47 protein-coding genes (1 of these 47 cut by a window edge) are annotated in these 57,671 nt (G+C 60.7%); 24 read left to right on the forward strand and 23 right to left on the reverse strand.

From position 1 onward, the window contains the following. The 4 genes from lepB to lptF form a co-directional block, all read right to left on the reverse strand. A protein-coding gene (lepB, locus tag DKB71_RS27525; RefSeq protein ID WP_180205237.1) for a signal peptidase I crosses the window boundary here: on the reverse strand, positions 1 to 83 show its start. The gene continues 772 nt to the left of window position 1, outside the view; only the first 83 of its 855 coding nucleotides appear in the window; the start codon lies at positions 81 to 83; its stop codon lies off the left edge, out of view. A 5-nt stretch (positions 84 to 88) separates the two neighbouring features. Further along, entirely contained in the window at positions 89 to 1,888 is a 1,800-nt protein-coding gene (lepA, locus tag DKB71_RS27530) for a translation elongation factor 4 (RefSeq protein WP_046818874.1), read from the reverse strand. Between the two features lie 171 nt (positions 1,889 to 2,059). Beyond that, entirely contained in the window at positions 2,060 to 3,121 is a 1,062-nt protein-coding gene (lptG, locus tag DKB71_RS27535; protein WP_323607854.1) for an LPS export ABC transporter permease LptG, read from the reverse strand. After that, complete coding sequence (lptF, locus tag DKB71_RS27540; RefSeq protein WP_274074300.1) at positions 3,114 to 4,232, reverse strand: LPS export ABC transporter permease LptF; 1,119 nt, start codon at positions 4,230 to 4,232, stop codon at positions 3,114 to 3,116. The genes lptG and lptF overlap by 8 nt, the downstream gene beginning before the upstream one ends. A 415-nt stretch (positions 4,233 to 4,647) precedes the next feature. Between lptF and DKB71_RS27545 the strand changes: the two genes are divergently transcribed. The 4 genes from DKB71_RS27545 to DKB71_RS27560 all read left to right on the forward strand — a co-directional run bounded on the left by DKB71_RS27545 (position 4,648) and on the right by DKB71_RS27560 (position 10,096). Next, positions 4,648 to 6,138 carry a leucyl aminopeptidase gene (locus tag DKB71_RS27545; protein WP_408598675.1) on the forward strand — a complete coding sequence of 497 codons (1,491 nt, stop codon included), beginning with the start codon at positions 4,648 to 4,650 and terminating at the stop codon, positions 6,136 to 6,138. 59 nt (positions 6,139 to 6,197) lie between these two features. Then, positions 6,198 to 6,626 (forward strand): DNA polymerase III subunit chi, encoded by a 429-nt coding sequence (locus DKB71_RS27550; protein WP_274074298.1) that lies wholly within the window; start codon positions 6,198 to 6,200, stop codon positions 6,624 to 6,626. 8 nt (positions 6,627 to 6,634) lie between these two features. Beyond that, entirely contained in the window at positions 6,635 to 7,024 is a 390-nt protein-coding gene (locus DKB71_RS27555; protein WP_408598677.1) for a DNA polymerase III subunit chi, read from the forward strand. A 225-nt stretch (positions 7,025 to 7,249) separates the two neighbouring features. After that, positions 7,250 to 10,096, forward strand: coding sequence for a valine--tRNA ligase (locus DKB71_RS27560; RefSeq protein ID WP_408598679.1), 2,847 nt, complete (start codon positions 7,250 to 7,252; stop codon positions 10,094 to 10,096). 45 nt (positions 10,097 to 10,141) lie between these two features. Here the strand turns inward: DKB71_RS27560 and DKB71_RS27565 are convergent, their stop codons facing one another. After that, positions 10,142 to 11,473 carry an IS4 family transposase gene (locus tag DKB71_RS27565; protein ID WP_408598681.1) on the reverse strand — a complete coding sequence of 444 codons (1,332 nt, stop codon included), beginning with the start codon at positions 11,471 to 11,473 and terminating at the stop codon, positions 10,142 to 10,144. A 281-nt stretch (positions 11,474 to 11,754) separates the two neighbouring features. Between DKB71_RS27565 and rlmF the strand changes: the two genes are divergently transcribed. Then, the gene (rlmF, locus tag DKB71_RS27570; RefSeq protein ID WP_408598683.1) at positions 11,755 to 12,777 is read left to right on the forward strand and encodes a 23S rRNA (adenine(1618)-N(6))-methyltransferase RlmF; all 1,023 of its coding nucleotides are present in this window, start codon (positions 11,755 to 11,757) and stop codon (positions 12,775 to 12,777) included. A 76-nt stretch (positions 12,778 to 12,853) separates the two neighbouring features. Here rlmF and DKB71_RS27575 read toward each other — a convergent pair whose 3' ends face one another. Next, entirely contained in the window at positions 12,854 to 13,135 is a 282-nt protein-coding gene (locus DKB71_RS27575) for an HU family DNA-binding protein (protein ID WP_007905514.1), read from the reverse strand. Positions 13,136 to 13,530: 395 nt separating this feature from the next. Here DKB71_RS27575 and yejK point away from each other — a divergent pair, with 395 nt between their 5' ends. Both yejK and DKB71_RS27585 read left to right on the forward strand, forming a co-directional pair. Beyond that, the gene (gene yejK / locus DKB71_RS27580) at positions 13,531 to 14,535 is read left to right on the forward strand and encodes a nucleoid-associated protein YejK (protein WP_274074294.1); all 1,005 of its coding nucleotides are present in this window, start codon (positions 13,531 to 13,533) and stop codon (positions 14,533 to 14,535) included. Beyond that, positions 14,535 to 14,885 carry a glutaredoxin family protein gene (locus DKB71_RS27585; protein WP_323606902.1) on the forward strand — a complete coding sequence of 117 codons (351 nt, stop codon included), beginning with the start codon at positions 14,535 to 14,537 and terminating at the stop codon, positions 14,883 to 14,885. The genes yejK and DKB71_RS27585 overlap by 1 nt, the downstream gene beginning before the upstream one ends. Positions 14,886 to 14,995: 110 nt before the next feature. Here the strand turns inward: DKB71_RS27585 and DKB71_RS27590 are convergent, their stop codons facing one another. The 7 genes from DKB71_RS27590 to DKB71_RS27620 all read right to left on the reverse strand — a co-directional run bounded on the left by DKB71_RS27590 (position 14,996) and on the right by DKB71_RS27620 (position 21,590). Then, a complete protein-coding gene (locus DKB71_RS27590) occupies positions 14,996 to 15,931 on the reverse strand; it encodes a glutathione S-transferase family protein (RefSeq protein ID WP_408598686.1) in 936 nt (311 codons plus the stop codon). Between the two features lie 88 nt (positions 15,932 to 16,019). Beyond that, entirely contained in the window at positions 16,020 to 16,331 is a 312-nt protein-coding gene (locus DKB71_RS27595) for a GIY-YIG nuclease family protein (protein ID WP_323606904.1), read from the reverse strand. 40 nt (positions 16,332 to 16,371) lie between these two features. After that, complete coding sequence (locus tag DKB71_RS27600) at positions 16,372 to 16,842, reverse strand: nuclear transport factor 2 family protein (RefSeq protein WP_274074290.1); 471 nt, start codon at positions 16,840 to 16,842, stop codon at positions 16,372 to 16,374. Positions 16,843 to 16,942: 100 nt separating this feature from the next. Then, positions 16,943 to 18,241: a CynX/NimT family MFS transporter gene (locus DKB71_RS27605; protein ID WP_274074289.1), complete on the reverse strand. Its 1,299-nt coding sequence runs from the start codon at positions 18,239 to 18,241 to the stop codon at positions 16,943 to 16,945. After that, positions 18,231 to 18,890, reverse strand: coding sequence for a FadR/GntR family transcriptional regulator (locus DKB71_RS27610; protein WP_408598690.1), 660 nt, complete (start codon positions 18,888 to 18,890; stop codon positions 18,231 to 18,233). Before DKB71_RS27610 ends, DKB71_RS27605 begins: the two co-directional genes overlap by 11 nt. Positions 18,891 to 19,045: 155 nt before the next feature. Further along, entirely contained in the window at positions 19,046 to 19,387 is a 342-nt protein-coding gene (gene grxD, locus DKB71_RS27615; RefSeq protein WP_274074287.1) for a Grx4 family monothiol glutaredoxin, read from the reverse strand. Between the two features lie 97 nt (positions 19,388 to 19,484). After that, positions 19,485 to 21,590, reverse strand: coding sequence for a molybdopterin oxidoreductase family protein (locus tag DKB71_RS27620; RefSeq protein WP_408598692.1), 2,106 nt, complete (start codon positions 21,588 to 21,590; stop codon positions 19,485 to 19,487). A 462-nt stretch (positions 21,591 to 22,052) separates the two neighbouring features. On the opposite strand from DKB71_RS27620, the gene argF reads away from it, so the two are divergent. Further along, positions 22,053 to 22,973, forward strand: coding sequence for an ornithine carbamoyltransferase (argF, locus tag DKB71_RS27625; RefSeq protein WP_274074285.1), 921 nt, complete (start codon positions 22,053 to 22,055; stop codon positions 22,971 to 22,973). Further along, the gene (locus tag DKB71_RS27630) at positions 22,970 to 24,079 is read left to right on the forward strand and encodes an ABC transporter ATP-binding protein (RefSeq protein WP_274074284.1); all 1,110 of its coding nucleotides are present in this window, start codon (positions 22,970 to 22,972) and stop codon (positions 24,077 to 24,079) included. Before argF ends, DKB71_RS27630 begins: the two co-directional genes overlap by 4 nt. A gap of 108 nt (positions 24,080 to 24,187) precedes the next feature. On the opposite strand, the gene ybaK is transcribed toward DKB71_RS27630, so the two are convergent. Continuing rightward, positions 24,188 to 24,658, reverse strand: a complete 471-nt coding sequence (gene ybaK / locus DKB71_RS27635) for a Cys-tRNA(Pro) deacylase (protein WP_274074283.1) — start codon at positions 24,656 to 24,658, stop codon at positions 24,188 to 24,190. A gap of 341 nt (positions 24,659 to 24,999) precedes the next feature. Here ybaK and DKB71_RS27640 point away from each other — a divergent pair, with 341 nt between their 5' ends. The 11 genes from DKB71_RS27640 to DKB71_RS27690 all read left to right on the forward strand — a co-directional run bounded on the left by DKB71_RS27640 (position 25,000) and on the right by DKB71_RS27690 (position 37,331). Continuing rightward, positions 25,000 to 25,851: an MIP/aquaporin family protein gene (locus tag DKB71_RS27640; protein ID WP_408598694.1), complete on the forward strand. Its 852-nt coding sequence runs from the start codon at positions 25,000 to 25,002 to the stop codon at positions 25,849 to 25,851. Between the two features lie 76 nt (positions 25,852 to 25,927). Next, positions 25,928 to 27,433, forward strand: coding sequence for a glycerol kinase GlpK (glpK, locus tag DKB71_RS27645; protein WP_323627482.1), 1,506 nt, complete (start codon positions 25,928 to 25,930; stop codon positions 27,431 to 27,433). A gap of 95 nt (positions 27,434 to 27,528) precedes the next feature. After that, the gene (locus DKB71_RS27650) at positions 27,529 to 28,284 is read left to right on the forward strand and encodes a DeoR/GlpR family transcriptional regulator (protein ID WP_408598695.1); all 756 of its coding nucleotides are present in this window, start codon (positions 27,529 to 27,531) and stop codon (positions 28,282 to 28,284) included. Positions 28,285 to 28,530: 246 nt separating this feature from the next. After that, on the forward strand, positions 28,531 to 30,069 hold the full coding sequence (gene glpD, locus DKB71_RS27655) for a glycerol-3-phosphate dehydrogenase (protein ID WP_408598696.1): 1,539 nt from the start codon (positions 28,531 to 28,533) through the stop codon (positions 30,067 to 30,069). A 355-nt stretch (positions 30,070 to 30,424) separates the two neighbouring features. Beyond that, positions 30,425 to 31,339, forward strand: coding sequence for a glutamate/aspartate ABC transporter substrate-binding protein (locus tag DKB71_RS27660; RefSeq protein WP_008056636.1), 915 nt, complete (start codon positions 30,425 to 30,427; stop codon positions 31,337 to 31,339). A 194-nt stretch (positions 31,340 to 31,533) separates the two neighbouring features. After that, the gene (locus DKB71_RS27665) at positions 31,534 to 32,280 is read left to right on the forward strand and encodes an amino acid ABC transporter permease (RefSeq protein ID WP_274074279.1); all 747 of its coding nucleotides are present in this window, start codon (positions 31,534 to 31,536) and stop codon (positions 32,278 to 32,280) included. Further along, positions 32,280 to 32,951 (forward strand): amino acid ABC transporter permease, encoded by a 672-nt coding sequence (locus DKB71_RS27670; protein WP_274074278.1) that lies wholly within the window; start codon positions 32,280 to 32,282, stop codon positions 32,949 to 32,951. Before DKB71_RS27665 ends, DKB71_RS27670 begins: the two co-directional genes overlap by 1 nt. Next, positions 32,948 to 33,682: an amino acid ABC transporter ATP-binding protein gene (locus DKB71_RS27675; protein ID WP_095197146.1), complete on the forward strand. Its 735-nt coding sequence runs from the start codon at positions 32,948 to 32,950 to the stop codon at positions 33,680 to 33,682. Before DKB71_RS27670 ends, DKB71_RS27675 begins: the two co-directional genes overlap by 4 nt. 72 nt (positions 33,683 to 33,754) lie before the next feature. After that, the gene (locus DKB71_RS27680) at positions 33,755 to 35,656 is read left to right on the forward strand and encodes a sensor histidine kinase (protein ID WP_323627488.1); all 1,902 of its coding nucleotides are present in this window, start codon (positions 33,755 to 33,757) and stop codon (positions 35,654 to 35,656) included. Beyond that, complete coding sequence (locus DKB71_RS27685) at positions 35,653 to 36,981, forward strand: sigma-54 dependent transcriptional regulator (RefSeq protein ID WP_274074276.1); 1,329 nt, start codon at positions 35,653 to 35,655, stop codon at positions 36,979 to 36,981. Before DKB71_RS27680 ends, DKB71_RS27685 begins: the two co-directional genes overlap by 4 nt. Before the next feature lie 20 nt (positions 36,982 to 37,001). Further along, positions 37,002 to 37,331 carry a GlpM family protein gene (locus tag DKB71_RS27690; protein ID WP_180205389.1) on the forward strand — a complete coding sequence of 110 codons (330 nt, stop codon included), beginning with the start codon at positions 37,002 to 37,004 and terminating at the stop codon, positions 37,329 to 37,331. Positions 37,332 to 37,339: 8 nt separating this feature from the next. On the opposite strand, the gene DKB71_RS27695 is transcribed toward DKB71_RS27690, so the two are convergent. Next, positions 37,340 to 38,374 (reverse strand): alpha/beta fold hydrolase, encoded by a 1,035-nt coding sequence (locus tag DKB71_RS27695; RefSeq protein WP_408598699.1) that lies wholly within the window; start codon positions 38,372 to 38,374, stop codon positions 37,340 to 37,342. A 207-nt stretch (positions 38,375 to 38,581) separates the two neighbouring features. On the opposite strand from DKB71_RS27695, the gene DKB71_RS27700 reads away from it, so the two are divergent. Further along, entirely contained in the window at positions 38,582 to 43,780 is a 5,199-nt protein-coding gene (locus tag DKB71_RS27700) for a dermonecrotic toxin domain-containing protein (RefSeq protein ID WP_408598701.1), read from the forward strand. A 42-nt stretch (positions 43,781 to 43,822) separates the two neighbouring features. On the opposite strand, the gene metE is transcribed toward DKB71_RS27700, so the two are convergent. Beyond that, on the reverse strand, positions 43,823 to 46,135 hold the full coding sequence (gene metE / locus DKB71_RS27705; protein WP_408598703.1) for a 5-methyltetrahydropteroyltriglutamate--homocysteine S-methyltransferase: 2,313 nt from the start codon (positions 46,133 to 46,135) through the stop codon (positions 43,823 to 43,825). Between the two features lie 106 nt (positions 46,136 to 46,241). Here metE and metR point away from each other — a divergent pair, with 106 nt between their 5' ends. Then, positions 46,242 to 47,159, forward strand: coding sequence for a transcriptional regulator MetR (gene metR / locus DKB71_RS27710; RefSeq protein WP_408598705.1), 918 nt, complete (start codon positions 46,242 to 46,244; stop codon positions 47,157 to 47,159). Positions 47,160 to 47,269: 110 nt separating this feature from the next. On the opposite strand, the gene DKB71_RS27715 is transcribed toward metR, so the two are convergent. From DKB71_RS27715 to DKB71_RS27725, 3 genes are read right to left on the reverse strand one after another with little or no spacing between them, the layout of a single operon-like run. Beyond that, positions 47,270 to 47,767 carry an N-acetyltransferase family protein gene (locus DKB71_RS27715; protein WP_408598707.1) on the reverse strand — a complete coding sequence of 166 codons (498 nt, stop codon included), beginning with the start codon at positions 47,765 to 47,767 and terminating at the stop codon, positions 47,270 to 47,272. A 2-nt stretch (positions 47,768 to 47,769) separates the two neighbouring features. Beyond that, positions 47,770 to 48,408 (reverse strand): LysE family translocator, encoded by a 639-nt coding sequence (locus DKB71_RS27720; protein WP_274074270.1) that lies wholly within the window; start codon positions 48,406 to 48,408, stop codon positions 47,770 to 47,772. Between the two features lie 23 nt (positions 48,409 to 48,431). Then, positions 48,432 to 48,866 carry an NUDIX hydrolase gene (locus DKB71_RS27725; protein WP_408598709.1) on the reverse strand — a complete coding sequence of 145 codons (435 nt, stop codon included), beginning with the start codon at positions 48,864 to 48,866 and terminating at the stop codon, positions 48,432 to 48,434. Between the two features lie 120 nt (positions 48,867 to 48,986). On the opposite strand from DKB71_RS27725, the gene DKB71_RS27730 reads away from it, so the two are divergent. Next, entirely contained in the window at positions 48,987 to 50,606 is a 1,620-nt protein-coding gene (locus DKB71_RS27730) for an FMN-binding glutamate synthase family protein (protein ID WP_408598711.1), read from the forward strand. A 24-nt stretch (positions 50,607 to 50,630) separates the two neighbouring features. Here DKB71_RS27730 and DKB71_RS27735 read toward each other — a convergent pair whose 3' ends face one another. From DKB71_RS27735 to DKB71_RS27745, 3 genes are read right to left on the reverse strand one after another with little or no spacing between them, the layout of a single operon-like run. After that, entirely contained in the window at positions 50,631 to 52,139 is a 1,509-nt protein-coding gene (locus tag DKB71_RS27735) for a glucosyltransferase domain-containing protein (RefSeq protein WP_408598713.1), read from the reverse strand. A gap of 1 nt (position 52,140) precedes the next feature. After that, positions 52,141 to 53,082, reverse strand: coding sequence for a glycosyltransferase family 2 protein (locus DKB71_RS27740; RefSeq protein WP_408598715.1), 942 nt, complete (start codon positions 53,080 to 53,082; stop codon positions 52,141 to 52,143). After that, the gene (locus DKB71_RS27745; protein ID WP_274074265.1) at positions 53,079 to 53,453 is read right to left on the reverse strand and encodes a GtrA family protein; all 375 of its coding nucleotides are present in this window, start codon (positions 53,451 to 53,453) and stop codon (positions 53,079 to 53,081) included. Before DKB71_RS27745 ends, DKB71_RS27740 begins: the two co-directional genes overlap by 4 nt. A 252-nt stretch (positions 53,454 to 53,705) precedes the next feature. Between DKB71_RS27745 and DKB71_RS27750 the strand changes: the two genes are divergently transcribed. After that, a complete protein-coding gene (locus DKB71_RS27750; RefSeq protein ID WP_274074264.1) occupies positions 53,706 to 54,833 on the forward strand; it encodes an OpgC family protein in 1,128 nt (375 codons plus the stop codon). 1,008 nt (positions 54,834 to 55,841) lie between these two features. On the opposite strand, the gene DKB71_RS27755 is transcribed toward DKB71_RS27750, so the two are convergent. Continuing rightward, positions 55,842 to 57,263, reverse strand: a complete 1,422-nt coding sequence (locus DKB71_RS27755) for an amino acid permease (protein ID WP_274074263.1) — start codon at positions 57,261 to 57,263, stop codon at positions 55,842 to 55,844. Between the last annotated feature and the right edge of the window lie 408 nt (positions 57,264 to 57,671).

Here is a 57,671-nt window from a genome sequence, read left to right on the forward strand (position 1 = left end):
GCCAGGATCAACAGATCGAGCAACGCCAACAGGCCGCAGACGAACACGGCGATGACCAGCAACAGCGGGAAATTTAGTGACATAGGACCTAACTATCCAACCTGAGCACGGCAAGGAAGGCTTCTTGTGGAATTTCCACGTTGCCGACCTGCTTCATGCGTTTCTTACCGGCCTTTTGCTTTTCCAGCAGCTTTTTCTTACGGCTGACGTCACCGCCGTAGCATTTGGCCAATACGTTCTTTCTGAGCGCCTTGACGGTTGTACGCGCCACAATCTGCCCGCCAATGGCGGCCTGGATTGCCACGTCGAACATCTGCCGCGGAATCAGTTCTTTCATCTTCTCGGTCAACTGGCGACCTTTGTAGTGCGCATTGTCACGGTGCACGATCAGCGCCAGGGCGTCGACCTTGTCGCCGTTGATCAGCACGTCCAGTTTCACCAGACTAGCCGATTGGTAACGATCGAAATGGTAATCCAGCGAAGCATAGCCGCGACTGGTGGATTTCAGGCGATCGAAGAAGTCCAGAACCACTTCGTTCATCGGCAAATCGTAGGTCACCTGGACCTGGGAGCCGAGGAACAGCATGTCGACCTGCACGCCACGTTTTTCGATACACAGGGTAATGACGTTACCTAGGTGCTCTTGCGGCACAAGGATATTGGCGCGCACGATCGGCTCGCGCATGTCTTCGATCGACGACAGATCCGGCAATTTAGACGGGTTATCGACGTAGATCGTCTCACCGGTCTTGAGCAGCAGCTCGAAGATTACCGTCGGCGCCGTGGTGATCAGGTCCAGGTCGTACTCGCGCTCCAGGCGCTCCTGGATGATTTCCATGTGCAGCATGCCGAGGAACCCGCAACGGAAGCCGAAGCCCAGGGCGTCGGAGCTTTCCGGGGTGTACTGCAGCGACGAGTCGTTCAGGGTGAGCTTTTGCAGGGCTTCACGGAAGTCTTCGAAGTCGTCGGAGCTGACCGGGAACAGACCGGCATAGACCTGCGGCTGAATGCGCTTGAAACCAGGCAGCACATCGACGTCCGGCGTCGAGCTCAAGGTCAGGGTGTCACCTACCGGTGCACCGTGAATGTCCTTGATACCGGCAATGATAAAGCCTACTTCACCGGCTTTCAGGTCGACGGTAGCGGTGTGTTTCGGGTTGAACACGCCCACGCTGTCCACCAGGTGGATCTTGCCGGTGGACTTGACCAGGATCTTGTCGCCCTTCTTCACGCGACCGTGGCGCACGCGCACCAGGGACACGACGCCCAGGTAGTTGTCGAACCAGGAGTCGATGATCAACGCCTGCAGCGGATCTTCGATGTTGCCGGTTGGCGCAGGAATGGTGGTGACCAGGCGCTCCAGCACTTCATCGACGCCCAGGCCGGTCTTGGCACTGCAAGTGACCGCGTCGGTGGCATCGATGCCGATGATTTTTTCGATTTCTTCTTTGACGCGGTCCGGATCGGCCTGTGGCAGGTCGATCTTGTTCAGCACCGGCATCACTTCCAGGCCCTGCTCGATCGCCGTGTAGCAGTTGGCAACCGACTGTGCCTCGACGCCCTGACCGGCATCGACCACCAGCAGCGCGCCTTCACAGGCGGCCAGCGAACGGCTCACCTCATAGGTGAAGTCAACGTGGCCGGGGGTATCGATGAAGTTCAGCTGGTAGGTGACGCCATCGCGAGCCTTGTAATACAGCGTAACGCTGTGCGCCTTGATGGTGATCCCGCGCTCACGCTCAAGATCCATGGAATCCAGTACCTGGGCTTCCATTTCACGCTCGGCCAGGCCGCCGCACATCTGGATGAAGCGATCGGCCAGCGTCGACTTGCCATGGTCAATGTGGGCGATGATGGAGAAATTGCGGATATGACTCAAATCACTCACGGATCAACACTCAAAAAGGCTGCAGGCATAGCCCGCCGAAAAATAGCCGGGAATTGTACCTGATCCACGGCGCAAGCGTCACGTTTGCAGGCCAGACGGCCCGTACAAAAACGCCCCGGTCTGGTGACAGGGGCGTTTTTCATCATCGGCGCAGCGCGGAACAGGCCGCCATCAACCGGCGCGACGCAACAACCAGAGCCCAGCCAGGGCACAGACACTGGCGGGCACGAGCACCGCGAACAGTGGCGAAAAACCGAACACCAGGCTCGAAGGCCCGAGCAAATCCTGGGCAATACGGAAGGTGAAGCCCACCAGTACGCCAGTGAACACCCGCTGACCAAGGGTCACAGAGCGCAGCGGACCGAAGATGAAGGAGATCGCCATCAGCACCAGGGCCGCGGTGACCAGGGGCTGCAACACCTTGACCCAAAATGCCAGCCAGTAGCGGCCGTTGTTCAGCCCCTGGTCCGCCAGATAGTGGATGTAGCCCCAAAGCCCCGAGATCGACAGCGATTCCGGCGCCATGACCACCGTACTCAACAGTTGCGGGCTCAACGCCACTTCCCAGCGCTCGACCGGAGCGGTGACCACTTCGGTGCTCTTCTCGTGGAACACCGTGGTGGTGACATCTGACAACTGCCAGTGATCCTTGTCGAACTCCGCGCGCTTGGCGAAGCTCGCCGACAACATGTGGCGTTCCTTGTCGAAGTGATAGCGGGTCACGCCATACAGCAGGCCATTGGGTTGCACGGAGTTGACGTGGATGAACTCGTCACCCTGGCGATGCCACAGGCCGTGCTTGGCACTTTGTGCATCGCCACTGCCCTGGGCCAGCGAGCGGTTGGCCTGGGCGGTGCTTTCGGTCGCTGGCGCCACGTATTCGCCGATCAGCACCCCCACCACCATCAGCACCAGCATCGGTTTCATGACCGCCCAGACGATGCGCCCGATGGACACGCCAGCCGCGCGCATGATCGTCAGCTCGCTGTTGCTGGCCAGGCTGCCGAGACCGATCAGGCACCCGATCAGGGCCGCCATCGGCAGCATGTCGTAGAGCCGGCGTGGCGCCGTCAGCAACACGTAGCTCAGGACATCGAGCAGGGTGTAGGTATCGCTGGCGTCGCCCATCTCGTCGATGAACGCGAACAGCGTGGCCAGGCCGAGAATGATCCCCAGTACCGCCAGGATCGCCACGAATACGCTGCTACCGATGTAGCGATCGAGCTTAACCACGGGCCACCTCCCGCGCGCTGCGGCGACTCGCCCGCTTCAATTGCAAGGGTTCCCAGTAGAGCAGGCCCAGGCCGATGACCAGGAATATCCCGTGCACCCACCACAAGCCCAGCGCCGGCGGGATCTTGCCCTTTTCGAGGGCGCCGCGCGCGGCAATCAGGATGGTCAGGTAAGCCATATAAAGAAGGATCGCCGGCAACAGCTTGAGGAAACGGCCCTGGCGCGGATTGACCCGCGACAGCGGCACCGCCATCAAGGTCACGATGAACACCAGCAACGGCAGGGACAGGCGCCATTGCAGCTCGGTGCGGGAGCGGATGTCGTCGCTGCCCAGCAAGGAGCCCGTGGTCATGGCGTCACGGTCGGTCACTTCGTCGCTGACGTCCGGCTTGGGCAGCAGCACGCCGTATTCGTCGTACTTGATCGCCCGGTAATCAGCCTGCCCCGGGTTACCGTCATAGCGGTAGCCGTTGTCGAGGATCAGGTAGCGGTTGCCGTCGGGGCGGATTTCCTGCCGGCCTTTTTCAGCCACCAGTACGGAGATCCCGCGATCCTTCTTGTCGGAACTGATGTTCTTTTGCGAAATGAAGACCCCCGCCAGGTTGATGCGGTCGTCTGTCAACTGCTCGGTATAGGTCACCCGCGTACCGTCGCGCAGGGCCTGGAAGCGGCCTGGCTCGAGGGTGTCGAACTCGGTCAGGGCATCCTGCTTGTTCAGCAGCAACTGGAACTGATTGGCACCCTGGGGCGCCAGGCTCAGGCTCAACCAGGCAACGACCAGGGCAACCAGGGTCGCCGGGAACAGGGTCATGCGAAACAGGCGTTGCTGGCTCATGCCCGTGGCCGACAGCACGGTCATCTCGCTTTCAAGGTACAGGCGGCCATAGGCCAGCAGGATCCCGAGAAACAGGCCCAGCGGCAGGATCAGCTGCAGGAACCCTGGCAGGCGAAAGCCCATGATGAGGAACAGCGAGCCCGGATCCAGTTGACCCGAAGCGGCCTGCGCGAGGTACTTGATGAAGCGTCCACTCATGATGATGACCAGCAACACCGCACTGACGGCGCTCAAGGTCAACAGGACTTCGCGGGATAGATAACGGAAGACAATCAAACCAGACACTCCAGGGTTGTCAGGCTAAGGCGGCCAAACAAGCAAACACATCAGACAGCCCGCATTGCAGAACTGCTGAAAAAAGATGGCGCATTATCCTGTGATTGGGTGCGCCTGTCACTGCGCAATGCGCGGGCAGGTATGTAGGAGCGAGCTCGCTCGCGATGGTCGTCAACGATAACGCGTGAAGCCTGACACCCCGTGGCGCTCTCAGGTTTTTCGCGAGCAAGCTCGCTCCTACAGTGGCCGACGAAACCGTGAAGATCGTACAACACAGGGTTGTCAGGCGCCGCCGGCGAGGTTCAAACTGCCGCCTTCGTCGCCGGTCGATCCTGGCGCCTCTCTCTTTATAAGCAAGCGCTGCCCGCACCTTGTCCAGCGCTTGCGTATCGACCATCAATTCAGGGACCCGGACATGGAACTGGTTGTAAAAAGCGTCAACCCGCAAACGTTGAAAACCGCCACGCTGGTGGTTGCCGTCGGCGAAGGCCGCAAGCTCGGCGCTGTTGCCAAACAGCTCGACGAACTCAGCGCCGGCGCCATCAGTGCCGTGCTCAAGCGCGGCGACCTGGCCGGCAAGGTTGGCCAGAGCCTGTTGCTGCACAGCCTGCCGAACCTGAAAACCGAGCGCGTATTGCTGGTCGGCGTGGGCAAGGATGAAGAACTGGGTGACCGCCCGTTCCGCAAGATCATTGCCGGCATCCTCAACACCCTCAAGGGCCTGGGCGGCAGCGATGCGGTGCTGGCACTGGATGAAATCGTGGTCAAGGGCCGCGACAGTTATGGCAAGACCCGCCTGCTGGCCGAAACCCTGGTGGACGGCGAATACCAGTTCGACCAGTTCAAGAGCCAGAAAGCCGAGCCACGCGCCCTGAAAAAAGTCACCCTGGTGACCATCAAGGCCGCCGAGGCTGAAGTGCAACGCGCCGTGAACCACGCCACCGCGATCGCCAACGGCATGGCTTTCACCCGCAACCTGGGCAACCTGCCGCCGAATATCTGCCACCCGACTTTCCTCGGCGAGCAGGCCAAGAGCCTGGGCAAAGAGTTCAAGGACCTGAAAGTCGAAGTCCTCGACGAGAAGAAGATCAAGGCCCTGGGCATGGGCTCGTTCTACGCGGTCGGCCAGGGCAGCGCCCAGCCTCCGCGCCTGATCGTCATGCAATACAACGGCGGCAAGAAATCCGAGAAGCCCTACGCGCTGGTCGGCAAGGGCATCACCTTCGACACCGGCGGCATCAGCCTCAAGCCGGGTGCCGGCATGGATGAAATGAAGTACGACATGGGCGGCGCCGCCAGCGTGTTCGGCACCCTGCGTGCCGTGCTCGAACTGAAGCTGCCGATCAACCTGGTGTGCATCCTGGCCTGCGCCGAGAACATGCCGAGCGGCAACGCTTCGCGTCCGGGCGACATCGTCACCACCATGAGCGGCCAGACCGTGGAAATCCTCAACACCGACGCCGAAGGCCGCCTGGTGTTGTGCGACGCCCTGACTTACTCCGAGCGCTTCAAGCCGCAAGCAGTGATCGACATCGCCACCCTGACCGGTGCCTGCGTGGTTGCACTGGGCTCCCACACCTCGGGCCTGCTGGGCAACAACGACGAACTGATCGGCCAACTGCTGAGCGCCGGCAAGGCTGCCGACGACCGCGCCTGGCAACTGCCGTTGTTCGATGAGTACCAGGAACAGCTGGACAGCCCGTTCGCCGACATCGCCAACATCGGTGGCCCGAAAGCCGGCACCATCACGGCGGCCTGCTTCCTGTCGCGCTTCACCAAGAACCTGAACTGGGCGCACCTGGACATCGCCGGCACAGCCTGGACCAGCGGCGGCAAGGACAAGGGCGCCACTGGCCGTCCGGTTCCGTTGCTGACCCAGTACCTGCTGGACCGCGCCAAAGCCTGAAACCTATGATCCCGGGTGGCGTTGCCTGCCAGTGACGCCACCCCGGCTCAGGAACCGCAATGACCAAAGTCGACTTTTATATCCTGCCCAGCGCCGATCCTTCGGCACGCCTGGACTTTGCCTGCAAGCTCACCGAGAAAGCCTGGCGCATGGGCCACCGCATCTACCTGCATTGCAGCGATGCGACCCAGCGCGATGATCTCGATGCGCGGCTGTGGGCGTTCAAGGGCGAAAGCTTCGTGCCCCACGGCCCTGCCGACAGCGAACCAGACGGCTTGATTGTCCTGGGATTGGGCGAAGACTGCGGTCAGCATCAGGATTTGCTGGTCAATCTCGACCTGAAAGTCCCGGCCTTCGCCAGCAAGTTCGCCAGAGTGGCGGAAGTGGTGGTGGAGGATCCGACGATCAAGGCTGCTGCGCGGGAGAGTTTCCGTTTCTACCGCGAACAGGGCTATCCTCTGCAAGATCACCGTTTACAGCGACTCTGAGCATTCCGATGGACACTCCAAAACCGCTGCAACAATCCGCGCACCTGCTGGACGACCTCGAGTCGATCCGCCAACTGCTCGGCGATGACAACCTGCAACCACCGCTGCTGACCGATACGGTCGAAGAAGGTGACCAGGAACAGATTCCGATGCTGTTCGACACCGTCAGCGAGCCTGCGCCGGTCGTCGAGCCACCCGCCCCCAAACCCGCCGCTGATCCGGCACCGACGGCCAGTAACAGCGCCGACGCCCTGCTGTATCTCGACAGCGAATTGCGCGCCGCCGCGCAATTGATCATGCAAGACGTGATCGACGACTTCGCGCCGCACATCGAAACCGAAATAAAACGCCGCCTCAGCGCGCGGATGGAACGACTCCTCAGTCAGTACAACGACTGAGCCATACACAGATCCCCTTGTGGGAGCGGGCTTGCTCGCGAAGGCGTCGTGTCAGTCAGCATCAATATTGAATGTACGACCGCATTCGCGAGCAAGCCCGCTCCCACATTTGATCTTGTCGCGCCTTTGATAAGGCGCCCTGTCCGCACTCGCTCGCCCTGCGCCCCATGCCCCGCTATACTTGCCGGCTTTTCCTGAACAAATGCCAATAGGGTCCCGCCGCGCATGGATAAGACCTACCAGCCGCACGCCATTGAAACTTCCTGGTACAACACCTGGGAGTCAGAGAATTACTTCGCCCCGCAAGGCGCGGGCGAGTCCTACACCATCATGATCCCGCCGCCGAACGTCACCGGCAGCCTGCACATGGGTCACGGCTTCAACAACGCGATCATGGACGCCCTGATCCGTTTCCGCCGCATGCAGGGTCGCAACACCCTGTGGCAACCGGGCACCGACCACGCCGGTATCGCCACGCAAATGCTGGTGGAGCGTCAACTCGAAGCCCAGGGCCAGAATCGCCACGACCTGGGCCGCGAGAAATTCCTCGAGAAAGTCTGGGAATGGAAGGATCAGTCCGGCGGCAACATCAGCCGTCAGATCCGTCGCCTCGGCTCTTCCGTGGACTGGAGCCGCGAGCGCTTCACCATGGACGACGGCCTCTCTGAAGCCGTTAAAGAAGCGTTCGTGCGCCTGCACGAAGACGGCCTGATCTACCGCGGCAAGCGCCTGGTCAACTGGGACACCAAGCTGCACACGGCGATTTCCGACCTTGAAGTGGAAAACCACGACGAGAAAGGTTTCCTGTGGAACCTGAAATACCCGCTGGCCGACGGCGCCAAGACCGCTGAAGGCAACGATTTCCTGATCGTCGCGACGACTCGTCCGGAAACCATGCTCGGCGACTCCGCCGTCGCGGTTAACCCGAACGATGAACGCTACAAAGCCTTGATCGGCAAATTCGTCGAGCTGCCGCTGGTCGGCCGCCGCATCCCGATCATCGCCGACGATTACTGCGACCCTGAATTCGGCACCGGTTGCGTGAAAATCACCCCGGCCCACGATTTCAACGACTACGAAGTCGGCAAGCGCCACAACCTGCCGCTGCTGAACATCTTCGACAAGAACGCCCACGTGCTGCCAGCCGTGCAGGCATTCAACCTCGATGGCACCCTGAACGAAACGATCGACGGCAAGATCCCGGCGGAATATGCCGGTCTGGACCGCTTCGAAGCGCGCAAGCAGATCGTCGCAGCCTTCGAAGCCGCAGGCCTGCTGGTCAGCGTCGACGATCACGCCCTGAAAGTGCCGAAAGGCGACCGCTCCGGCACCATCATCGAGCCGTGGCTGACCGACCAGTGGTATGTGTCCACCAAGCCGCTGGCCGAACCAGCGATTGCCGCCGTTGAAGACGGCCGCATCCAGTTCGTGCCGAAACAGTACGAAAACATGTACTTCTCGTGGATGCGCGACATCCAGGACTGGTGCATCAGCCGTCAGCTGTGGTGGGGCCACCGGATTCCGGCCTGGTACGACGAGTCGGGCAAAGTCTACGTCGGTCGCGACGAAGCCGAAGTGCGCGCCAAGCACAACCTCGGCCCGGACGTCGCGCTGCAACAGGACAACGACGTACTCGACACCTGGTTCAGCTCGGGCCTGTGGACCTTCTCCACCCTCGGCTGGCCGGAACAGACCGAGTTCCTGAAGAAATTCCACTCCACCGACGTGTTGGTCACCGGCTTCGACATCATTTTCTTCTGGGTTGCCCGGATGATCATGCTCACCATGCACTTGGTGAAAAACGAAGACGGCACGCCGCAGGTGCCGTTCAAGACCGTGTACGTACACGGCCTGGTGCGTGATGGCCAGGGCCAGAAGATGTCCAAGTCCAAGGGCAACGTCCTTGACCCGCTGGACATCATCGACGGCATCGAGCTGGAAGAGCTGGTACAGAAACGCACCTCCGGCATGATGCAGCCGAAACTGGCGAAGAAGATCGAAAAGCAGACCCGCGAAGAGTTCGCCGAAGGCATCGCCAGCTATGGCACCGACGCCCTGCGCTTCACTTTCTGCTCGCTGGCATCCACCGGTCGTGACATCAAGTTCGACATGGGCCGCGTCGAAGGCTATCGCAACTTCTGCAACAAGATCTGGAACGCCGCGCGCTACGTGCTGGACAAAGGCGAAGACTGCGGTCAGAACGGCGAAGCCTACGAGCTCTCGCTGGCCGATCGCTGGATCATCTCGCAGCTGCAACGCACCGAAGCCGAAGTGACCCGTCAGCTCGACCAGTTCCGTTTCGATCTGGCCGCGCAAGCCTTGTACGAGTTCATCTGGAACCAGTATTGCGACTGGTACCTGGAACTGTCCAAGCCTGTGCTGTGGGACGAAAACGCTCCGATTGAACGCCAGCGCGGCACCCGTCGCACCCTGGTTCGCGTACTGGAAGTGGCCCTGCGCCTGGCGCATCCGTTCATGCCGTTCATCACCGAAGAAATCTGGCAGCGCCTCGCGCCGCTGGCCGGTATCGAGGGTAAAACGATCATGCTGCAACCTTGGCCAGTGGCCAATGAAGCACGCATCGACCAGGCCGCCGAAGACGACATCGAATGGCTCAAGGGCCTGATGCTCGGCACCCGTAACATCCGTGGCGAAATGAACATCGGCCCGGGCAAACCGCTGCCATTGTTCCTGAAGAATGTCAGCGCCGAAGATCAGCGTCGCCTGAGCGAAAACGAAGCGCTGCTGAAGAAGCTGGCACGCCTGGAATCGATCACCGTACTGGCGGCTGGCGAAGAGGCACCGCTGTCTGCCACCGCACTGGTCGGCGAGATGGAAGTGCTGGTACCGATGGCCGGCCTGATCGACAAGGGTGCCGAGCTTGCGCGCCTGGACAAGGAAATCCAGCGCCTGCAAGGCGAAGTGCAGCGCGTCGGCGGCAAGCTGTCCAACGCCGGTTTCGTTGACAAGGCGCCCGCTGAAGTCATCGAGAAAGAACGCGCCAAACTGGCCGAAGCCGAACAGGCTCTGGGCAAACTGGCGGAGCAACATGCGCGGATTGCCAGTCTGTAACGGCAGATCGCAATAAAAAAGGGAGGCCCTGGTGGCTAATGCCAGTCAGTTAAGCTGACTGGCATTTTTATTTCTGATCGGATACTTCGGCGATTTGAGCCGGATGGCTCGGGGATAAATACGCTCCTCTCGCCGATGAGGCAGGACATAGTGCGGCGCTGAAGCATGAAGCTCGGCCAGGTATTTGGGGATGTTCCCGGAGCGGTCGGCCGAGACGCTGTTGATAAACCCTAAAATTGCCCAGGTGCAGGCGGTAAAACTCATTTCGCACGGGTAAATTCCCGGACAGTGACGGCTCATTTCTACCATCTGATAGCGCAACAGGTTGTAGCCCAGCAACACGCCCCACAGCTCCTGCTCGATCATCTCGGGTGTCTTGCTGCGCAAGGTATAGCTGCTGTTGAGCAGCGTCTGTTTCATCTCCCGAAAGCCCAATTCGATCTCCCATCGCTGGCTGTACAGGTCGACTATTTCGTCAGACGGGAAGCGCAGCGGGTCGGTCATCGACGTCAGGATCTGACGCACCTTGCCCTTGACGGTTTTGCTCAGAAGGCGCGCAATCAGGCGCTCGGGCAGTCCCGGCCATTGCTTGCGGGCCTGCGGCGAAGTGCTTAACGAGACCATGGCATCCTGACGGCCCAAACGCTGAACAACTTCGTACTGCGCACCCTTGCGCAGTGGCATCAGCCAATGGCGCTCGGTGCCTGCTTGCTGCCACTGGTGCAGCAATCCCAGGGAGTAGAAACCTCGATCGAATAGGGTCAACGAGTGATCGGGCGTGGTGTCGATCAGTTGTTCGGCCAGTTTCATTTCGTTGCTGCGATAGCCATCAAATGCGCTGCCGATCAACATGTGGCTCGTCAATTCCATCTGACAGACCATGCGTACCTGGGGAAAACCGGTGTCGCCGTGCTGGTTACTGGCCGAATCGTAGCGCGCTCGATTTTCGCGGGTGTCAGGCGTTCGCCAGACGACACCGTCGACGCTCAACAAGCGCAAACCGGCCCAAGTCGGATGCTCAGCTGCTTCATGCCAACTTTTCTGAGTCAGGTCGAAGACTTGTCGTACGGCTTCGCTACCTAGTCTCTGACGTGCCTGGACTACGGCGCTGGGGGCCACTAACGGGCGTTGCCCCGGCAGCATGATGTTCATGCGACTGACCACATCCCACGCCGACATGCGCCGGAAGAACGCCATGGAAATCACGCACCAGAGCATCATTTCCAGCGGCAAGCGCCGCTTGCGCAGCGTCGCCACGCCGGCCTGTTCAAGCGCCTGCTCGACCAAAGAAGGATCGAGTAAGGAATCCAATCCCTCGATTGAGTTTGGAGTGGAAGCGAAGTTGTGGGTCAGTTCCAGTGCCCGAGCGAGACGCATAAAAAAATCCGATGCCAGTTCAGGCATCGGATTTTGATTTCTTGCGGCCAAAGGTCAAGCGAGATGGCTTAACTGATCGGCATTAGGCCCTGGTGGCCTCCCTTTTTTTCTTGAACACCAAAACTCCCTGTAGGAGCTGCCGCAGGCTGCGATCTTTGATCTTGCTTTTAAAAACAAAATCAAAAGATCGCAGCCTGCGGCAGCTGCAGGGGGCACACCGATTGTGACAGGATGTGGGACAATGCCCGCCACTTTCAGCCATACCCGAATCGATCACACCCATGACCGCCCCCCGCACACCCAGACCTGCGCGCAAGAAGCCCGAATCCGCGACCCCGGCCAAGGCCGTCGAGCCGCGTGAAAAGGCCAGCCTGCACCCGCGCAATCGCCACCAGGGTCGCTACGACTTCCCGGCACTGATCAAGAGCACGCCGGAGCTGGCGAAGTTCGTGATCATCAACCCGTACGGCAAGGAAAGCATCGACTTCGCCAGCCCGGACGCGGTGCGGGTGTTCAACCGGGCGCTGCTCAAGGCGTTCTACGGCATCGCCCACTGGGACATTCCCGCAGACTACCTGTGCCCGCCGGTGCCGGGTCGTGCGGACTATGTGCACTTTCTCGCCGACCTGTTGGCCAGCATCAATGACGGCGTCATCCCCCGCGGTGCGGCCGTGAAGGTGCTGGACGTGGGCATGGGCGCGAACTGCGTGTACCCGTTGATCGGTCACAGCGACTACCGCTGGCAGTTCCTTGGCTCGGAGATCGACGCCACCGCCATTGCCGCCGCCAAGGCCATCATCCAGTCCAACGGCTTGAGCAAGGCCATCCAGGTTCGCCAGCAGGGCAACCGCAAGCATATTCTGCTGGGTCTGCTGGAGAGCGCCGAGCGCTTTGACCTGACGATGTGCAACCCACCCTTCCACGCCTCGCTGGAGGAAGCCACCCGGGGCAGCAGCCGTAAATGGCGCGCGTTGGGCAAGGCCGATCCGAAACGCAAACTGCCGGTGCTGAATTTCGGCGGTCAGGCGGCGGAATTGTGGTGCGAAGGCGGCGAGGCACGGTTCGTCACGCAACTGATCAGCGAAAGCGCGCAGGTGGGCCAGCAGGTGTTGTGGTTCAGCACCCTGGTGTCCAAGGCCTCGAACCTGCCTGCGATTCAGACCGCCCTGAAGAAGGCCGGTGCCCTGCAAAGCCAGGTGGTGGAAATGTCCCAGGGTCAGAAGCAGAGCCGATTCGTCGCCTGGACCTTCAAGACCCCCTCCGAACAGCAGGTATGGCGCGAGCGTTGGGCGCAGAAAAGCTGAGCCACTGCCTGGTAAATCGCGGACACAAAAAAACCGTGCCCGGATCGCTCCGGCGCACGGCTTTTTTTAACAAGTCTTACTTGTTAACAGCGTCGGTCAGGCCTTTGGCCACAACCAGCTTGATCACTTTCTTGGCAGCGATTTCGATGGCAGCGCCAGTCGAAGGGTTACGGCCAGTACGGGCAGGACGCTCAGTCACTTTCAGTTTGCCGATACCTGGCAGAGTGATTTCGCCGCCGTTTTCCAGCTGATCGGCAACGATTTGGCCCAGTTGGTCCAGAGCGTTACGCGCGGTGGTTTTCGGCGCGTCGATAGCTTCAGCGATGTCGGCGATCAGTTGGTCTTTAGTAAGAGCCATGTAGTGTTCCTTCCCTATCAAATTCATATGGATTGCAGAGTGCAGTGTCAGCCATCGAGCCCGATCTTCTGGATCTGGCACCCTCGGTTGAATAACCACGGGATCGGGGTTATAGATTCCGAAATCAGGGTTTGGTTCGACCTGACAAATGCTGAATGCACGCTTAACGCAGTGACTACGCGTAAGACCGGGCAAAACTAGCACAGAGACGGGGAAATATCCGCCTCTAGCTACCCAATTGGTCAGCTTTATTGCTCTAAATCGGGAAAAAAACGCATAAGCACCACCGGTCGCCCTGGAAATGCCCTTCGCACCGCGCCAAATCCAGTGGTTGCGGTACACTGGGCGCTTTTTCGGGGAGCGCGCCCTCCCGTCTTCAATCAGCCGAGAAGCCCATGCCGATCCGTCATTGCATCGTCCACCTGATCGACAAAAAACCCGACGGCACACCAGCAGTTCTGCACGCTCGCGACTCCGAGCTGGCCGAGTCGAGCGCCATCGAGAACATGCTTGCCGACCTCAACGAAAGTTACAACGCGAAACAAGGCAAGGCCTGGGGTTTCTTCCATGCCGAATCCGGGGCGCATCCGTTCAGCGGCTGGCTGAAGGAGTACTTCGAGGGCGGCAAGGATTTCACCGCGTTCAGTCGCGTGGCGGTGGAGCACCTGCAAAAGCTGATGGAAGAGTCCAACCTCTCGGTCGGCGGCCACGTCCTGTTCGCCCACTACCAGCAAGGCATGACCGATTACCTGGCCATCGCCCTGCTGCACCACAGTGAAGGCGTTGCGGTGACCGAACAGCTGGACGTGACCCCGTCCCGGCACCTGGACCTGGGCCAATTACACCTGGCGGCACGGATCAACGTGTCCGAGTGGCAGAACAACAAGCAGTCCAAACAGTACATCTCGTTCATCAAGGGCAAGAACGGCAAAAAAGTCTCGGAGTATTTCCGCGACTTCATCGGTTGCCAGGAAGGCGTCGACGGCCCCGGCGAAACCCGCACCCTGCTCAAGGCCTTCAGTGACTTCGTCGAAAGCGAAGACCTGCCCGAAGACGACGCTCGCGAAAAAACCAAGACCCTGGTGGACTACGCCAGCAGCCAGGCCAAGCTCGGCGAGCCCATGGGCCTGGAAGAGTTGTCCGGGTTGATCGACGAAGAACGCCCGAAAGCCTTCTACGACCACATCCGCAACAAGGACTACGGCCTGTCGCCGGAGATCCCGGCCGATAAACGCACCCTGAACCAGTTCCGCCGCTTCACCGGCCGTGCCGAAGGCCTGTCCATCAGCTTCGAAGCGCACCTGCTGGGCTCGAAGATCGAGTACGACGAAGAAGCCGGCACCCTGATCATCAAGGGACTGCCGACCTCGCTCACCGACCAGCTCAAGCGCCGCAACTGATGCTGGGCAGCGTACTGAAGAAATGCCTGCTGATCCTGCTGGTGGTCGTGGTCTATCAGAACTGGGGCAAGATCGAGCGGGTGTTCAACCCTTCGCAAGTGGTGTCCGAGCAGACCCAGGCCAAGGCCAACGTCGTGCTCTACGCCACCGAGTGGTGCGGCTACTGCAAGCTGACCCGGCGCTTTCTCGATCAGAAAGGTATCCCTTACAAGGAGTTTGATATCGAGAAGGATGCCGAGGCGCGCGAGGCCTATCAGGCGCTAGGGGGCGGTGGGATTCCGATCATCGATGTGAACGGGACGTTGATTCGCGGGTATGACCCGGATGCGATTCTGGCAGCCTTGAAATGACCTGTAGGAGCTGGCTTGCCAGCGAATGCGGTGGTTCAGCCGGTACATTTGTCGACTGAACCACCGTCTTCGCTGGCAAGCCAGCTCCTACAAGGTCGTGTATGGCGGGGTTATTGTGCTTCGATGCGGAAACCAAATCGCGGAACGTGCACATGCACCACGCCGCTGCGCTCGTCTTCTCGACGCACAATCAATTCCTCGCTGCCCGCGAACACCAATTCCCCCGCCACTGGATCAACGCCGTAGTCAGTCGCGGCGATCACCACCTGCTGCCCCGTCCGAAACCCATTCGGATCGGCAAACTGCTCGTCCGGCAATGCAGCAGGCGTCGCGTCGCGGGCCACGCTCAGCGCTTCCTCGGAAGTCATGTCACTCGGCGCACCATGGCCAAACCCCAGCACCCGCGCCAACCACGCCGAGACTGCCGGATAGTTATCCACAAGCGGCGAGGTCACGGGCGTTGCCTTGAGGAACCACAGCGGGTGAGCCATGGCAAAGTCGGCAATCGACGGCTCGCCGAACAGGTAATCCCCCTCTTCGCGCTGCAGCTGCTGCTCCAGGCGCGCCATGATCGTCGGCCATTGGTGCCTGGCCTGCTCGGCGGACAAGCGGGTGGCACTGCCGCCACTGAACAGGCCCGCCCGGTCGGCGATGAACGCCTTGATCGCTTCCGGCGGCATATTGCCGAAACGCACCGCTATCGATTCCGGCTGGAACACCAGGCTGACCGCATGCTGGAACACCACCGAATCGGCCCACGCCGCGAAGGACGCGGCGATCATTTCCTGCCCCTCGGGGAAGAACGCCGGCAGGGCTTTTTCCTGCTCAAGGCGACGGGCGATCATGGCGGTGTCGCAATAGATGTCCGCACCGATCTGCAACACCGGAGTCTTGCGATAACCACCGGTCAAGGCGGTGAGATCGGGCTTGGGCATCACGGGCGAGATCGTCACCGAGCGCCAGGACAACCCCTTGAAACCCAGGAGCAGCCGGGCTTTTTCGGCGAAAGGGGACGTCGGGTAATGATGCAGAATCAACTCGGACATGCTCGGCTCCGCCGCAGGAATCAGGAGTCCGCAGCTTAACGCGCATTCGCAGGGCAGCCTACAGATCCACCTGATGGGAACTTATCAGTCAGATTGATAAGCCGGCGGCGGCGCTGGCCACCAGGCATTCCTTCGCGCTTTTCCTGAGTTTCTTGATCAGCCGCTCCTGGCGCAGCGCGTCGCTTTTGTCGCGGCAGAGTTCGGTATAGACCAGCGCCACGGCCGGGCTGGAGAGAAAAAAGCGCGCGCCCTTGCCGCTCTGGTGAGTGGCGAAGCGGCGCACAGGATCGTCACTGATCCCGCAGTAGAGCGATCCGTTGGCCGCCCGCACGAGGTAGACGAACCAGGGTTTGCTCACCGGTGAATCGGCGTCGGGAGGATTTTCGCTGAGGGTGGTCACGGCACGATCAAGGCTTGAAAGGAAACAAGCCGCGATCTTATCAGCGACTGGCCTGGAATGCCTTCAGCCCCTTTCGGGCCTGCGCGCGGACGGCGTTGCGCACCAGCGGACTCCAACCCAGCAGCAGGCCTTTGAAACCCAGCGCCTGACGCGACCACTTCCACAAATCAAAGTGATCGTGATGCTCGCAAATCTTGCCGTCGCGAAAGACGAATCGTGCCTGGATGTCGTTGACCACGGTGTTGCCAGTCTGGCTGAACAGGTACGTCGCCACCCAATGAGCAGCACCGGTGCGCTCATCCGCACGAACGTCATCGAAGGTCAGGGAAAAATCCTTGGCCCGGGTGGTCAGCATCCGCCACATATCACCCGCGTCGCGCCCGCGAAGCTCGCCGAACGCCGGATCACTGAACACCACGTCATCGGTATAGCAGGCGCTCATGGCCTCGGCATCCAGCCGTTGGAAGGCTTGGTAGAACTGGGTGATCAATGCGCTGTGGGCATCACTCATGGGCAGGCTCCGTTCAATCGATGGATGGCCTGCACGATAGTCTGCAAATACGCCGAACACTATCGGCATTCGCCAGGCGAATACCGACAGTGCGCAGGGGTCAGACCTTTTCGCTTTCGACTTGTACGTACAGTGCGCGCCCGGCACCGAGGCCGGCGATGATCGCACCCAGGCCGATGACGCCGAAGATCCAGCCCACGGCGTTCCAGCCACCGGTCCAGTCGTGCACGATGCCGACCGCGAATGGCCCCATCGACGCCAGGGTGTAACCGAAGCCCTGGGCCATGCTCGACAGGTTCGCCGCCACATGGGAGTCCCGCGAGCGCAGCACGATAAGGGTCAACGCCAGGCTGAACGTGGCGCCCTGCCCCAGGCCCAGTACGATCGCCCAACCCCACAGGCCTTCGATCGGCGCGTACAGGCAACCGAACAGACCACCCAGGGTCAGCGCCATGACGATCACGATCGCCAGGCGCTGGTCCTTGCCGCGCGTCGCCAACCAGGGCGCGGCGAGGGAGCTAACCAACTGAACGATCACCGAACCGGAGAGCACCAGGCCGGCCTGGGTCGGGGTCAGGCCACGACCGATCAGGATCGACGGCAACCAGCCGAACACGATGTAGGCCAGGGACGATTGCAGGCCCATGTACAAGGTCACTTGCCAGGCCAGCGGGTCGCGCAGCAGGCCGCGAACCCGATAGGCCACGTTGTGCGCGCCGTGCTTCTGCCCGACCTGGGGCAACCAGAAAATCGCCGCGACCAGCGCGGGAATCACCCAGAAACCGAGCCCCATTGCCCAGCTCTTGTCGAAGTGTTCGCTCAGCGGCACCGTCGCGCCCGCCGCCATGGCCGCACCGAGGCACAGGGCCATGGTGTAGACGCCGGTCATGGTCCCGGCCTGTTTGGCGAAGTCACGCTTGACGATGCCAGGCAGCAATACACCGATCACACCGATGCTGGCGCCGGCCAGTACGCTGCCGGCGAACAGGCCGATCTCGCCAAAGGAACTGCGCAGGATGATCCCGCCCGCCAGGGTCAGGAGAATGCCCAGCACCACCCGCTCCGCGCCGAAACGACGCGCCAGCACTGGCGCCAGCGGCGCGAACAGGCCGAGGCAGAGCACCGGCAAGGTGGTCAGCAACCCGGCCTGCGACGCCGACAGGCCCAGGCTTTTCGATACTTCGCTGAGCATCGGCGCCATGCTCGACAGCGCCGGGCGCAGGTTCAGCGCCACCAGGATCAATCCCAGCAGCAATAGCCACGGCCGGACCAGGAGCGGCTGGGTTTGCTGGACCTGTTCGTCATCGGCCTCGGCGTCGATCAGCAACTCTTCCAGCTCTGCCGTGCGCTTGGGGGATGGGAGATCTCTGGACATGGTGTTCTCTGTTTCAAGGTTCATTGATCAACTGCCTCGACAGGGCTTTGGCCCGTTCCGGGTCGCGTTGCTCCACGGCATCGAGCAGTTCGACGTGCAGATCGAAGACCTCCTGGCGCCCTGGCGTGATGTTCAGGCAGTGGCGCAATTGCTCGCCGACAACGCTGGAGAAATAGCGATACAGCTCGCTGAGGGTCGGGTTGTGCGCGGCGTCCACCAGGCGGCGGTGGAACACCAGGTCACAGGCAATGTAGGTATCGAGATCGCCGTGATAGTGGCTGCCGCTGACGCCCAGTGCCTCGCGCAATGCCACCAGGTCCTCATCGGTACGACGCAGGGCGGCCAGGCCGATGGCCTCGACTTCGAGGATGTGCCGGGTTTCCCGCGCCTGCTCGAGCGAGCAGCGGGACAGCGCCTTGAGGGTGTCCAGCGGGTCGACCAGGGCCCGCAGGTAACTGCCGTCACCCTGGCGAATCTCGATCAACCCGGAAAACGCCAGCACCCGCATGGCTTCGCGCACCGTGTTGCGACTGATGCCCAGTTCGGCGGACAGCTCGGGTTCGGTTGGCAGGCGCTGCCCCACCGCCCAGGCGCCCTGGTTGATGCGCAAGCGCAACTGCTCCAGGGCCTGATCGACCAGCGAGCGTTTAACTAATGGAGCAATGTCTGACATAGGATTCGCCCTGTCATCCAATCATAGGATGAATTTTCTGACATGTTAGTCAGCTTCATCCAGGAGGGCAACCCGGTCATGTGTGCCGATGATTTTTCCCGGGCGAAAAAAAACCCTTCACGAATAACCGTGAAGGGTTTTTCGATGCCCGAGTATCAGGCTTCGGTCTTGGCTGCCGCCGCTTTGGCCGCCGCGTCCTTGATCAGGGACTGCAGCGAACCGTCAGCGGACATCTCAGTCATGATGTCGCTACCGCCGACCAGCTCGCCCGCTACCCACAGTTGCGGGAAGGTTGGCCAGTTGGCGTATTTTGGCAGGTTGGCGCGGATTTCCGGGTTCTGCAGGATATCCACGTACGCAAATTTTTCGCCACACGCCATCACGGCCTGCGATGCTTTCGCGGAGAAGCCGCACTGCGGGGCATTCGGCGAGCCTTTCATGTAAAGCAGAATGGTGTTGTTGGCAATCTGCTCTTTAATCGTTTCGATGATATCCATGGAGCACCTCGGCTGAACTTTCCGACTCATGGGTCGGCACGGTGGCGCATTGTAACGGAAAGCCGAGCGCCCTGCTCGGTCTCTCCGTCAGATGCGATCAGGCCGCTACCACGGTCACCGGCACACCGTTCAACGCCGCGTTGCCCGACAATTCATCGAGCTGACACTCGTCGGTCAGGTCATTGGCGCTGGAACCCGGCTGGCCGCTGGCGATGCTCATTTGCACCCCCGGCCGCGCGTGGCCCCAACCGTGCGGAAGGCTGACCACTCCTTTCATCATATCCAGGCTGGCCAGGACTTCCACCTCGATGACCCCGACCCGCGAACTGACCCGCACCCGCTGCCCGTCGGTGAGCCCGCGACTGGCAAGGTCCTCTGGATGCATCAACAACTGATGACGCGGCTTGCCCTTCACCAGGCGGTGAAAGTTATGCATCCACGAGTTGTTGCTGCGCACATGTCGCCGGCCGATCATCAACAACTCATCGGTGGTCGGCGCCTGCAATGCGGCGAAGCGCGCCAGGTCGGCGATTATGGCGCCGGGGGCCGCCTGGATTCGCTGGTTGGCGGTTTTCAGCCGGGACGCCAGGTTGGATTTCAGCGCGCCCAAGTCAATCCCATGAGGATGATCGAACAGAGTGGCCAGTGACAGCTTGTGCGGCGACGCATCGCCGTACAGGCCCATGCGCAAACCGCGGTCGATCATCTGCGCCGGGGCGATGGTGGGCTTCAATTCCTTGCCCGTCCTGGCCGCGAACGCCTTGGCCAAGCCGACAAAAATCTCCCAATCGTGCAAGGCGCCTTCAGGCTTGGGCAGGATGGCGCGATTGAAACGGCTGACGTTGCGCACCGCGAACATATTGAAGGTGGTGTCGTAATGATCGTTTTCCAGCGCTGAGGTGGACGGCAGGATCAGGTCGGCATAACGCGTGGTTTCATTGATGTACAGGTCAATGCTGACCATGAACTCCAGGCCGTCCAGGGCCTGTTCCAGCTGGCGGCCATTGGGAGTGGACAACACCGGGTTGCCCGCCACGGTGATCAACGCGCGAACCTGCCCTTCGCCTTCAGTCAGCATCTCTTCGGCCAAGGCCGACACCGGCAGCTCACCGCCATACTCAGGACGCCCGGACACCCGGCTCTGCCACAGATTGAAATGCCCGCCCGAGGTCGAGGCCACCAGATCCACCGCCGGCTCGGTGCACAAGGCACCACCGACGCGGTCGAGGTTGCCGGTGACCAGGTTGATCAACTGCACCAGCCAATGGCACAGCGTGCCGAACGCCTGGGTCGAGACGCCCATGCGGCCGTAGCAAACCGCGCTCGGCGCTGCGGCAAAATCCCGGGCCAACTGGCGGATCTGCTCCGCAGGCACCGCGCACAATGGACTCATGGCTTCGGCGCTGAAACCTGCCACGGCTTCGCGTACCTCATCCAGACCGTCCACCGGCAAATGACTGTCGCGGGCCAGGCCTTCGGCGAACAAGGTATTGAGCAGACCGAACAAAAGCGCCGCATCGCCACCGGGACGCACGAACAGATGCTGGTCGGCGATCGCCGCCGTTTCGCTGCGACGCGGGTCGACCACCACCACTTTGCCGCCCCGGGCCTGGATCGCCTTCAAGCGTTTTTCCACATCCGGCACGGTCATGATGCTGCCGTTGGAGGCCAGCGGGTTGCCGCCGAGGATCAGCATGAAGTCGGTGTGATCGATGTCCGGTATTGGCAACAGCAGACCGTGGCCGTACATCAAGTGACTGGTCAGGTGATGCGGCAACTGATCGACCGACGTCGCAGAAAACCGGTTGCGGGTTTTCAGCAGGCCAAGAAAGTAATTGCTGTGGGTCATCAACCCATAGTTGTGCACGCTGGGGTTGCCCTGGTAAACCGCCACCGCATTTTGCCCGTGGCGCTCCTGAATCGCCGCCAGGCGTTCGGCCACAAGGTCGAAGGCGGCGTCCCACTCGATCGGCTGCCATTCGCTGCCCACCCGCAGCATCGGTCGATGCAGGCGATCCGGATCGTTCTGGATGTCTTGCAGGGCCACCGCCTTGGGGCAGATATGGCCGCGGCTAAACGTATCCTGGGAGTCGCCCTTGATCGAGGTGATCTGCAGGTGGCCTTCGAGCTCAGTGGTTTCGATGGTCAGGCCACAGATGGCTTCACACAAATGGCACGCACGGTGATGGAGAGTCTTGGTCATGGCCAGTCTCTGTCTTGTTCTGGGCGGGCAATAGCGACCGCGGGAACAAAACTATGGCGCCTGCCCTGCCACCGCGCCAGCGACGTTCGTCTTGTGAATCGGCGGCCATCAGGCCTGCCGATAACCGCCGGCAATCAGCTCGACGGCAGTCCTGGCGGCACCTGGAAACCGACTGTCCCAACACCATTACCGTCCCGCTTGTTTGCAAACCTCCACGGCGCCGGTGTACAAATGCCTGGCTGCAGTCAGGAAACAGGCTTCAAAAGCGCTATCGCGGTCACCCCATAGCCCCTCCGAATCCCCTAAAAACCGTAGCCCTATTGGTAAGACGCGACATTTAATTATAAGATCGCGCCTTCCCCTATTTCGTCGCCCCGTGCGGCTTACGCCGCAGGTCTCGCCCGTTGTTCCGTTAAACAAGGCTTTGAGCATCTGCGGTTTGTAGCAAAAAGGTAGTCAATGATGAGCGCAAGGCACTTTCTCTCCCTGATGGATTGCACGCCCGAAGAGCTGGTCAGCGTGATCCGTCGAGGCGTTGAGCTCAAAGACCTGCGTAACCGCGGCGTACTGTTCGAGCCCTTGAAAAACCGCGTGCTCGGGATGATTTTCGAAAAGTCCTCGACCCGCACCCGAATTTCCTTCGAAGCCGGCATGATCCAGCTCGGTGGCCAGGCGATCTTCCTGTCGCCTCGCGATACCCAGCTGGGCCGTGGCGAGCCGATCGGCGACTGCGCGATCGTCATGTCGAGCATGCTCGACGCCGTGATGATCCGCACCTTTGCCCACAGCAACCTGACCGAATTCGCCGCCAACTCCCGCGTGCCGGTGATAAACGGCCTGTCCGACGACCTGCACCCGTGCCAGTTGCTGGCCGACATGCAGACGTTCCTCGAACACCGTGGCTCGATCCAGGGCAAGACCGTGGCCTGGATCGGCGACGGCAACAACATGTGCAACAGCTATATAGAAGCGGCGATCCAGTTCGACTTCCAGTTGCGCGTTGCCTGCCCGGAAGGCTATGAACCTAATCCAGAATTCGTGGCCAAGGCCGGCGATCGAGTCACCATCGTTCGCGATCCGAAGGAAGCCGTGCGGGGTGCACACCTGGTGAGCACCGACGTCTGGACCTCCATGGGCCAGGAAGAGGAAACCGCCAAGCGCCTTCAGCTGTTCGCCCCGTATCAGGTCAACTGCGCCCTGCTCGACCTGGCCGCTGACGACGTGCTGTTCATGCACTGCCTGCCAGCACACCGTGGCGAGGAAATCAGCGTCGACCTGCTCGATGACAAACGCTCGGTGGCCTGGGATCAAGCCGAAAACCGTCTGCATGCGCAAAAAGCCCTGCTCGAGTTCCTCGTCGAACCGGCGTACCACCACGCATGAGCCAGCCATTACTGCTTAACCTGCGCAACCTCGCCTGCGGCTATCAAGACCAGCGCGTGGTGCAAAACCTCAACCTGCACCTGAACGCCGGCGACATCGGTTGCCTGCTGGGCTCTTCAGGCTGCGGCAAGACCACCACCCTGCGCGCCATCGCCGGCTTCGAACCGGTGCACGAAGGGGATATCCAGCTGGCGGGCGAGACCATCTCCAGTGCCGGTTTCACCCTCGCGCCAGAGAAACGCCGGATTGGCATGGTGTTCCAGGATTACGCGCTATTCCCGCATTTGACCGTGGCCGACAACATCGCCTTCGGCATTCGCAAACATCCGAACAAGGATCGCGTCACCGAAGAACTGCTCGAGTTGGTCAACCTGAAAAACCTCGGCAAGCGCTACCCCCACGAGCTTTCCGGTGGCCAGCAGCAACGGGTCGCCCTGGCGCGTGCATTGGCGCCCGAACCGCAATTGCTGTTGCTGGACGAACCCTTCTCCAACCTCGACGGTGAATTGCGCCGCAAGCTCAGCCATGAGGTGCGCGACATTCTCAAGGCCCGCGGCACCAGTGCGATCCTGGTGACCCACGATCAGGAAGAAGCCTTCGCAGTCAGCGATCATGTCGGCGTGTTCAAGGAAGGCCGGCTGGAGCAGTGGGATACGCCCTACAACCTCTATCACGAACCGCTGACGCCCTATGTGGCCAGCTTCATCGGCCAGGGTTACTTCATCCGCGGTCAGCTGAGCAGCCCGGAGTCGGTGCAGACGGAGCTCGGAGAATTGCGCGGCAACCGTGCCTACACCTGGCCGGTCGGCGGTGCGGTGGATGTCTTGCTGCGTCCGGACGATATCGTTTATGCGCCCGACAGTGCCTTGAAGGCGCGGATTGTCGGCAAGTCTTTCCAGGGCGCCTCGACGCTTTATCGCCTGCAAATGCCGACGGGCGCGCAACTGGAATCGATCTTCCCGAGCCATGTCGATCATCTGGTCGGCGCAGAGGTCGGCATTCGTGTCGCGGCGGAACACCTGGTGCTGTTCCAGGCGTCCGGCAGCATGGCGGCGCAGATTCCGCCGGTTGATTCAGGGGTGCGGCGCTACAGCCCTGCGCACTGATCCCCCTGTAGGAGCGAGCTTGCTCGCGATGGTGGTCAACGATAACGAGGGCTGCCTGAATGCACGCGGTGCCCTGACGTCCATCGCGAGCAAGCTCGCTCCTACAGTTCAAGCACGGCCAATCTCGGCAAATTTCGCCTGGGTATGCTCCGCCAGCACCGCCGGTGCCAGTTCGACTTCCAGCCCCCGCCGTCCCGCACTGACAAAGATGCTCGCCAATGGCTGAGCCGAACTGTCGATAAAGGTGCGCAAGCGCTTCTTCTGCCCCAGCGGGCTGATACCCCCCAATAGATAACCGGTGGAGCGCTGGGCCGCCGCAGGGTCGGCCATTTCGACTTTCTTCACCCCGGCCGCATGCGCCAGCCCCTTCAAGTCCAGGCTTCCGCCAACCGGCACCACCGCCACCAGCAACTCGCCTTTCTCACTGGCCGCCAGCAGGGTCTTGAACACCTGCGCCGGGTCCAGTCCGAGCTTCTCCGCGGCTTCCAAGCCATAGGAAGCCGCCTTCGGGTCATGTTCATAACTGTGCACGCGGTGTTCGGCCCGAACCTTTTTCAGCAAATCCAATGCGGGTGTCATGACAGCTCCAGACTGGGTGGCAGTGGAAAAATCCTGCGCCGGATTCTAAGACATTGATCCACAAAAGGCTCTATCGCCGAACCGTTGCAAAAAAGCGCCCCGGCCACTTGCTGACGCGGTCATTCACACAACTTATAGATTATTTGTGACCGACGGTTCACTTTCGACCTTTGACAGCAGCGTTTCTTGTCTATATTTTTTCGTTTCTGAATCTGAATGAAAAGTCCTACCGCAGTGCCCAGCTGTAAAACGGGAACAGGATGGGGATCCTGCCTCAATCAAGAACGCGCTTTGACCCTGCTGGAATGAAAGCGTCAGACAAGAAAAACAATGAGGTTTCAATGACAACTGCTTTACAACAACCGTCACTCTCGAGCCAATGCATGGCCGAGTTCCTGGGAACTGCGCTGCTGATCTTCTTCGGCACTGGGTGCGTTGCCGCGCTCAAGGTCGCGGGTGCCAGCTTTGGCCTGTGGGAAATCAGCATTATCTGGGGTGTCGGCGTGAGCATGGCAATCTATTTGACCGCAGGGGTTTCCGGCGCTCATCTGAACCCTGCCGTGAGCATCGCGCTGAGCATTTTTGCCGACTTCGAAAAGCGCAAACTGCCTTTTTATATCATCGCCCAGGTGGCTGGCGCCTTTTGCGGCGCCTTGCTGGTGTACACGCTGTACAGCAACCTATTCTTCGATTTCGAACAAACTCACCAAATGGTTCGCGGCTCCGCAGCCAGCCTTGAGTTGGCGTCGGTGTTTTCCACATTCCCTAACCCAAGCCTGTCCACCGCCCAGGCATTCCTGGTCGAAGTGATCATCACCGCCATCCTGATGGGCGTGATCATGTCGCTGACCGATGATAACAATGGCCTGCCCAATGGCCCGCTGGCACCGATCCTGATCGGTCTGCTGATTGCGGTGATTGGCAGTTCGATGGGGCCACTGACCGGTTTCGCGATGAACCCGGCACGGGACTTCGGCCCTAAACTGATGACTTTCTTCGCCGGCTGGGGTGAAATTTCCTTCACTGGCGGCCGCGATATTCCGTACTTCCTGGTTCCGGTATTTGCACCGATTGTCGGTGCCTGCCTGGGGGCTGCCGCCTACCGCGGCTTGATTGCCCGTCACCTGCCTGACGTCGCACCTGCTACAAAGGATGCAACACCAGCCATTGACGGCAAGCCCAGAACCTCTTGATACCCTTGGTGCGCGACCCTGCCCATTTTGCTCGCGCGCCAGGCTTCACTCCCCTATTTCGTCCAAGGCAATCGACATGACCGACACTCAGAACAAGAACTACATCATTGCCCTCGATCAGGGTACGACCAGCTCGCGCGCGATCATTTTCGATCGCGACGCCAACGTGGTCTGCACCGCCCAGCGCGAGTTCGCGCAGCATTATCCGCAAGCCGGCTGGGTCGAACATGACCCGATGGAAATCTTCGCCACCCAGAGTGCGGTGATGGTCGAAGCCCTGGCGCAAGCGGGACTGCACCACGACCAAGTCGCGGCCATCGGCATCACCAACCAGCGTGAAACCACCGTGGTCTGGGACAAGAACACCGGCCGACCGATCTACAACGCGATCGTCTGGCAATGCCGACGCAGCACCGAGATTTGCCAGCAGCTCAAACGCGATGGCCACGAGCAATACATCAGCGACACCACGGGCCTGGTCACCGACCCGTACTTCTCCGGCACCAAGCTCAAGTGGATTCTCGACAACGTCGAAGGCAGCCGCGAACGCGCGCGCAACGGCGAGCTGTTGTTCGGCACCGTCGACAGCTGGCTGATCTGGAAATTTACCGGCGGCAAGGTGCACGTCACCGACTACACCAACGCCTCGCGCACCATGCTCTTCAACATCCACACCCTGGAGTGGGATGCGAAGATGCTGGAAGTGCTGGATATCCCGCGGGAAATGCTGCCGCAAGTGAAGTCGTCGTCGGAAATCTACGGTCACACCAAAAGCGGCATCGCCATCGGTGGTATCGCCGGCGACCAACAGGCCGCGCTGTTCGGTCAGATGTGTGTCGAGGCCGGGCAGGCGAAAAACACCTACGGCACCGGTTGCTTCCTGTTGATGAACACCGGTGACAAAGCCGTGAAATCCAACCACGGCATGCTCACCACCATCGCCTGCGGCCCCCGTGGCGAAGTCGCCTACGCGCTGGAAGGCGCAGTGTTCAACGGCGGCTCCACCGTGCAATGGCTGCGCGACGAGCTGAAGATCATCAACGATGCCCACGACACCGAATACTTCGCCAACAAGGTCAAGGACAGCAACGGCGTGTATCTGGTGCCGGCCTTCACCGGCCTCGGCGCGCCGTACTGGGACCCCTATGCCCGTGGCGCGCTGTTCGGCCTGACCCGCGGCGTGCGCGTCGATCACATCATCCGCGCCGCGCTGGAGTCGATTGCCTACCAGACTCGCGACGTGCTCGATGCGATGCAACAGGACTCCGGCGAACGCCTCAAGGCCCTGCGTGTGGACGGCGGCGCGGTGGCGAACAATTTCCTGATGCAGTTCCAGGCCGACATCCTCGGCACTCAGGTCGAGCGCCCGCAGATGCGCGAAACCACGGCACTCGGCGCCGCTTACCTGGCGGGCCTGGCCTGCGGTTTCTGGGGCAGCCTGGACGAATTGCGTGGCAAGGCAGTGATCGAGCGCAAGTTCGAGCCGACGCTGGATGAAACGGCGAAGGAAAAACTCTACGCAGGGTGGAAAAAAGCGGTCAGCCGCACCCGCGATTGGGCGGCGGAAGACGAAGCTGAATAAACCGCGATACAGGCTCGTATCTGTATGTAACTGGTAGGGAGCAGATTCCTGCGGCATCATGGGCAAATTTTGCACGGCAGCCCAAAGGACGCCCCATGAATCTGCCTCCCCGTCAGCAGCAAATCCTCGAACTGGTCCGTGAACGCGGTTATGTCAGCATCGAGGAAATGGCCACGCTGTTCGTTGTTACCCCGCAGACCATCCGCCGCGATATCAATCAACTGGCGGAAGCCAATCTGTTGCGCCGCTACCACGGTGGCGCGGCTTACGATTCCAGTGTTGAAAACACCGCCTACGCCATGCGCGCCGATCAGATGCGCGATGAGAAACAGCGCATCGGCGAAGCCATCGCCGCGCAGATCCCCGACCACGCCTCGCTGTTCATCAATATCGGAACCACCACCGAATCCATTGCCCGCGCCCTGCTCAACCACAATCACCTGAAGATCATCACCAACAACCTGCATGTGGCCTCGATGCTCAGCGCCAAGGACGACTTCGACGTGCTGCTGACCGGGGGCAATGTGCGGCGTGACGGTGGCGTGGTCGGCCAGGCCAGCGTCGACTTCATCAACCAGTTCAAGGTCGACTTTGCCCTGGTCGGCATCAGCGGCATCGACGAAGACGGCAGCCTGCTGGATTTCGATTATCAGGAAGTGCGGGTATCCCAGGCGATCATCGCCAACGCCCGCAAGGTGATTCTCGCCGCCGACTCCAGCAAGTTCGGGCGCAACGCCATGATCCGCCTGGGACCGATCAGCCTGATCGATTGTCTGGTCACCGACCAGGAGCCGGTGCCGGCGCTGACCCAGTTGTTGCATCAGCACAAGATTCGACTCGAAGTCGTTTAACCCTTCTCAACATCAAAGATCGCAGCCTTCGGCAGCTCCTACAGGTTTTGCATATCCCTGTAGGAGCTGCCGAAGGCTGCGATCTTTGCTTTTATGTTCGAATATTTTCCTTTAACCGCCCTTCGATCAGTTTTTTCAATCGAATGCGACTGGCTGTGGGCGTCTTTATGGGCTAAGATTTTCGCAAATGAACATTAATGTTCGAATTCAAATACAGAAAATCAAAGAATTCCGAGGCCTTAGCCGATGCCCACTACTACCTTGCCTACGCCGCCTCTCGCCGAGGTCTACGATATCGCCGTCATCGGTGGCGGCATCAATGGCGTAGGGATCGCGGCAGATGCCGCCGGTCGCGGCCTTTCGGTGTTCCTTTGCGAAAAGGATGATCTGGCCAGCCACACCTCGTCGGCCAGCAGCAAGCTGATCCACGGCGGCCTGCGCTACCTCGAACATTACGAATTCCGCCTGGTTCGCGAAGCGCTGGCTGAGCGCGAAGTGCTGCTGGCCAAGGCCCCGCACATCGTCAAGCCGATGCGCTTCGTGTTGCCCCATCGCCCGCACCTGCGTCCGGCCTGGATGATCCGCGCAGGCCTGTTCCTTTATGACAACCTGGGCAAACGGGAAAAACTGGCGGGTTCGAAAAGCCTGAAGTTCGGCCCGAACAGTGCGCTGAAAAGCGAAATCACCAAAGGTTTCGAATACTCCGACTGCTGGGTCGACGATGCGCGCCTGGTGGTACTGAACGCCATGACAGCCCGGGAAAACGGCGCCCACGTCCACACCCAGACCCGTTGCGTCAGCGCGCGCCGCACCAAAGGCCTGTGGCACCTGCACCTGGAACGCGCCGATGGCAGCCTGTTTTCGATCCGCGCCAAGGCGCTGGTGAACGCGGCCGGCCCCTGGGTCGCCAAGTTCATTCGTGACGACCTGAAAATGGAATCGCCGTATGGCATCCGCCTGATCCAGGGCAGTCACCTGATCGTGCCGAAACTGTACGAAGGCGATCATGCGCACATCCTGCAAAACGAAGATCAGCGCATCGTCTTCACCATTCCGTACCTCAATCACTTCACCCTGATCGGCACCACCGACCGTGAGTACACCGGCGATCCGGCCAAAGTGGCGATCACCGAGGCGGAAACCGAGTACCTGCTGCAAGTGGTCAACGCCCACTTCAAGAAGCAGATCAGCCGCGACGATGTCGTGCACAGCTATTCCGGCGTTCGTCCGCTGTGCAACGACGAGTCCGACAACCCGTCGGCCGTCACCCGCGACTACACCCTGGCGCTGTCGGGCAGCGGCGAGGAAGCGCCCCTGCTGTCGGTGTTCGGCGGCAAGCTGACCACTTACCGCAAGCTGGCCGAATCGGCGCTGGCGCAACTGGCCCCGCACTTCCCGCAGATCAAGCCAAGCTGGACCGCCACCGCCACCCTGCCAGGCGGCGAAGACATGAGCACACCGCAGGCACTGAGCTCGCTGATCCGCGACAAGTATGACTGGATCCCCAGCGAAATCTCGCGCCGCTGGGCCACCACCTACGGCAGTCGCACCTGGCGCATGCTCGAAGGCGTACAAAGCCTCAATGACATGGGCGAACACATTGGCGGCGGTCTCTACACCCGTGAGGTCGATTACCTGTGCAGCGAAGAGTGGGCGACCAGCGCCCACGACATTCTGTGGCGTCGCAGCAAACTCGGTTTGTTCACCACTCCTGAGCAGCAGCAGAGGCTCGCGGATTACCTGAGCAAGGTCGAGCAGAACCGCAGCAAGATCGAAGCGGCCTGATTTCCCCTCCTTTGTAGAGCCCGGCTTGCCGGCGAGGCGTCCTCAAGACTTGCGCCAGTCTGTCGGGCGCCTTCGCCGGCAAGCCGGGCTCCCACATGCGCATTCGGTTTTCCGAACGCGACTTGGTGGTCGATTCGGTAAACCGGATTTCTTCTGCCCCAAAATGCCCTCCATAAAAATTTAATCTCCTTATAAATCAACAAAATATGTCGTACTGCCTGGCCTGGCACGAGTCATGCTCTACACTCTTGGACGAATGCCTGTTGCGCCAACACTTCAGGAGCCGTCAGGCATTCGAAGCACAAAAGGGCCGAAGAACTGGCTCCATAAAAAAAACAATGTCGAGGAAAATTTGATGCGCATCGTTCCCCATATCCTGGGCGCAGCCATTGCTGCCGCTCTGATCAGCACGCCAGTTTTCGCCGCCGAACTCACCGGCACCCTGAAGAAGATCAAAGAGTCCGGTGTCATCACCCTCGGGCATCGTGACGCTTCCATTCCTTTCTCCTACATCGCGGACGCCTCCGGCAAACCGGTCGGCTACTCCCACGACATCCAGCTGAAAGTCGTCGAAGCCCTGAAAAAAGACCTGGACCTGCCGAACCTGCAGGTCAAGTACAACCTGGTCACCTCGCAAACCCGTATCCCGCTGGTGCAGAACGGCACCGTGGACCTGGAATGCGGTTCGACCACCAACAACGTCGAACGCCAGCAGCAGGTTGACTTCTCCGTCGGCATCTTCGAAATCGGTACTCGCCTGCTGTCCAAGGCAGATTCCAAGTACAAGGATTTCCCGGACCTGGCTGGCAAGAACGTCGTGACCACCGCCGGCACCACGTCCGAGCGCATCCTCAAGGCGATGAACGCCGACAAGCAGATGGGCATGAACGTCATCTCCGCCAAAGACCATGGCGAGTCGTTCCAGATGCTGGAAACCGGCCGTGCCGTGGCCTTCATGATGGACGACGCCCTACTGGCCGGTGAAGCGGCCAAGGCCAAGAAGGCCAGTGACTGGGCCGTGACCGGCACTCCACAGTCCTACGAAATCTACGGCTGCATGGTGCGCAAAGGCGACGAGCCGTTCAAAAAGGCCGTGGATGACGCCATCAAGGCCACCTACGCGTCGGGCGAGATCAACAAGATCTACGAAAAATGGTTCATGCAGCCAATTCCGCCAAAGAACCTGAACCTGAACTTCCCGATGAGCGACGAGCTCAAGGCCCTGATCGCCAATCCGACCGATAAAGCGGCTGACGACAAGAAATCCTGATTTCTGACTAACCTTATCTCCTGGGAGGGCCCTGGCCCTTTCAGGAGGTGGTCACTTCCTGCTGGCATTTTTGGGAAACACTCGAACCGGTGGCTGTCGAGCCGGGAGCGTGTGCCTGATCGTAAAGATCAGGCGGGAACGGAGCTTCCCCCAAGCGGGTACCTGTACATCGATCGATCTGAGGGGAGACCCTAATGAATTACAACTGGGACTGGAGCGTGTTCTTCAAGTCCACCGGCGTGGGCAGCGAGACGTATCTCGACTGGTACGTGTCCGGTCTGGCCTGGACCATCGGCATCGCCATCGCGGCCTGGATCATTGCCCTGACACTGGGTTCGATCCTGGGTGTCATGCGTACCGTGCCGAACCGCATCGTATCGGGCATCGCCACCTGCTACGTCGAACTCTTTCGTAACGTGCCGCTGCTGGTTCAGCTGTTCATCTGGTACTTCCTGGTACCCGACCTGCTGCCAGCCGACCTGCAGGAGTGGTACAAGCAGGACTTGAATCCGACCACCTCGGCTTTCCTCAGCGTCGTCGTGTGCCTGGGCCTGTTCACCACCGCACGGGTTTGCGAACAGGTGCGCACCGGTATCCAGGCGCTGCCCCGCGGCCAGGAATCCGCTGCCCGCGCCATGGGCTTCAAGTTGCCGCAGATCTACTGGAACGTGCTGCTGCCCCAGGCCTACCGGATCATCATTCCGCCGCTCACCTCGGAATTCCTGAACGTCTTCAAGAACACCTCCGTGGCCTCGCTGATCGGTCTGATGGAGCTGCTCGCGCAGACCAAACAGACCGCCGAGTTCTCCGCGAACCTGTTCGAAGCCTTCACCCTGGCCACGCTGATCTACTTCACCCTGAACATGAGCCTGATGTTGCTGATGCGCCTGGTCGAGAAGAAAGTCGCCGTGCCTGGCCTGATTTCCGTAGGGGGTAAATGATGGAATTCGACTTCTCGGGCATCGTCCCGGCCATTCCCGGCCTGTGGAACGGCATGGTCATGACCCTCAAGCTGATGGTCATGGGCGTGGTCGGCGGGATCATCCTCGGCACCATCCTGGCGTTGATGCGCCTGTCCCACAGCAAACTGCTGTCGAACATTGCCGGTGCCTACGTCAACTATTTCCGCTCGATCCCGTTGCTGCTGGTGATTACCTGGTTCTACCTGGCGGTGCCGTTCGTGCTGCGCTGGATCACCGGCGAAGACACCCCGATCGGTGCGTTCACCTCCTGCATCGTGGCGTTCATGATGTTCGAAGCGGCGTACTTCTGCGAAATCGTCCGCGCCGGTGTGCAGTCGATTCCCAAGGGGCAGATGGGTGCCGCCCAGGCGCTGGGCATGAGCTATGGCCAGATGATGCGCCTGATCATCCTGCCGCAGGCGTTCCGCAAGATGACCCCGCTGTTGCTGCAGCAGAGCATCATCCTGTTCCAGGACACCTCGCTGGTGTACGCCGTCGGCCTGGTGGATTTCCTCAATGCTTCGCGCGCCAGTGGCGACATCATTGGCCGCTCCAATGAGTTCCTGATCTTCGCAGGTCTCGTGTACTTCATCATCAGCTTTGCCGCCTCGCAGCTGGTCAAGCGTCTGCAAAAAAGGTTCGCCGTATGATCTCTATCAAAAACATCAACAAGTGGTATGGGGACTTCCAGGTGCTGACTGATTGCAGCACCGAGGTCAAGAAAGGCGAAGTGATCGTGGTGTGCGGGCCGTCCGGTTCCGGCAAATCGACCCTGATCAAGTGCGTCAATGCCCTGGAACCGTTCCAGAAAGGCGACATCGTGGTCGACGGTACGTCCATCGCCGACCCGAAGACCAACCTGCCGAAACTGCGTTCGCGGGTGGGCATGGTGTTCCAGCATTTCGAATTGTTCCCGCACCTGACCATCACTGAAAACCTGACCATCGCACAGATCAAGGTGTTGGGCCGCAGCAAGGAAGAGGCCACCAAGAAAGGCCTGCAACTGCTCGAACGTGTCGGCCTCTCAGCGCACGCCCACAAGCACCCGGGCCAACTGTCCGGCGGTCAGCAGCAGCGTGTGGCGATTGCCCGTGCGCTGGCGATGGACCCGATCGTCATGCTGTTCGACGAACCGACCTCGGCGCTGGACCCGGAAATGGTCAACGAAGTGCTGGACGTGATGGTGCAACTGGCCCACGAAGGCATGACCATGATGTGCGTGACCCACGAAATGGGCTTCGCCCGCAAAGTGGCCGACCGCGTGATCTTCATGGACCAGGGCAAGATCATCGAAGACTGCAAGAAAGAGGAGTTCTTCGGCGACATCAGCCACCGTGCCGAGCGTACGCAGCACTTCCTCAACAAGATTCTGCAACACTAAGAAAACACCGCTCCCACATTGGGTCAGCGGTGATTTCAAGATTTGTGTTGTGGTTGACCCAAGGCATCTGTGATGAAATGCGACCCCACTCTCTATCGCGCCACGTCGCCATCACTCGCCGTGAAACCCCGCCTGATTCGCCATCTGTTCCTGCCGCCGCTGATCATCGCGCTGATGATCGGACTGGGTTATATCGGCTTCTGGACCAGTGAACACTATGGCATCCGCAGCCTCGGCGAAAACGGCCAGCGCCAGCTGGAACTGCACGCCCGCGCCGTCGAAAGCGAGATCAGCAAGTACACCTACCTGCCCAGCCTGCTGGAACTCGAAACCAGTGTTTCCAGGCTGCTGGCCGACCCGACGCCGGAACACCGGCAGACCGTCAACGATTACCTCGAAGGCCTGAACCGGCGCAGCCGCAGCCGGGCCATCTACGTGATGGACACCACCGGCCGTGTCATGGCCACCAGCAACTGGCGCGATGTCGACAGTTACCTGGGCGAAGACCTGTCCTTCCGTGCCTATTTCCAGAACGCCGTGCGCGGCCAGCCCGGACGTTTCTATGGCATCGGCAGCACCAACGGCGAACCCGGTTACTACCTGGCCCATGGCCTGGAAGAACACGGCAAGATCATTGGCGTCGCGGTGGTCAAGGTGCGCCTCGAAGCCATGGAAGAACGCTGGCAGCGAGCGCGCCTGGAAGCCTTCGTCAGCGACGAGAACGGCATCATCATTCTCTCCAGCGACCCGGCGCGACGCCTCAAGTCAGTGGTGCCGCTGAGCGAAGACACCAAGGAAAAACTCGCCCGCAGTCTCCAGTACTACTGGTTTCCGCTGAACGAATTGCAACCGCTGGCCCGGGAAACCCTGTCCGAGGGCGTGGAAAAACTCACCTTCCCCGCCAACAGCGAGCTGGTCTCCGATGATGAAAACATCAGCTACCTGTCGCAAACCCGGCCCTTGAGCGATACACCGTGGAATTTCACCCTGCTCACGCCACTCCAGGATTTGCGCCGAGAAGCGATCAACCAGGGGATTCTGGTCGCCGTGGCATTTGCCCTGGTGGCGTTCCTGCTCATTGCCTGGAACGAGCGGCGCAAGGTGATCGCCACTCGCCTGGCCGCCCGGGAAGCCTTGCAGGAAGCCAACAATCAACTGGAGCGTCGGATTACCGAACGCACCACCGACCTGCGCGCCAGCAACGAACGGCTCAAGGGTCAGATCCGCGAACGCCGCCAAGCCGAAGAGACGCTGCGCCGTGCCCAGGATGAACTGGTGCAGGCTGGAAAACTCGCGGCGATCGGGCAGATGTCCACCAGCATCGCCCACGAATTGAACCAGCCGTTGGCGGCGTTGCGCACCCTGTCCGGCAACACCGTGCGTTTTCTCGAGCGCGGTCAGCTTGACGTGGCCAGCACCAACCTCAAGACCATCAACGAATTGATCGACCGCATGGGCCGGATCACCGCCAGCCTGCGCTCCTTCGCCCGGCGCGGTGACGACAAGGGCCAGGCCTGTCTCGGCAAAGCCGTGGACGCCGCCTTGCAATTGCTCGGCGGGCGCGTGGAAAGCGCCCATCTGCAATTGCATCGGCACTTCGACGATGTGCAGGTGCGGATCGACCAGACCCGCCTCGAGCAAATCCTGGTCAACCTGATCGGCAATGCCCTGGACGCCATGCAGGCGCAACCGCAGCCGGAACTGTGGCTCGAAGGCGAAGTATTCGATGGTAAATATCGGCTGCGCGTACGGGACAATGGCCACGGCATCGATGCCGAAGCGCGCAAGCACCTGTTCGAACCGTTTTTCACCACAAAGCCCGGCGAACAAGGCCTGGGCCTCGGCCTGACACTCTCCGCGAGCCTGGCCGCCGCCACTGGCGGTCACCTGGGTGTCGAGCACCCGGCCAGCGGTGGTACCGCTTTCGTCCTCAGTTTACCGTTGGTAAGCCCCACTCCCGCTGAGCCAATATGAACAACGACCTTAGTGTATTGATCGTCGAAGACGACCCCCATGTGCTGCTCGGCTGCCAACAGGCGCTGACCCTGGAAGACATTCCCTGCATCGGTGTCGGCAGCGCCGAGGAAGCCCTGGAACGGGTCGGCGACAACTTCGCCGGCATCGTCATCAGTGACATTCGCCTGCCGGGCATCGATGGCCTGGAACTGCTGAACCGACTCAAGGCCCGCGATCGCAGCCTGCCAGTCGTGCTGATTACCGGTCACGGCGACATTTCCATGGCCGTCGGCGCCATGCAGAAAGGCGCCTACGACTTCATGGAGAAACCCTTCTCGCCCGAACGCCTGGTGGATGTCGCCCGTCGTGCCCTGGAGCAACGCAGCCTGGCACGGGAAGTCTCGTCGTTGCGCCGGCAACTGGCCGAGCGCGATTCCCTCGAAGGGCGGATCATCGGCCGCTCGCCGGCCATGCAGAACCTGCGCGAACTGATCGCCAATGTCGCCGATACTTCAGCCAACGTGCTGATCGAGGGCGAGACCGGCACCGGCAAGGAACTGGTCGCGCGCTGCCTGCACGACTTCAGTCGTCGCCACACCCGGCAATTCGTCGCGCTCAACTGCGGCGGCCTGCCGGAAAACCTCTTCGAAAGCGAGATCTTCGGCCACGAAGCCAACGCCTTCACCGGCGCCGGCAAACGGCGGATCGGCAAGATCGAACACGCCGACGGCGGCACGCTGTTCCTCGACGAAGTGGAAAGCATGCCCCTGCCCCTGCAGATCAAACTGTTGCGGGTGTTGCAGGAGCGCACCCTCGAACGTCTCGGCTCGAACCAGAGCGTGGCGGTGGACTGCCGGGTGATCGCGGCCACCAAATCCGATCTCGACCAGTCGAGCAAGGCCGGTGAATTTCGCAGCGACCTGTATTACCGCCTCAACGTGGTGACCCTGGAACTGCCGCCCCTGCGCGAGCGCCGCGAAGACATCCTGCAATTGTTCGAATACTTCTTGCAGCAGTCGTCGTTGCGCTTCGACCGCGCCGCGCCGGAACTGGACAACCAGACCCTGTCAAACCTGATGAGCCACGACTGGCCGGGCAACGTGCGCGAACTGCGCAACGTCGCCGAGCGCTTTGCCCTGGGCCTGCCAGCATTCAAGAAACCCGGTGCGGGCGGCAGCGCCCAAGGCCTGGCCTTCGCCGAAGCGGTCGAGGCCTTCGAGCGCAACCTGCTGAGCGATGCCTTGCAACGCAGCGGCGGCAACCTGACCCAGGCCAGCCTGGAACTGGGCATGGCCAAGACCACGCTGTTCGACAAAGTGAAAAAGTACGGCCTGAGCCATTAAGCGAGACCTGTGTGGACCTGATACTCAAAGCAACCCTGGGCGCGGCGGTGGTGGTGATCCTCGCCGCCCTGGCCAAGACCCGAAACTATTACATCGCCGGGCTTGTGCCACTGTTCCCGACCTTTGCGCTCATCGCCCATTACATCGTCGGCAAGGGTCGTTCGCTGGATGACCTGAAGACCACCATCGTGTTCGGCATGTGGTCGATCATTCCGTACTTCATCTATCTGGCGACCCTGTATGTGATGGTCGATCGAATGCGCCTCGAGGCGTCGCTGGCCGTCGCGGCCGTCGCGTGGTTGATCGCGGCGACGGCATTGGTCAGCGTCTGGGTTCGCCTGCACGGCTGATCCGTGCGCTAAAGAAGGTTGTGGTCAGCCACAGGCTCGATCTGCGCCCAATGCGAAGTGTCCTCGCGATGCGCCCGCAGATAGGGCAACACGGCTGCCAGCAATGGCGCCTTGAACGCTTCCTGAAAACGATGCGCCAGTCCCGGTATCAACTTCAACTGGCTGCCACGCAGATGCGCCGCCAGGTGCACGCCATGCATCACCGGCAACAACGGATCGGCCGTGCCATGCACCACCAGTGCCGGCACCCGTAGCTGATTGAGCAATGCCACTCGGCTCGGCTCGGCCAGGATCGCCAGGATCTGGCGCTTGGCCCCCTCGGGATTGAATGCCCGGTCGTACGCCTGTGCCGCCTGCTGCAGCAACGCCTGGCGATCATCAGTCACCGCCGGACTGCCCAGTGCCGCCAGCAGGTCCGCCTGCTGCTCCAATGCAACTTCACGGTTGGGCGCACCCCGACGCGCCAGCAACTGCAACAGCGCCGCACTTGGCGCGGGCAAGCCTTCGGCTCCTGAAGTGCTCATGATCAGGGTCAGGCTCTCGACCCGTTGTGGCGCCATCGCTGCCATGTGCTGGGCAATCATTCCGCCCATGCTCGCGCCCAGCACGTGGAATTGCTCGATGTGCAACGCATCCATCAGCCCCAGTCCGTCGTCCGCCATATCGGTCAGGGTGTATGGCGCCGACACCGGCAAGCCGAGCTTGTAGCGCAGCACTTCGAAGGTCAGGTTGGCCTCGGCCGGCGTCTGCCGCCAGGTCGACAGGCCGACATCGCGATTGTCATAACGAATCACCCGGAAACCTTGCTGACACAGCGCGACCACCACCTCGTCGGGCCAGTGAATCAACTGCCCGCCCAGTCCCATCACCAGCAGCAGTGCCGGGTCGGACGCACGGCCAATGCTCTGGTACGCCAGGCTTACCTGGGACAGATCAACCCGTTGGGTTGCAACATTGACGTCACAGCGAGACGCCGCCAGAGACGGCAGGCCGCACAACAGTGCGGCCAGGAAAACCATTCGTGAAAAGAACCAAGCACCCATGGAAAAACACCAAAACGCAGAACCCCAGTAGAGCGCGAGTCTGATGAAGTTTGTTCAAGCGCGCTGCCACAGTTGCGTGACAGTTTCATGAATGCCGCTCAATGGTCGATGCGATAACTATGTAGTGCCACCGGCACAGAGGATTTTTCTTAAATGGCGCTTGATCAGGAGTGGACCCGCCGCTCCTCATGGATGAGCCACGCAATCATGACCGAAAGACTCCCAACACTCGCACCCTCCTCGCCGACCGCCATCCCCGAGCTTTCAACGCTGACCAGCAATCCCCACCAGAGCCTGTTGCAAAGCGCCTTGGCGCGCTGGCAAAACTGCCAGGAAGGTTTGCAGGCACTGTTCGCAAGCGCGCCGCTGGATGAAGGCGCGACGGCCTATTGGCAGGCCCGTGCCCCGGGTACACCGCTGTCGCGCCGTGATCGGGCCGAGCAGCTATACCGCGCTCATATTGAAGCGGCGGCGCAACTGGGGTTCGCCCTGAGAACCCTGGGTGCCGAACAATTGAAACCGCTTTGGTTGATGCTGGACGCCGGGACCGAGACGGTGCATCTGGACGACCAGCCCATCCATTGCGAACAACTGGCGCTGAAGTTGAGCGACAACAGCCTCTGGAAAATCCCGGCGGCCTGGGTGATCACCGTGGGCAGCCAGCAACCCGTCGCGCAATTGCTCTACCTGCCCTCTCGCCCGGTTCCCGTCCAGGCCTTCGACGAACGCAGCGACATGGAGCATTGGCTGTCCGCGCAACTACTTGCTCCGCCCGAGTTACCCAGCCATTACAGTTTTCAGTACACGACCACTACCGGGCCATTGACCACAGGCATCAGCGACCTGTTTGCGCCCGAACTGCAAGCCCGGCGTGCCGGAGCGTTTGCCCAGGCGCCAAGCCTTGAGAGCCTGGAGTTGACCGAAGGCTTTGGCGATGAGGATCGATCAGCGCTGTTCGATAGCCTGTCTGCCGATATTCCCCTGGCCATGCGCCAGACCTCGCTTCGCCAACAGCAGGCGGCGCTGGAAACACTGCTGGGAGAGGACAGCGCTACTGACCTTCAGCGGATATTCGAGGACACCCTCAAGGCTCTGGAAACGGCGGAACAGGCTGCCGACAGGGCCGCATCCGCCCTGCTTTACCGATCGCGCGTCCTCGACCTGACGACTTTCAACCGAGAGTCCAGCGCGCTTTATCAGGCCCACAAGGACGGGTTGCAGGCCGAGGCCAAACTGCAGAGGTCGCTCAATCAGCTCGACAGTTCCCAGTTCGACATGCTCCAGGCCATCCTGGAACCGTCTGCGGCTGACGAAGCCGACTCCGATGTCGTGGCGGCCAGTCTGTCGTTGATCGAACACACCAGCGGCAACCAGACCCAGGCGTTGGAGGGGCCGTTTGTCATCACCCGCTCCCAGGTGCTGCTCGATCCCGCCGCGCCTCACAGCCTGCTAATTTACTGGCCCGGCATTGGCGGCGGTTTGCAACGCTTCGCCAGTCGCAGGGACCTGGAGCTGGAACTGTTCAAGATCCGCGAACAGGATCCGGAGCTGACCCTGCAGCTGACAAAAATCAGTTGCGATCCGTTGCTTTACAGCCAGGATAAACAGATCAGTCGCTTTGAAGAACAGGCCGCGCAAGTACGCCAGCGCCATGCCGACCCGGCGCAGGCGGCAGAACGCGCCGATGAACTGGAAAAGCTGCGGCGCAAAACCCTGGCCAAGCTGCAGGTCCCGGTTAACCCAGCCCGTCATCTGGCTCTGGCGCAGCGCCTGGAACAAAGCCGCAGTGCCGGCATGGCTTCGCGTCTGCCCACCTGGCTCGCGACATTGTCGGTGTCAGCCGGCGCCGAGCTGAAAAAGCTGATCGAGGCCTATATCCAGGCCATGCATCGCAGTCACGCACAACTGGAAGCGGCCCTGGCGCCCCGTGACGCATTCACCCGTCAACACCTCCAGGTGCGGTTGCGCGATGACTTCTCGATTGAAGGGGAGTTTGACATCCAGCTGGACCTGCCGGATTCGGTCAAGCTGGAAAAACAACTGGCCGACGGCGCGGCGCCAGGCACCCCGCAAAAACTGGTGGCGGTGCCCAGTGCCACGCGCAGCCGAATGTCCCTTGAGGAGCTGGCCCAGCTCAATATCGATAACACCCCGTCCATGCAGCTGGAGCCTCTTTCACTGCGCCTGGATTTCATGCAGGTGCACGTCAGCGCAACGGACGAAAGCGAACGCCAGGCACTGGTGACCGGCATCACAAACACCTACCTGCGCAAGGTCCTGCCCGAGCTTGACCTTGCACAGCGCTACGAAGATCAGATTCGTAATACCTTCATGGGCTCGGCCAGCGAAACGCCCTTGGTCAGGGAGCATCGCCGCGAATGCCTGGTCGAGCCCTGGCGCCTGATGCTCAAATTGCAGGGTCAATGCGCGCACCTGCAAAACCAGATCAACCAGGACCAGCTACAGGTCCTGACCATTGCCATCGATGCCCAGACCCGTGAGGCCTGGCAAGTGCACGGCAAACGTATCGTACTGTTCCCGGCCTACCTGAGTGCCGGCGGCAAGGACACGCCAAACGAAGGACCGACCACCCTGTCCGGCGTGACCTTCATTGAAGAACAGGTCAGCGGGATGACCCTGCTGTATCTGCCCGACAGCCCCGACGGCCAATGCCTGCGCCGCTACGACAGCCTGGAGAGCGCTCGCCGGGCCTTGTTCAATCTGTGCCTGCGCAGCGAGATGGTCAGCTATCTGGCCGGACGAGCCTTGAAAGGCAGCGAGGCGGCCCACGCAAGCCGCATCAACCAGGCCCTGTTGAAGCATTTCGACGCCATGATCGGCGTTGGCCTGGCGTGGCCATCGACGACGTCGCTGGCCGAACATTTGCTCAATGCCCACATGGGCCGCCTGATCGAAGCCCATCGCGACACCTCGCGCTCGCGCACCGACCTGTATCTGGAACGCTACGCACTCAGCGGTGCGAAAGCGTTCAACTACATCAAGATGGCGATAGGCCTGGTGCCCTTCGTCGGTGCGGGAGTTGCGCTTTATGATGCCTGGAGCAGTGCCAACAACGCGGTCGCTGCTCTGTTGCACGGCGAGGTGGCTGAGGGCCTGGCAGAGATAGAGTCGGTGTTGTTGTCGTTGATCGATGCCGCCATGGACATCGCCGGTACTTCGCCGGCCACCCGCTCGACCACCCTCGTCCGCTCGCTGGCGCGTGCTCGTCAGTTGACGGCGCTTGGCAAAGGCGCCACGGCATTGCGGTCGACGTCAGCACGCCACGCACGACATATCGCCCAGCGCTTCGCCGGATACGAGTATGAAAAACCGATTTCCCTGGCCGGCTTGCAACCGCTCGAGCACGGGGTCTATCGCAATGTCTACCGGCATGCCGATGGCGACTTCATCACGCGCCAGGGCCGCATCTTCCAGGTTGAACCCAGTGCGGACTCACGCGGCTTGAGACTGAGCGGCACGCGTAAAAAAACCTACAGGCAACCCATCGCGCTCGATGAAGCCGGCCAATGGGATACCTGGTTCGGCGTCTACGGGTCGACATTCGAAGGCGGCGGGCTGGGTGGCGGCGGCGTGCTCGGGCATCTGGCCGATGCACTTGACCCGATCTGGCCTGCTGCCATTCGCGAACGCCTGCCAAGGTGGTGGGCCGATCGGGTGTTTCGTCGTCACAATGCACTGACCGACGCCGCCGACAACTTGGCGCCGCAAATCGATGCTCGGGTCTCGCGCACCAATGCGGCACTGGAAAAGTACAACAGTGTTGCCGCAGATGCCCGTCCGGCCCTGATTCAGGAGACCGAAGCAGCCTGTATCGGCGACATCGAACTGGCCAGCGGGCATTACCAGACGCTGGTCGAGCTGGCGCCCCTGGCACATGGCAACAAACGACGCCTGCTCAGTGAAATGCAAAGTCATGACGCCCTGATAATCGCCGACAGGCAAAAGCAGAGGGTTTTCTTTGCCAACCATCGGTCTAATCCGCTCACAGACCGAATTGACGCTCTAATCGACCAACTGGACGAACTACCAGACAGTGCGCTCGCCGAACGCATTCGGATTCTGCACGACATCCGAAAGCTACGCCTGGAAGTCATCGGCCACCTGGAACAGATTGAAACGGCAATGCGCGACCTCAACCAGTGGTACGAGCGCATTACGGTCAGAACCGAAAAGGCACAAATGACATCCGAAGTAGAGGCGTTGAACGGACGCCTCAACGAGCCCACTCTGCTTTACCTGAAAACAGCTCATCTTCTGGAGACGGTCAATCGCTTTAACACGGTACGGGATCTGTCCTGGTTCCATCTACAGACCCAAGCCGAAAGCCTGCGCATCAACGTCGACCGTGCATTGTTCACTCAATTCAGCCTGCAGGAGGTCCCTGCCACCCGAGCCCAACGCAATCAGATTTTCCAGGAATGCCTCGAGCACTACAGCCAGTTCCGTCGCGGCATGAATGCCTGGACCGCCAGCGATCCCCAGCACTTCTATCTCGACGCGGTCGCGCCCTTGCTGGAGGGAATCGAAAAAATGGCCCAACGGGCACGCAAGGGCATCGACCAACCCGCGCCAGCCGTGCCGGCCGGGCAACGCAGCAAGAAGGTCTTCATCACCGAAGACGACCACTTGTTGATCGGGGGGGAGCGCTTGGAACCAACGACCCAGAAACGTCAATACATCCTGACCGGGAAGGGTGGTGTCGAGGAAATATGGGAACAGGGTGCAAACGGCAAGTCTCGCTTGCTCAATCCTCCCGAGCCAATCGCTCGCCCCGTGCAAAAGGACGCAGCTGCCATGATTGAAGATGCGCGTAATCGCCTGCAGTCGCAGCCGGCCTACCGGTCGAGGATTCAAGCCTATGCAGCGCAGGATATGCTCCCGGTCGATCTGGAGCACATGATGGTCAACGAGGCCAACGAACTGACGCGCCGGGCGCTCGATATCGAAGCCATTGCCCCACAGAGCCCCGTCATCGAGCAACTGCGGAACAAGGCAGTGGAACTGATTGCCACCGGACGTCGGATGCGCACCCGTCAGTCACTGCGCAGCAAAAACCCTACGGATGGAATGCTCGATGATCTGATCAGCCAAAACGCCGCAGAGATACGCAAGACCAGTGCGCTGAAAACCCTGGGCAAACGTCCTGATCGGCGAACCGATTACTTGCAGGAATACGAAATATGGGACATGACGGCAACGCCTCCCACGCTGTTGTGGTATGCCCATTTCCACTACGCCAAGCCGGCCCCCGCCTTTCTCGAGTTCGAAAAAGCGCATCTGAAACTACCCGAACACCGCGCCTTGACTCACGCCGATAACGCCAACCTGCCTTACGCCGATATCGGCAAGAAATCAGCGGCGCTCAGACATTTCGATCAGGGCTGATACACCGCAAGGGAGCGGTCAAGCCGCTCCCGTGCGGGTTCCTCAAGCCAGTTGGCTTCGCAGCTGGCGTGCTGCCGCCACCATATTCACCAACGCCGCTTCAGTCTCCGGCCAGGCGCGGGTCTTCAACCCGCAATCGGGGTTGACCCACAACCGCTCGGCCGGGATCCGCTTCACCGCCTTGCTGATCAACTTGACCATCTCGGCCGTGTCCGGCACCCGTGGCGAGTGGATGTCATAGACACCCGGACCGATGTCGTTGGGGTAGTCGAACGCTTCGAAGGCCCGCAGCAACTCCATGTCCGAACGCGAGGTTTCGATGGTGATCACATCGGCATCCATCGCCGCGATCGCCTCGATCACGTCATTGAATTCGCTGTAGCACATGTGGGTGTGAATCTGCGTTTCATCACGCACGCCGCTGGCGCTCAAGCGGAACGCCTGCACCGCCCAGTCCAGGTATTCCTGCCATTGTGCCCGACGCAGCGGCAGGCCTTCGCGGAACGCGGCTTCGTCGATCTGCACGATCTTGATGCCGGCCGCTTCCAGGTCCAGCACTTCGTCGCGCAGAGCCAGCGCCAGTTGCTGTGCCTGGACTTTGCGCGACACGTCTTCGCGGGGGAAGGACCACATCAGCATCGTCACGGGACCGGTGAGCATGCCTTTCATGACCTTGTCGGTCTGGCTCTGGGCATAGGTGATCCAGTCGACCGTCATGGCTTTCGGGCGGCTCAGGTCGCCGTAGATGATCGCCGGTTTCACGCAGCGTGAACCGTAGCTCTGCACCCAGCCAAAACGCGTGAAGAGATAGCCATCGAGTTGCTCGGCGAAGTACTCGACCATGTCGTTGCGTTCGGCTTCACCGTGCACCAGCACGTCCAGCCCCAGGCGTTCCTGGATTTGCACGGCATGACGAATTTCGTGGTGCATGGCGTCGGTGTAGTCGTTGGCCGACAACTTGCCTTGCTTGAAAGCCTGGCGCGCCAGGCGAATCGAGCCGGTCTGCGGGAACGAGCCGATGGTAGTGGTCGGGAACGCCGGCAGTTTCAACCGTGCACGCTGTTGCTCGATGCGTTGGGCAAACGGCGAATGGCGCTGGCTGTCCGCTGTGCCAATGGCATCGATGCGGGCTTGCACCTGGGCTTTATGGATGCGCGGCGATTCGGCGCGGCTGGTCGCAATGGCACGGCTTTCGGCCAACGCGGCTTGCACCTTGGGCGCTTGCGGATCGTTCAGGGCATCGCGCAGTACGGCGATTTCGCCACATTTTTGCACGGCAAACGCCAGCCAGCTTTTCAGCTCGGGATCGAGTTTGTCTTCGCGCTCCAGGTCCACCGGGCTGTGCAGCAGCGAGCAGGAGCTGCTGACCCAGAGGTTGTCGCCAAAGCGTTCCTGGGCAAATTGCAGTTGCGCCAGCACCGGCTCCAGCTCGCAGCGCCAGACGTTGCGGCCATTGACCAGGCCCACTGAGAGGATCTTGTAGGTCGGCAGGCGATCGAGCACGTGCAGCAGTTGATCCGGCGCGCGCACCGCGTCGATGTGCAGGCCTTGCACCGGCAGGCCGACGGCCAGGCCTAGGTTGTCCTGCAGGCCGCTGAAGTAGGTCGCCAACAGCTTTTTCAGCGGCGAGTACTGGAGGATGTGGTAGGCGCGTTCAAAGGCGTTTTTCCATTCCTGCGGCAGGTCGAGGGTGAGGATCGGTTCATCGATCTGTACCCACTCCACCCCTTGGGCAGCGAGGCGCACGAGGATTTCGTTGTAGACCGGCAGCAGGCGTTCCAACAGGTCGAGTTTGTCGAAGTCGTCGCCCTTGACCTTGCCCAGCCACAGGTAAGTCAGCGGGCCGATGATGACGGGCTTGACGGTGTGCCCCAGGGCCTGGGCTTCGCCGACTTCGTCGAACAACTGCTCCCAGCTCAGCTTGAACTGTTGGTCTGCGCTGAATTCCGGGACCAGGTAGTGATAATTGGTGTCGAACCACTTGGTCAGTTCCTGGGCGTATTGCGCCTGGCCGTGCTCGCTGCCGCAACAGCTCACGGTGGCGCCACGGGCCATGGCGAACAAGGTGTCCAGGGTCGGCAGGCCGCGTTCGTCCCGGGTGCTGTCGAAGCGCTCGGGGATCACACCGAATGCCAGGGAATGGGTCAGTACCTGGTCGTACCAGGCGAAGTCGCCGACCGGCAGCAGGTCGATGCCGGCGTCTTTCTGCAATTGCCAGTGAGTAGCGCGCAACTGGCGACCGACGCTACGCAGCGCTTGCTGGTCGAGGTCGCCCTTCCAGTAGGATTCGAGGGCTTTTTTCAGTTCGCGGTCGGCACCGATGCGGGGAAAACCAAGGGTGTGGGCTACGGCCATGTCGAATTGCTCCTGTAAAAGATGGCGCTATTGTCGACAGCCGGGGCATCATGAGACAAACTCAACCTTTTCGTGTTGATCACAAGTTTTCCTCATGGAGCCCCCGGTGCTTGAAATCCGTCACCTGAAGACCCTGCACGCCTTGCGCGAAGCCGATAGCCTGGTGGATGCGGCCGACCGCCTGCACCTGACCCAGTCGGCGCTGTCCCATCAGTTCAAGGAGCTTGAGGAACGCATGGGCATGCCGTTGTTCGTGCGCAAGACCAAGCCCGTGCGTTTCACCAGCGCCGGTTTGCGCCTGCTGCAACTGGCCGATGCCACCTTGCCGCTGCTGCGCGCGGCCGAGCGCGACATCGCGCGGTTGGCCGGAGGCACCGCCGGGCGCTTGCACATGGCCATCGAATGCCACAGTTGCTTCCAGTGGCTGATGCCGACCATCGACCAGTTCCGCGATGCCTGGCCGGAGGTCGAGCTCGACCTGGCGTCGGGCTTCTCCTTCGCCCCCCTGCCCGCCCTGGCCCGTGGCGACCTGGACCTGGTGGTGACGTCCGACCCGGTGGATCTGGTAGGGATCACCTATGTGCCGCTGTTTACCTACGAGGCCATGCTCGCGGTGGCAAACCAGCACCGCCTGGCCAGCAAGGCCTACATCGTCCCGCAGGACCTGCTCAGCGAGACCCTGATCACCTACCCGGTGGAACGTGACCGGCTGGATATCTTCACGCGCTTTCTGGAACCGGCCGACGTCGAGCCGGCCCAGGTCCGCACGTCGGAACTGACGGTGATGATGATGCAGCTGGTGGCCAGCGGTCGCGGCGTGTGCGGCATGCCCCATTGGGCGCTGCATGAATACAGCTCACGGGGCTACGTGAAAGCCAAGCGCCTGGGCGAGAAAGGTTTGTTTGCGACGCTGTATGCGGCGATTCGGGCCGACATGCTTGATGCGCCGTACATGAGGGATTTTTTGCTGACGGCCAAGGACACGTCGTTTTCGACGCTGGATGGGGTAAGCGCCGTTCGTTGATATGTGGGAGCGGGCTTGCTCGCGAAAGCGGTGTATCAGTCAGCTTAATGCTGAATGTTGAACCGCATTCGCGAGCAAGCCCGCTCCCACATTTTTTGATCGGGGCGGATTTAGAGTTCGCGCCACATGTGGATCTTGTCGAAGTATTCCTCACCCACCCGCACCGCCATCGGCTCCAGGCCGAACTGGACGAAGCCGCAGCGCCGATAGAGGTTGAACGCGGCATCGTTGCCGGCGGTGACGGTCAATTTGATCAGCCGCAGATATTGATGGGTCCGCGCCTCGGCCAGCACCGCCTGCACCAGTTGCAAACCAAGCCCGCGCTGGCGCACGTTGGCGGACACGTACATGCCAAACAGCGTCGCCTTGTGCCGGGCCTTTTCCCGGGGCTCGAAGGCCAGCCCGGCGATGCCCGCCAACCGGCCCTCGTCGAAAGCGCCTAGCACCACATCCAGCTTGCCGGTCAGGCGCGACTCCCACCAGCTCAAGGGCATCGTTGCTCGTTCGCGCACGCTGGAGGTGAACGCCCGGGGGTGCCGGTCGTAAGCTTCGAGCGTCATCGTCCGATAGTCCAGCGCATGGCTGACATCCAGTCGCTGAATCAACATGTTCAGGCCATCCGTTTTTGCTCGAGCATCAAGCGCAACGCCAGCGCCGACAAGACAAAGCCCATGAAATAACGCTGCATCGCCAGCCATGTCGGATTGCTGACGAACCATGAGGCGATGCCCGCCGCGAACAGGGCGATCATCAGGTTCACGCAGAAACTGACGCTGATCTGGGTCAGGCCCAGGACGATACTTTGCGTGAACACCGAACCGTGCTCGGGGCTGATGAACTGCGGGAACACCGACAGGTAGAACACCGCAATCTTCGGGTTCAGGGCGCTGGTGAGAAAACCCATGGTAATGAGCCTGCGCGACGAGTCCGGTGGCAGCTGCTGCGCTTCGAACGGCGAACGCGCACCCGGCTTGACCGCCTGCCAGGCCAGCCACAACAGGTACAGGGCGCCGGCCCACTTCAACACTTCATAAGCCATCGGCACCGCCAGGAACACTGCGGTCAAACCGGCCGCGGCGGCGAACAGATGCACGAAGAAACCCGCGACCACGCCAAGCAACGAGGTGACCCCGGCCTTGCGTCCCTGGCAGATCGAACGGGAGATCAGGTAGATCATGTTCGGCCCCGGTGTCAGCACCATCAGCAACGCGGCAGCGGCGAAAATCAGCAGGTCTTGAAGCGGGATCATGGGCGAAGTCCCTTGCGTAATGATCAGGCGATAGCGGTCAGCGAAGCTCGATAAAACGGCAGGATCAGGTCCCGTGTCAATGGCGCCAGAACGACACCACCGTCACTGGCCGGATCGATCCAGATCACTTCTTCGATCTCGGCAGCCGGGGTGACGTCGGCATCGATGGTCAGCAGAAACAGTTCGGCCTGCACGACAAAACCCGGCTCATTGGCGGCGGGGGCCGAGAACTGCCCGAGGAACGTGGCGTGCGCCGTATCGATCAGCAGACCCAACTCTTCTTCCAGCTCCCGGGCCAGTGCGCTGACCGGTTTTTCATCGGCTTCGATCTTGCCACCCGGTTGCATGAACGCCTGGGTGCCGCGCTTGCGCACCAGCAGGGTTCGCCCGTCGGGCCCGATCAACAGGGCGGCGGCGATGTGGATAAGTGCAGAGGGCTGGGCAACAGACGTTGACATTAAAAAGGCCTTTGATTCAAAAACGCCATTATATTCGACATTGATGTTGGCTGACGCAGCGCCATCGCGAGGTGGTTTGTGTATTGCCGAAATTATTGAGTCCGAACCCAAGGAAACCGTATGAGCCTGTCACTCCTGAGCCGCTACGCCTTCTTTGCCGCCTGCGTGATCTTCACCCTCGCCAGCCTGCCCTTCCTCGAGCACGACTGGCTCTGGCCTATCACTGCCGTCACCGGCGTACTCAGCCTGATCGGCCTGTTCGATCTGCTGCAAAGCCCCCACGCAGTGCGCCGCAATTACCCGATCCTGGGCAATATCCGCTATCTGGTCGAAGGCATTCGTCCGGAAATCCGCCAATACCTGCTCGAATCCGACAGCGACGCCCTGCCCTTTTCCAGGGCCCAGCGCTCGCTGGTCTACTCCCGGGCCAAGAATGAAAGCGCCGACAAACCGTTCGGCACCTTGATCGACGTCTACCAGTCGGGTTTTGAATTCATCGGCCACTCGATGCGCCCGGCGCCCTTGAGCGACCCGAGCGGTTTCCGGGTCACGGTCGGCGGCCCGCAATGCACCCAGCCGTATTGCGCGTCGGTGTTCAACATTTCGGCCATGAGCTTCGGCTCGCTCAGCGCCAACGCCATCCGCGCGTTGAACCAGGGTGCCAAGCTCGGCAACTTCGCCCACGACACCGGCGAAGGCAGCATCAGCCCTTATCACCGCGAACACGGTGGCGACCTGACCTGGGAACTGGGCAGCGGCTACTTCGGCTGTCGCACCAGCGATGGCCGCTTCGACCCCGAGCGTTTCGCCGCACAGGCCCGAACGCCCCAGGTGCGGATGATCGAAATCAAGATGAGCCAGGGCGCCAAACCCGGCCACGGCGGGATCCTGCCCAAGCATAAGGTCACCCGCGAGATCGCCGACACACGCGGCATCCTGATGGGCGAAGACTGCATCTCGCCGTCCCGCCACAGTGCGTTTTCAACGCCGATCGAGATGATGCATTTCATCCAGCAACTGCGCGAGCTGTCCGGTGGCAAACCGGTAGGCTTCAAGTTTTGCCTGGGTCACCCGTGGGAGTTCATGGGCATCGCCAAGGCCATGCTGGAAACCGGCATCCTCCCGGACTTCATCGTGGTCGACGGCAAGGAAGGTGGCACCGGCGCCGCGCCTGTGGAATTCACCGACCACATCGGCGTGCCGATGCGCGAAGGCCTGCTGTTCGTGCACAACACCCTGGTCGGCCTGAACCTGCGGGACAAGATCAAGCTCGGCGCCAGCGGCAAGATCGTCAGTGCGTTCGATATCGCCAGCGTGCTGGCCATCGGTGCCGATTGGGCCAACTCGGCGCGCGGTTTCATGTTCGCCATCGGGTGCATCCAGTCGCAAAGTTGCCACACCAACAAATGCCCGACCGGCGTCGCCACCCAGGACACCCTGCGTCAGCGCGCGCTGGTGGTGCCGGACAAGGCCCAGCGCGTCTACAACTTCCATCGCAACACGCTCAAGGGCCTGGCCGAGATGCTCGCTGCCGCCGGCCTTGAACATCCGTCGCAACTGTCGGCCAAGCACCTGGTGCGGCGCATGTCGGCCACCGAGATCAAGCTGTTCTCACAGCTGCATGTGTTCCTCAAACCGGGGGAGTTGCTCACCGGGGAAGTGAATGGCGAGTTTTATTCGCGGATGTGGCAGATGGCGCGGGCAGACAGTTTCGAGCCTAACGAAGAGGCTGCGGCCTGACCTTCACGGCTCCGACATTGCGCTTTACCAATGAAGCGATTTGATCGGGGCCGGCTCTTTCATCACGATAAATCCGTAATCACCAATCAGGTAGATCCGGTAGAACTGGCTCTCCACCAACGGCGTGTAACCTAGATAACCCACCCGCGTCGCATTGCGCCGCTCCTTCTCCGCCACCACGTTGGTGATGCCGACCTTGGGCAGGTTTTCCGCCAGCATGTAGAAGTCGACGTTCAGCAGGTAATGCAACACCGGCATCTGCTTGAACGAACCTGCCGCCCCCAGCAGCCAGTGATCGGAATAGGTCACCGACATGTAGATGCGCTTGGCGTCACGCAAGGGTTGATGGCTGGCGATGTTATGTTCAAGGCTGCTCAGCGCGCTGCCGGCGAAGGCTTTCTGCACCGTCAGGACCCGGCCATAGGCGAACGACAACGACAACATGGCCAGCAGCGGCACCAGCAACAACAGCGGCAAGCGTTCGTGGAGTGTGGCCAGGGCCAGGTGACTCAAGTAGAACAGCAGCACCAGCAACACCGCGAATCCCATCAGGGTCCTGGCGCCTTCGTTGAAGTCGCGAAAGACCAGCGCGACGCCGGACACCAGCAACACCACGACCGGCACTGTCAGCAGACACAGCAGGCCGATCAGCAGTTTCTTCGGTCCACTGTCCTTGCGCTCGATAACCCTCAATCCCAAACACACTGCACCGGCAATGGCACAGAGCACCAACCCGGCCGCCACCCAGGCAAATCCGCCATGGAACAGCAGCACGACTTTTTCCAGTACCCGCGTGATGTTGATGTGGATCTGCAGCAAAGGCTGCGCTGCCCAGTCCAGCAACACCGTGCGACCCTGCCCCATGAAGGGGTATGCACTGACAAGGTAAATCAGCCATCCGAGAAACAGCTGGGCGATTCTCCAGCCGATCAAACCGCCCCAGCGCGGCCAGGCCACTTTGTCATTGACCGCCCTGAGCACTTCAAGACAGCACAGGCCGAGAAACACATTGACGCTGATTTGATACAGGCCCAGCGCCAGCGCAATCAGGAAAGAAGGCACCAGCCATTGCAGGCTGCGCGAAGGGTGACGAAAGGTGATGGCGTAGATCACCGCCACCACACTCAAGGTCATGACCGGGCCATCGTATTGATAGGTCAGGTTTTGCAGGAAGAACGGGCTGTACCAAAGCGGCAACAGCACCAGGCAGCAGCCGAAGGTCGGTTCGCGGAAGTGATGAAAGGTCAGGCTTGTCAGTGCCCAGGACATGGCCAGGGTGGCGATCAACAACGGCAGCGGAAAGATGTTCGGCGCGCCACTGCTGAAGGTCAGCGTGTTGTAGAACAACTCGGCGAACAGGCGCCCTTCCTTGGCCCAGGCCATGCCGGCCGACAGCGAGCGCCAGTTGTCATCGATGTAGGGATAATCCGCAATGATCAGCGGCAGCACGTACACCAGGGTCGCCAGCAGAAAAAACAGCCAGGCCTGGCGTCGAGTGAGTTCCTTGGTGAAGAAATCGCTGAACCTGCCCATGCTAGGGTTTGCGCCTGTCTTTGCCGCCGACGATGTCCTTGACCACATAGCGCGGCCGGTGCTTGGCTTCGATGTAGATCCGCCCGACATACTCACCGAGGATGCCGATGCCGATCAGTTGAACGCCGCCGAGAAACAGAATAGCGGTCATCAACGAAGGGTAACCGGGCACGCTGTTACCGAAGAAAATCTTGTCCAGCACCATGTACACCGCATAGAGCACGGCAAAGATCGACACGCATCCGCCGACATACGTCCATAACCGCAGCGGCACCGTGCTGAACGAGGTCACGCCTTCCAGCGCCAGGTTCCACAGTTTCCAGCCGTTGAACTTGCTATCCCCCGCCACCCGCCGGGCGCGTTCGTACTCCACCACCACGGTGTTGAAGCCGGCCCACGACAGCACGCCCTTCATGAACAATTGATGCTCGGGCAAGGTGCGAATCACGTCCACCACCTTGCGATCCATCAGCCTGAAATCCCCGACGTTTTCCTCGATCCGGGTGTAGGAAATTCGATTCAACAGGTGGTAGAACAGCGCTGCGCTGTGGCGTTTCAAGTAACTGTCGGCGGCGCGGTCGCGGCGCTTGGCCAGTACCACATCCGCGCCTTTTTGCCATTGTTCGATCAACAGCGGGATGACGCTGATCGGGTCCTGCAAGTCTACATCCATGGGGATCACCGCATCGCCGCTGGCAAATTCCAGCCCGGCAAACAGCGCCGGTTCCTTGCCGAAATTGCGCGAGAAATTGATCAGCAGGACCTGTTCGTCCACCTGCGCCAGGGCCGCCACCTGTTCGGCCGTGCTATCGGAGCTGCCGTCATTGATGAACACGATCTCGACTTCGGTCGCGTCGAGTTTCAACTCTCGTCGTACCGCCTGGTAAAACAGATTGATCGCCTGTTCTTCGTTAAACACCGGGACGATAAGCGAAACCTTCATACGTCACGCTCACGGAACACCACGTACTTGGAAAACAGGAAACCGAACACCAGGCTCAACGCAGAAAACAGCGCCACGGTCAGCAACCCATGCAACCGCCAGACATCGCCGACATGGCCGACGCCCAGGCTGAGCGCCCCCATCGCCAGCATGAACAACAGGTAACCGCCGACTGACGCCTTGGCATCAAACGTATAGAGCGCATTCATATAAAAGGAAAACGAGGCCGCTACGCAAAAGGCTGCCAGGTTGCTGGCCGCTTGCGTCAAGCCGAAGCCCACGCTCAAGAGAAAAAAGATTTGCCAGTGAATCAGCGTATTGGCGACGCCGATCACGGTGTAGCTGGACAAGCCCTTGTATGAAAGTCTCACGTGACGCTCCTGCGATTGAACGCTGCTCACACAAACATTTGAGCTTGTCTACTGTCAGAAATCGCAGGAATACCGACCTTTCAGACCAGCGGTCGGGCTCTGCGCCCACCTCAAGAGACATCCCGCAATACCCCGCCTTTGCAATTACCAGCGAATCAGTCCACCCTGCGCGCCGCCAATAGGCGGCAAGCAACTTTTTGCGCCTTCGGCCCATCCTTTGTTCAATACCTGTTTACCAGCGAGCCTGCCGTCATGACGTTAGCGCGCGATCACCGGATCGATTTTTTTCGCGGCCTGGCACTGATCTTCATTTTCTGGGATCACGTGCCCCACAACCCCTTGGGTCAAATCACCCTGCGCAACTTCGGCTTCAGCGATGCCGCCGAAGTCTTCGTGTTCCTGGCCGGTTACGCGGCCGTCCTGGCCTACGGCAAAGTCCTTGCGCGGGAAGGTTTGCTGATCGCCTGGGTGAAAATCCTGCGCCGCGCCTGGGTGCTCTATGTGGTGCACATCTTCCTGCTGGCGATGCTGATGGGCATTGTGTTCTTCGCCAACAGCCATGTGGAAACCCGCGACCTGGTGGAAGAAATGGGCATGCACCATTTCATCAGCGACCCCCAGCAGGCCTTGATCGATGAGCTGCTGTTGCGCTTCAAACCGAACCTGATGGACCCGCTGCCGCTGTACATCGTGCTGCTGGCGGGCCTGCCGCTGGTGCTGCCGATACTGGTGCGCAAGGTCTGGCCGGTGGTGGCGGTGTCCTTTGCGCTGTACCTGACCGTACCGTTGTTTGGCTGGAACCTGGCCGCGATCAAGGATGGCGTGTGGTACTTCAACCCCGTGGCCTGGCAACTGCTGTTTATCCTCGGCGGCGCGGCGGCGATTCATGCTCAACGCCCACGTTTGCCCGACACCCGGCCGCTGGTGCGCCAGCCGTTGTTCATGACGGCGGCGGTGTATGCATTGATCGCCGCGGTGCTGACGGTCGCCTGGCGCTGGCCGCAGATCCACGACGCCCTGATGCCTGCGAGCCTGAGCAATCTGCTGTACCCGATCAGCAAGACCAACCTGTCGCCTGTGCGCCTGTTGCACTTCCTCGCGCTGGCCTACGTCGCCGCGAAACTGTTGCCCGACACCGGCTGGACGCAAAACTGGCTGGCACAGCAATGCTGCCGCATGGGGCGTTTTTCCCTGGAGATCTTCTGCCTGGGCGTGTTGCTGGCGCCCCTGGCGGACATGCTCAATGCGCTGACGGACGATGCGTTCGCCATGCAGGTCTTCACCGCGTTGGTGGGGGCTGGGTTGATGGCGTTGCTGGGGGCGTGGCTGGAATTCAACAAGCGCTTGAATCGACCGGCTCCCGCCGTCGCCGCCTTGTAGGATCTGGCTTGTCGAGTCGCCGCATCGCAGCGAAGACGGCCTTGAGTGTTACGCTGGTCTTCCGGGCACCTTCGCTGCCAAGCCAGCTCAGGTTGATTGGCGGCGTGCCCAAGATCTGTACGCGCTGGTGATCCCCTGTGGGAGCCTGCTCGCGATGGCGGTGGGTCAGATGACATCTTGATTGACTGATCAGCAGTCATCGCGACCAGGCTCGCTCCTACATTTTGATTGGCGCCGTGCACAAGATCTGTGTGCACTGGAGATCCCTTGTAGGAGCAAGCTTGCTCGCGAAAGCGGTGGGTCAGATGACATCTTAATTGACTGATCAGCCGTCATCGCGAGCAAGCTCCCACACATTTTGATTGGCGCCGTGCACAAGATCTGTGTGCACTCGAGATCCCTTGTAGGAGCAAGCTTGCTCGCGAAAGCGGTGGGTCAGATGACATCTTGATTGACTGATCAGCCGTCATCGCGAGCAAGCCCGCTCCCACAGTTTGATTGGCGCCGTGCACAAGATCTGTGTGCACTGGAGATCCCTTGTAGGAGCAAGCTTGCTCGCGAAAGCGGTGGGTCAGATGACATCTTGATTGACTGATCAGCAGTCATCGCGAGCAGGCTCACTCCCACTTTTTGATTTGCGCCGTGCACAAGATCTGTGTGCACTGGAGATCCCTTGTAGGAGCAAGCTTGCTCGCGAAAGCGGTGGGTCAGATGACATCTTGATTGACTGATCAGCCGTCATCGCGAGCAAGCCCGCTCCCACATTTTGATTGGCGCCGTGCACAAGATCTGTGTGCACTGGTGATCCCCTGTGGGAGCGAGGACAGCCACGGATCCATGCCAAACATAAAACATTGTAGGAGCCCGGCTTGCCGGCGAAGGCGGTCTTGAGTATTGCGCTGGCCTTTCGGGCTTCTTCGCTGCGATGCGGCGACCCGACAAGCCAGCTACAGGATGAAAAAAGCCCCGATCATTTGACCGGGGCTTTTGCATTTCAGGCGTTACGACTTACGAAGCCGAACCCACCGCACCTTGCGTCGCATTGGTCGGTTGCAGCTTGAACACATAGAACAACACCGTCAGCAGCACCAGGAACGCCGGGCCGACATACAGCGCCACGCGGGTGTCCGGGAAGTACGCCATCAGGCCGACCACCAGCACCAGGAACGCCAGCGCCAGGTAAGAGCTGATCGGGAACAGCCACATGCGGTACTTGAGGCCGGCACGCTCGCTGGCGCTCAGGCCTCTGCGGAACTTGAGCTGGGCCAGCAGGATCATCACCCAGGTCCAGATCGCGCCGAAGGTGGCAATCGCCGTCACCCAGACAAACACCTTCTCAGGCACCAGGTAATTAAGCAGCACGCCCAGCAGCAGGGCGCCGATCGACAGCAGCAAGGCGCGACGCGGCACGCCGTTGCTGGAGGTCTTGGCGAAACCGGCTGGGGCCTGGCCGTTCTGCGCCAGGCTGTAGAGCATGCGCCCGGTGCTGAAGATGCCGCCATTGCAGGACGACAGCGCGGCCGTGATCACCACGAAGTTGATGATGCCGGCGGCAGTCTTGATGCCCAGGCGCTCGAAGGTCATCACAAACGGACTGCCCTGGGTGCCAATTTCGTTCCACGGGTAGATCGACAGGATCACGAACAACGCGCCAACGTAGAACAGCAGGATCCGCCAGAACACCGAGCCGATGGCGCTGGGAATGGTCTTCTGCGGGTTCTTCGCTTCACCGGCGGTCAGGCCGATCATCTCCACGCCGAGGTAGGCGAACATGACCATTTGCAGGGACATCAACACGCCCTGCACGCCGTTTGGCATGAAACCACCGTGGGTCCAGAGATTGGAAATCCCCAGGGCCACACCGTCGTTGCCGAAACCGAAGGCGATGATGCCGATACCACCCAATACCATCGCAATGATGGTGACGATCTTGATCAGGGCGAACCAGAATTCGAATTCACCGAAGGCTTTCACCGCGATCAGGTTGATCGAGCCCATGCTGACCAGCGCGGCGAGCGCCCAGATCCAGCGCGGCACATCGGGGAACCACACGCCCATGTACACCGCCACGGCGGTGATTTCCGCGACACAGGTCACCAGCCACAGGAACCAGTAGTTCCAGCCGGTCAGGAAGCCCGCCAGCGGGCCGAGGTAGTCCTGGGCGTAACGGCTGAACGAGCCGGCGACCGGGTTGTGCACGGCCATTTCGCCGAGCGCGCGCATGATCACCAGGATGGCCAGGCCGCCAATGATGTAGGACAGCATGATGGCCGGGCCAGCCATTTCGATGGCCTTGGCCGAACCCAGGAACAGACCGACGCCGATACAGGCACCGAGCGCCATCAAGCGAATATGCCGTTCGCCGAGTTCGCGTTTGAGCGGGCCGCCTTGAGCGGTCTCGCCGTGGGGCAACTGATTGCCTACGGGCATGGGGTACAACCTCGTCTTGTTATTGGATATATCCACCGAGCGGCGAAGCGTTGACCGATAAGCCAGCGCCTCCCGTAACCGACCCTGCTTCATGGGCAGAACCGTCTTGCAGGGCAAAACCTGCGCGATCAGCGGGGGGTGCAGTATAAAAAGCTCGCGACAGAGATTTTCACTCTATAAATCACAAAAATCAGGTGTAAATCTCGGTAAAAGCGCTATCTACGGAGATGGATTGTCTGGGCTTTGTAGGATTTTTCGCTTTTGAAACGGCGGCGAGTATTGCACGGTATTGGTGCGTCGTCATGTTTCGGTATTCCTCTGGACGCCTCTGGATCAGCCCTGTAGGAGCTGCCGAGTGCAACGAGGCTGCGATCCTTTGACTTTGTTGTGTGAAAGCAGGATCAAAAG

The sequence above is a fragment of the Pseudomonas sp. PLMAX genome (assembly GCF_046042685.1).
Lineage (GTDB): Bacteria > Pseudomonadota > Gammaproteobacteria > Pseudomonadales > Pseudomonadaceae > Aquipseudomonas > Aquipseudomonas putida_AE.

Coding starts and splice junctions, on each gene's coding strand:
- DKB71_RS27620 (WP_408598692.1), bottom strand. CDS start 21,590: ATGACCAAGACTCTCCATCACCGTGCGTGCCATTTGTGTGAAGCCATC.
- DKB71_RS27600 (WP_274074290.1), bottom strand. CDS start 16,842: ATGAGTGATGCCCACAGCGCATTGATCACCCAGTTCTACCAAGCCTTC.
- DKB71_RS27560 (WP_408598679.1), top strand. CDS start 7,250: ATGGATAAGACCTACCAGCCGCACGCCATTGAAACTTCCTGGTACAAC.
- DKB71_RS27575 (WP_007905514.1), bottom strand. CDS start 13,135: ATGGCTCTTACTAAAGACCAACTGATCGCCGACATCGCTGAAGCTATC.
- DKB71_RS27590 (WP_408598686.1), bottom strand. CDS start 15,931: ATGTCCGAGTTGATTCTGCATCATTACCCGACGTCCCCTTTCGCCGAA.
- DKB71_RS27675 (WP_095197146.1), top strand. CDS start 32,948: ATGATCTCTATCAAAAACATCAACAAGTGGTATGGGGACTTCCAGGTG.
- DKB71_RS27605 (WP_274074289.1), bottom strand. CDS start 18,241: ATGAACCTTGAAACAGAGAACACCATGTCCAGAGATCTCCCATCCCCC.
- DKB71_RS27555 (WP_408598677.1), top strand. CDS start 6,635: ATGGACACTCCAAAACCGCTGCAACAATCCGCGCACCTGCTGGACGAC.
- DKB71_RS27735 (WP_408598713.1), bottom strand. CDS start 52,139: ATGGGCAGGTTCAGCGATTTCTTCACCAAGGAACTCACTCGACGCCAG.
- DKB71_RS27665 (WP_274074279.1), top strand. CDS start 31,534: ATGAATTACAACTGGGACTGGAGCGTGTTCTTCAAGTCCACCGGCGTG.
- DKB71_RS27670 (WP_274074278.1), top strand. CDS start 32,280: ATGGAATTCGACTTCTCGGGCATCGTCCCGGCCATTCCCGGCCTGTGG.
- DKB71_RS27640 (WP_408598694.1), top strand. CDS start 25,000: ATGACAACTGCTTTACAACAACCGTCACTCTCGAGCCAATGCATGGCC.
- DKB71_RS27550 (WP_274074298.1), top strand. CDS start 6,198: ATGACCAAAGTCGACTTTTATATCCTGCCCAGCGCCGATCCTTCGGCA.
- rlmF (WP_408598683.1), top strand. CDS start 11,755: ATGACCGCCCCCCGCACACCCAGACCTGCGCGCAAGAAGCCCGAATCC.
- DKB71_RS27685 (WP_274074276.1), top strand. CDS start 35,653: ATGAACAACGACCTTAGTGTATTGATCGTCGAAGACGACCCCCATGTG.
- DKB71_RS27750 (WP_274074264.1), top strand. CDS start 53,706: ATGACGTTAGCGCGCGATCACCGGATCGATTTTTTTCGCGGCCTGGCA.
- DKB71_RS27755 (WP_274074263.1), bottom strand. CDS start 57,263: ATGCCCGTAGGCAATCAGTTGCCCCACGGCGAGACCGCTCAAGGCGGC.
- DKB71_RS27630 (WP_274074284.1), top strand. CDS start 22,970: ATGAGCCAGCCATTACTGCTTAACCTGCGCAACCTCGCCTGCGGCTAT.
- DKB71_RS27695 (WP_408598699.1), bottom strand. CDS start 38,374: ATGGGTGCTTGGTTCTTTTCACGAATGGTTTTCCTGGCCGCACTGTTG.
- glpD (WP_408598696.1), top strand. CDS start 28,531: ATGCCCACTACTACCTTGCCTACGCCGCCTCTCGCCGAGGTCTACGAT.
- DKB71_RS27650 (WP_408598695.1), top strand. CDS start 27,529: ATGAATCTGCCTCCCCGTCAGCAGCAAATCCTCGAACTGGTCCGTGAA.
- grxD (WP_274074287.1), bottom strand. CDS start 19,387: ATGGATATCATCGAAACGATTAAAGAGCAGATTGCCAACAACACCATT.
- DKB71_RS27680 (WP_323627488.1), top strand. CDS start 33,755: ATGAAATGCGACCCCACTCTCTATCGCGCCACGTCGCCATCACTCGCC.
- DKB71_RS27740 (WP_408598715.1), bottom strand. CDS start 53,082: ATGAAGGTTTCGCTTATCGTCCCGGTGTTTAACGAAGAACAGGCGATC.
- DKB71_RS27565 (WP_408598681.1), bottom strand. CDS start 11,473: ATGCGTCTCGCTCGGGCACTGGAACTGACCCACAACTTCGCTTCCACT.
- DKB71_RS27715 (WP_408598707.1), bottom strand. CDS start 47,767: ATGTTGATTCAGCGACTGGATGTCAGCCATGCGCTGGACTATCGGACG.
- DKB71_RS27545 (WP_408598675.1), top strand. CDS start 4,648: ATGGAACTGGTTGTAAAAAGCGTCAACCCGCAAACGTTGAAAACCGCC.
- DKB71_RS27730 (WP_408598711.1), top strand. CDS start 48,987: ATGAGCCTGTCACTCCTGAGCCGCTACGCCTTCTTTGCCGCCTGCGTG.
- DKB71_RS27585 (WP_323606902.1), top strand. CDS start 14,535: ATGCTGGGCAGCGTACTGAAGAAATGCCTGCTGATCCTGCTGGTGGTC.
- DKB71_RS27610 (WP_408598690.1), bottom strand. CDS start 18,890: ATGTCAGACATTGCTCCATTAGTTAAACGCTCGCTGGTCGATCAGGCC.
- DKB71_RS27660 (WP_008056636.1), top strand. CDS start 30,425: ATGCGCATCGTTCCCCATATCCTGGGCGCAGCCATTGCTGCCGCTCTG.
- DKB71_RS27725 (WP_408598709.1), bottom strand. CDS start 48,866: ATGTCAACGTCTGTTGCCCAGCCCTCTGCACTTATCCACATCGCCGCC.
- ybaK (WP_274074283.1), bottom strand. CDS start 24,658: ATGACACCCGCATTGGATTTGCTGAAAAAGGTTCGGGCCGAACACCGC.
- DKB71_RS27700 (WP_408598701.1), top strand. CDS start 38,582: ATGACCGAAAGACTCCCAACACTCGCACCCTCCTCGCCGACCGCCATC.
- argF (WP_274074285.1), top strand. CDS start 22,053: ATGAGCGCAAGGCACTTTCTCTCCCTGATGGATTGCACGCCCGAAGAG.
- metE (WP_408598703.1), bottom strand. CDS start 46,135: ATGGCCGTAGCCCACACCCTTGGTTTTCCCCGCATCGGTGCCGACCGC.
- yejK (WP_274074294.1), top strand. CDS start 13,531: ATGCCGATCCGTCATTGCATCGTCCACCTGATCGACAAAAAACCCGAC.
- glpK (WP_323627482.1), top strand. CDS start 25,928: ATGACCGACACTCAGAACAAGAACTACATCATTGCCCTCGATCAGGGT.
- DKB71_RS27720 (WP_274074270.1), bottom strand. CDS start 48,408: ATGATCCCGCTTCAAGACCTGCTGATTTTCGCCGCTGCCGCGTTGCTG.